Origin of the sequence: Micromonospora sp. M61, from assembly GCF_018070245.1 — a bacterium.
In the GTDB taxonomy this organism is placed as follows: domain Bacteria; phylum Actinomycetota; class Actinomycetes; order Mycobacteriales; family Micromonosporaceae; genus Micromonospora; species Micromonospora zamorensis.
The window spans coordinates 1-56,826 of sequence record NZ_JAGPYA010000044.1 but is presented as its reverse complement, the minus strand read 5'-3'; the positions used below and the strand labels follow the sequence as shown (position 1 = coordinate 56,826).

51 protein-coding genes and 1 pseudogene (1 of these 52 only partly in view) are annotated in these 56,826 nt (G+C 72.2%); 29 read left to right on the top strand and 23 right to left on the bottom strand.

Annotated elements, in window-relative coordinates:
- The 3 genes from KBX34_RS23330 to KBX34_RS23320 all read right to left on the bottom strand — a co-directional run.
- Positions 1 to 472, bottom strand: the beginning of a protein-coding gene (locus KBX34_RS23330) for a glycosyltransferase family 4 protein (protein WP_210926928.1). The gene continues 653 nt to the left of window position 1, outside the view; the window shows 472 of its 1,125 coding nt (coding positions 1–472); its start codon is at positions 470 to 472; its stop codon lies off the left edge, out of view.
- Positions 469 to 1,728 (bottom strand): M48 family metallopeptidase, encoded by a 1,260-nt coding sequence (locus tag KBX34_RS23325; protein ID WP_088949441.1) that lies wholly within the window; start codon positions 1,726 to 1,728, stop codon positions 469 to 471. Before KBX34_RS23325 ends, KBX34_RS23330 begins: the two co-directional genes overlap by 4 nt.
- A gap of 102 nt (positions 1,729 to 1,830) precedes the next feature.
- Positions 1,831 to 2,049, bottom strand: a complete 219-nt coding sequence (locus KBX34_RS23320) for a hypothetical protein (protein WP_099856110.1) — start codon at positions 2,047 to 2,049, stop codon at positions 1,831 to 1,833.
- Positions 2,050 to 2,304: 255 nt separating this feature from the next.
- Between KBX34_RS23320 and KBX34_RS23315 the strand changes: the two genes are divergently transcribed.
- Positions 2,305 to 2,805 carry a hypothetical protein gene (locus KBX34_RS23315; protein ID WP_210926926.1) on the top strand — a complete coding sequence of 167 codons (501 nt, stop codon included), beginning with the start codon at positions 2,305 to 2,307 and terminating at the stop codon, positions 2,803 to 2,805.
- Here KBX34_RS23315 and KBX34_RS23310 read toward each other — a convergent pair.
- Together KBX34_RS23310 and KBX34_RS23305 are read right to left on the bottom strand one after the other, a co-directional pair.
- The gene (locus KBX34_RS23310; RefSeq protein WP_210926924.1) at positions 2,791 to 3,558 is read right to left on the bottom strand and encodes a DinB family protein; all 768 of its coding nucleotides are present in this window, start codon (positions 3,556 to 3,558) and stop codon (positions 2,791 to 2,793) included. The genes KBX34_RS23315 and KBX34_RS23310 overlap by 15 nt on opposite strands.
- Before the next feature lie 95 nt (positions 3,559 to 3,653).
- Positions 3,654 to 4,988 carry an NYN domain-containing protein gene (locus KBX34_RS23305; RefSeq protein ID WP_374223719.1) on the bottom strand — a complete coding sequence of 445 codons (1,335 nt, stop codon included), beginning with the start codon at positions 4,986 to 4,988 and terminating at the stop codon, positions 3,654 to 3,656.
- 304 nt (positions 4,989 to 5,292) lie between these two features.
- Here KBX34_RS23305 and KBX34_RS23300 point away from each other — a divergent pair, with 304 nt between their 5' ends.
- The 5 genes from KBX34_RS23300 (at position 5,293) to KBX34_RS23280 (ending at position 10,798) form a co-directional block, all read left to right on the top strand.
- Positions 5,293 to 7,047 carry a DEDD exonuclease domain-containing protein gene (locus KBX34_RS23300; RefSeq protein WP_210926920.1) on the top strand — a complete coding sequence of 585 codons (1,755 nt, stop codon included), beginning with the start codon at positions 5,293 to 5,295 and terminating at the stop codon, positions 7,045 to 7,047.
- Between the two features lie 128 nt (positions 7,048 to 7,175).
- Complete coding sequence (locus KBX34_RS23295) at positions 7,176 to 8,969, top strand: bifunctional (p)ppGpp synthetase/guanosine-3',5'-bis(diphosphate) 3'-pyrophosphohydrolase (RefSeq protein ID WP_088951918.1); 1,794 nt, start codon at positions 7,176 to 7,178, stop codon at positions 8,967 to 8,969.
- Between the two features lie 53 nt (positions 8,970 to 9,022).
- Positions 9,023 to 9,565 (top strand): NUDIX hydrolase, encoded by a 543-nt coding sequence (locus KBX34_RS23290; protein ID WP_088949447.1) that lies wholly within the window; start codon positions 9,023 to 9,025, stop codon positions 9,563 to 9,565.
- Positions 9,562 to 10,431: a sugar phosphate nucleotidyltransferase gene (locus tag KBX34_RS23285; RefSeq protein ID WP_210926918.1), complete on the top strand. Its 870-nt coding sequence runs from the start codon at positions 9,562 to 9,564 to the stop codon at positions 10,429 to 10,431. Before KBX34_RS23290 ends, KBX34_RS23285 begins: the two co-directional genes overlap by 4 nt.
- Before the next feature lie 79 nt (positions 10,432 to 10,510).
- Positions 10,511 to 10,798, top strand: coding sequence for an Lrp/AsnC family transcriptional regulator (locus KBX34_RS23280; protein WP_088949449.1), 288 nt, complete (start codon positions 10,511 to 10,513; stop codon positions 10,796 to 10,798).
- A 59-nt stretch (positions 10,799 to 10,857) separates the two neighbouring features.
- Here KBX34_RS23280 and KBX34_RS23275 read toward each other — a convergent pair whose 3' ends face one another.
- The 5 genes from KBX34_RS23275 to KBX34_RS23255 form a co-directional block, all read right to left on the bottom strand.
- Positions 10,858 to 11,547, bottom strand: a complete 690-nt coding sequence (locus tag KBX34_RS23275; protein ID WP_088949450.1) for a DUF4142 domain-containing protein — start codon at positions 11,545 to 11,547, stop codon at positions 10,858 to 10,860.
- A gap of 192 nt (positions 11,548 to 11,739) precedes the next feature.
- On the bottom strand, positions 11,740 to 13,371 hold the full coding sequence (locus KBX34_RS23270; protein WP_210794960.1) for a ubiquinol-cytochrome c reductase cytochrome b subunit: 1,632 nt from the start codon (positions 13,369 to 13,371) through the stop codon (positions 11,740 to 11,742).
- On the bottom strand, positions 13,368 to 14,456 hold the full coding sequence (locus KBX34_RS23265; RefSeq protein ID WP_210794961.1) for a ubiquinol-cytochrome c reductase iron-sulfur subunit: 1,089 nt from the start codon (positions 14,454 to 14,456) through the stop codon (positions 13,368 to 13,370). Before KBX34_RS23265 ends, KBX34_RS23270 begins: the two co-directional genes overlap by 4 nt.
- A 64-nt stretch (positions 14,457 to 14,520) precedes the next feature.
- On the bottom strand, positions 14,521 to 15,357 hold the full coding sequence (locus KBX34_RS23260) for a cytochrome c (RefSeq protein ID WP_088949453.1): 837 nt from the start codon (positions 15,355 to 15,357) through the stop codon (positions 14,521 to 14,523).
- 70 nt (positions 15,358 to 15,427) lie between these two features.
- Positions 15,428 to 16,027 (bottom strand): heme-copper oxidase subunit III, encoded by a 600-nt coding sequence (locus KBX34_RS23255; RefSeq protein ID WP_088949454.1) that lies wholly within the window; start codon positions 16,025 to 16,027, stop codon positions 15,428 to 15,430.
- A 108-nt stretch (positions 16,028 to 16,135) separates the two neighbouring features.
- Between KBX34_RS23255 and KBX34_RS23250 the strand changes: the two are divergent.
- The 4 genes and pseudogenes from KBX34_RS23250 (at position 16,136) to KBX34_RS23235 (ending at position 19,341) form a co-directional block, all read left to right on the top strand.
- Positions 16,136 to 17,064, top strand: a pseudogene (locus KBX34_RS23250) (cytochrome c oxidase assembly protein).
- A 262-nt stretch (positions 17,065 to 17,326) separates the two neighbouring features.
- Complete coding sequence (locus tag KBX34_RS23245) at positions 17,327 to 17,722, top strand: hypothetical protein (RefSeq protein ID WP_088949455.1); 396 nt, start codon at positions 17,327 to 17,329, stop codon at positions 17,720 to 17,722.
- Between the two features lie 89 nt (positions 17,723 to 17,811).
- Entirely contained in the window at positions 17,812 to 18,870 is a 1,059-nt protein-coding gene (gene trpD, locus KBX34_RS23240; protein WP_099856130.1) for an anthranilate phosphoribosyltransferase, read from the top strand.
- Positions 18,871 to 19,131: 261 nt separating this feature from the next.
- A complete protein-coding gene (locus tag KBX34_RS23235; RefSeq protein WP_141910581.1) occupies positions 19,132 to 19,341 on the top strand; it encodes a hypothetical protein in 210 nt (69 codons plus the stop codon).
- 130 nt (positions 19,342 to 19,471) lie between these two features.
- Here the strand turns inward: KBX34_RS23235 and KBX34_RS23230 are convergent, their stop codons facing one another.
- Positions 19,472 to 19,897 carry a cytochrome c oxidase subunit 4 gene (locus KBX34_RS23230; protein WP_088949458.1) on the bottom strand — a complete coding sequence of 142 codons (426 nt, stop codon included), beginning with the start codon at positions 19,895 to 19,897 and terminating at the stop codon, positions 19,472 to 19,474.
- A gap of 9 nt (positions 19,898 to 19,906) precedes the next feature.
- Complete coding sequence (gene coxB, locus KBX34_RS23225) at positions 19,907 to 20,878, bottom strand: cytochrome c oxidase subunit II (protein WP_088949459.1); 972 nt, start codon at positions 20,876 to 20,878, stop codon at positions 19,907 to 19,909.
- Positions 20,879 to 21,165: 287 nt separating this feature from the next.
- On the opposite strand from coxB, the gene KBX34_RS23220 reads away from it, so the two are divergent.
- Both KBX34_RS23220 and KBX34_RS23215 read left to right on the top strand, forming a co-directional pair.
- Positions 21,166 to 22,317 carry an aminotransferase class V-fold PLP-dependent enzyme gene (locus KBX34_RS23220; RefSeq protein ID WP_210926917.1) on the top strand — a complete coding sequence of 384 codons (1,152 nt, stop codon included), beginning with the start codon at positions 21,166 to 21,168 and terminating at the stop codon, positions 22,315 to 22,317.
- Positions 22,314 to 22,547, top strand: coding sequence for a sulfurtransferase TusA family protein (locus KBX34_RS23215; protein WP_088949461.1), 234 nt, complete (start codon positions 22,314 to 22,316; stop codon positions 22,545 to 22,547). Before KBX34_RS23220 ends, KBX34_RS23215 begins: the two co-directional genes overlap by 4 nt.
- Positions 22,548 to 22,694: 147 nt before the next feature.
- Here KBX34_RS23215 and KBX34_RS23210 read toward each other — a convergent pair whose 3' ends face one another.
- The 3 genes from KBX34_RS23210 to KBX34_RS23200 all read right to left on the bottom strand — a co-directional run bounded on the left by KBX34_RS23210 (position 22,695) and on the right by KBX34_RS23200 (position 25,574).
- Positions 22,695 to 23,672 carry a carbohydrate kinase family protein gene (locus tag KBX34_RS23210; RefSeq protein WP_088949462.1) on the bottom strand — a complete coding sequence of 326 codons (978 nt, stop codon included), beginning with the start codon at positions 23,670 to 23,672 and terminating at the stop codon, positions 22,695 to 22,697.
- Positions 23,673 to 23,871: 199 nt separating this feature from the next.
- A complete protein-coding gene (gene erpA, locus KBX34_RS23205; RefSeq protein ID WP_088949463.1) occupies positions 23,872 to 24,264 on the bottom strand; it encodes an iron-sulfur cluster insertion protein ErpA in 393 nt (130 codons plus the stop codon).
- 170 nt (positions 24,265 to 24,434) lie between these two features.
- On the bottom strand, positions 24,435 to 25,574 hold the full coding sequence (locus KBX34_RS23200; RefSeq protein ID WP_210795004.1) for a glycerate kinase: 1,140 nt from the start codon (positions 25,572 to 25,574) through the stop codon (positions 24,435 to 24,437).
- 67 nt (positions 25,575 to 25,641) lie between these two features.
- On the opposite strand from KBX34_RS23200, the gene nadA reads away from it, so the two are divergent.
- The 6 genes from nadA (at position 25,642) to KBX34_RS23170 (ending at position 36,214) form a co-directional block, all read left to right on the top strand.
- Positions 25,642 to 26,841, top strand: coding sequence for a quinolinate synthase NadA (gene nadA / locus KBX34_RS23195; RefSeq protein ID WP_210794969.1), 1,200 nt, complete (start codon positions 25,642 to 25,644; stop codon positions 26,839 to 26,841).
- Positions 26,842 to 27,054: 213 nt separating this feature from the next.
- Positions 27,055 to 28,410: a UDP-N-acetylglucosamine 1-carboxyvinyltransferase gene (gene murA, locus KBX34_RS23190; protein WP_099856141.1), complete on the top strand. Its 1,356-nt coding sequence runs from the start codon at positions 27,055 to 27,057 to the stop codon at positions 28,408 to 28,410.
- A 113-nt stretch (positions 28,411 to 28,523) separates the two neighbouring features.
- On the top strand, positions 28,524 to 29,117 hold the full coding sequence (locus KBX34_RS23185) for a DUF3043 domain-containing protein (RefSeq protein ID WP_088949466.1): 594 nt from the start codon (positions 28,524 to 28,526) through the stop codon (positions 29,115 to 29,117).
- Positions 29,118 to 29,310: 193 nt separating this feature from the next.
- A complete protein-coding gene (locus KBX34_RS23180; RefSeq protein ID WP_088949467.1) occupies positions 29,311 to 29,871 on the top strand; it encodes a helix-turn-helix domain-containing protein in 561 nt (186 codons plus the stop codon).
- 386 nt (positions 29,872 to 30,257) lie between these two features.
- Entirely contained in the window at positions 30,258 to 35,171 is a 4,914-nt protein-coding gene (locus KBX34_RS23175; RefSeq protein WP_247672134.1) for a WG repeat-containing protein, read from the top strand.
- 44 nt (positions 35,172 to 35,215) lie between these two features.
- Entirely contained in the window at positions 35,216 to 36,214 is a 999-nt protein-coding gene (locus KBX34_RS23170) for an aldo/keto reductase family protein (protein WP_210794971.1), read from the top strand.
- Positions 36,215 to 36,267: 53 nt separating this feature from the next.
- On the opposite strand, the gene KBX34_RS23165 is transcribed toward KBX34_RS23170, so the two are convergent.
- Together KBX34_RS23165 and KBX34_RS23160 are read right to left on the bottom strand one after the other, a co-directional pair.
- Positions 36,268 to 37,068, bottom strand: coding sequence for a site-2 protease family protein (locus tag KBX34_RS23165; RefSeq protein ID WP_088949469.1), 801 nt, complete (start codon positions 37,066 to 37,068; stop codon positions 36,268 to 36,270).
- Positions 37,068 to 37,268, bottom strand: a complete 201-nt coding sequence (locus KBX34_RS23160) for a hypothetical protein (RefSeq protein ID WP_088949470.1) — start codon at positions 37,266 to 37,268, stop codon at positions 37,068 to 37,070. Before KBX34_RS23160 ends, KBX34_RS23165 begins: the two co-directional genes overlap by 1 nt.
- A 212-nt stretch (positions 37,269 to 37,480) precedes the next feature.
- Between KBX34_RS23160 and KBX34_RS23155 the strand changes: the two genes are divergently transcribed.
- The 3 genes from KBX34_RS23155 to KBX34_RS23145 all read left to right on the top strand — a co-directional run bounded on the left by KBX34_RS23155 (position 37,481) and on the right by KBX34_RS23145 (position 41,541).
- Positions 37,481 to 39,415, top strand: a complete 1,935-nt coding sequence (locus KBX34_RS23155) for a bifunctional adenosylcobinamide kinase/adenosylcobinamide-phosphate guanylyltransferase (protein WP_210926915.1) — start codon at positions 37,481 to 37,483, stop codon at positions 39,413 to 39,415.
- Entirely contained in the window at positions 39,405 to 40,178 is a 774-nt protein-coding gene (locus KBX34_RS23150; RefSeq protein ID WP_210926934.1) for an adenosylcobinamide-GDP ribazoletransferase, read from the top strand. The genes KBX34_RS23155 and KBX34_RS23150 overlap by 11 nt, the downstream gene beginning before the upstream one ends.
- Before the next feature lie 67 nt (positions 40,179 to 40,245).
- Positions 40,246 to 41,541, top strand: coding sequence for a DUF2314 domain-containing protein (locus tag KBX34_RS23145; RefSeq protein ID WP_088949474.1), 1,296 nt, complete (start codon positions 40,246 to 40,248; stop codon positions 41,539 to 41,541).
- Positions 41,542 to 41,633: 92 nt separating this feature from the next.
- Here KBX34_RS23145 and gcvT read toward each other — a convergent pair whose 3' ends face one another.
- Complete coding sequence (gcvT, locus tag KBX34_RS23140) at positions 41,634 to 42,764, bottom strand: glycine cleavage system aminomethyltransferase GcvT (protein ID WP_210926913.1); 1,131 nt, start codon at positions 42,762 to 42,764, stop codon at positions 41,634 to 41,636.
- 162 nt (positions 42,765 to 42,926) lie between these two features.
- On the opposite strand from gcvT, the gene KBX34_RS23135 reads away from it, so the two are divergent.
- Complete coding sequence (locus KBX34_RS23135; protein WP_099856160.1) at positions 42,927 to 44,501, top strand: leucyl aminopeptidase; 1,575 nt, start codon at positions 42,927 to 42,929, stop codon at positions 44,499 to 44,501.
- A 49-nt stretch (positions 44,502 to 44,550) separates the two neighbouring features.
- On the opposite strand, the gene KBX34_RS23130 is transcribed toward KBX34_RS23135, so the two are convergent.
- Positions 44,551 to 44,880 (bottom strand): hypothetical protein, encoded by a 330-nt coding sequence (locus KBX34_RS23130; protein ID WP_088949477.1) that lies wholly within the window; start codon positions 44,878 to 44,880, stop codon positions 44,551 to 44,553.
- Positions 44,881 to 45,058: 178 nt separating this feature from the next.
- Here KBX34_RS23130 and lpdA point away from each other — a divergent pair, with 178 nt between their 5' ends.
- Both lpdA and sucB read left to right on the top strand, forming a co-directional pair.
- Positions 45,059 to 46,450, top strand: coding sequence for a dihydrolipoyl dehydrogenase (gene lpdA, locus KBX34_RS23125; protein ID WP_088949478.1), 1,392 nt, complete (start codon positions 45,059 to 45,061; stop codon positions 46,448 to 46,450).
- 67 nt (positions 46,451 to 46,517) lie between these two features.
- A complete protein-coding gene (gene sucB / locus KBX34_RS23120) occupies positions 46,518 to 48,371 on the top strand; it encodes a 2-oxoglutarate dehydrogenase, E2 component, dihydrolipoamide succinyltransferase (protein ID WP_210926911.1) in 1,854 nt (617 codons plus the stop codon).
- A gap of 62 nt (positions 48,372 to 48,433) precedes the next feature.
- On the opposite strand, the gene KBX34_RS23115 is transcribed toward sucB, so the two are convergent.
- A complete protein-coding gene (locus KBX34_RS23115; protein WP_210926909.1) occupies positions 48,434 to 49,369 on the bottom strand; it encodes an SDR family NAD(P)-dependent oxidoreductase in 936 nt (311 codons plus the stop codon).
- A gap of 154 nt (positions 49,370 to 49,523) precedes the next feature.
- Between KBX34_RS23115 and KBX34_RS23110 the strand changes: the two genes are divergently transcribed.
- Together KBX34_RS23110 and KBX34_RS23105 are read left to right on the top strand one after the other, a co-directional pair.
- The gene (locus KBX34_RS23110) at positions 49,524 to 50,861 is read left to right on the top strand and encodes a low temperature requirement protein A (RefSeq protein ID WP_210794987.1); all 1,338 of its coding nucleotides are present in this window, start codon (positions 49,524 to 49,526) and stop codon (positions 50,859 to 50,861) included.
- A gap of 92 nt (positions 50,862 to 50,953) precedes the next feature.
- Positions 50,954 to 51,442, top strand: coding sequence for a hemerythrin domain-containing protein (locus KBX34_RS23105; protein ID WP_307871477.1), 489 nt, complete (start codon positions 50,954 to 50,956; stop codon positions 51,440 to 51,442).
- Here KBX34_RS23105 and KBX34_RS23100 read toward each other — a convergent pair.
- Positions 51,432 to 51,851, bottom strand: a complete 420-nt coding sequence (locus tag KBX34_RS23100) for a MerR family transcriptional regulator (RefSeq protein WP_210926907.1) — start codon at positions 51,849 to 51,851, stop codon at positions 51,432 to 51,434. The genes KBX34_RS23105 and KBX34_RS23100 overlap by 11 nt on opposite strands.
- Positions 51,852 to 51,905: 54 nt before the next feature.
- Between KBX34_RS23100 and KBX34_RS23095 the strand changes: the two genes are divergently transcribed.
- On the top strand, positions 51,906 to 52,904 hold the full coding sequence (locus KBX34_RS23095; RefSeq protein ID WP_210926905.1) for an aldo/keto reductase: 999 nt from the start codon (positions 51,906 to 51,908) through the stop codon (positions 52,902 to 52,904).
- 27 nt (positions 52,905 to 52,931) lie between these two features.
- Here KBX34_RS23095 and KBX34_RS23090 read toward each other — a convergent pair whose 3' ends face one another.
- A complete protein-coding gene (locus KBX34_RS23090) occupies positions 52,932 to 53,069 on the bottom strand; it encodes a hypothetical protein (RefSeq protein ID WP_210794992.1) in 138 nt (45 codons plus the stop codon).
- A gap of 102 nt (positions 53,070 to 53,171) precedes the next feature.
- Between KBX34_RS23090 and KBX34_RS23085 the strand changes: the two genes are divergently transcribed.
- Positions 53,172 to 54,071 (top strand): TIGR01777 family oxidoreductase, encoded by a 900-nt coding sequence (locus tag KBX34_RS23085; RefSeq protein ID WP_210926903.1) that lies wholly within the window; start codon positions 53,172 to 53,174, stop codon positions 54,069 to 54,071.
- 198 nt (positions 54,072 to 54,269) lie between these two features.
- Entirely contained in the window at positions 54,270 to 55,184 is a 915-nt protein-coding gene (locus tag KBX34_RS23080; protein WP_210926901.1) for an LLM class flavin-dependent oxidoreductase, read from the top strand.
- A gap of 107 nt (positions 55,185 to 55,291) precedes the next feature.
- Here KBX34_RS23080 and KBX34_RS23075 read toward each other — a convergent pair whose 3' ends face one another.
- On the bottom strand, positions 55,292 to 56,533 hold the full coding sequence (locus tag KBX34_RS23075; RefSeq protein WP_210926899.1) for a PHB depolymerase family esterase: 1,242 nt from the start codon (positions 56,531 to 56,533) through the stop codon (positions 55,292 to 55,294).
- Positions 56,534 to 56,826: the final 293 nt, after the last annotated feature.

Below are 56,826 nucleotides of genomic sequence, written 5' to 3'. Positions count from 1 at the left end.
CCCCGTCCAGCACACGGGCCAACCGGCTGCGGGTGTACTCGCCGAGGTAGGTGGTGACGTCGACGCCCCGGCCGATGCGCCGCAGCGCCGGCCGGGCCGCCGGCAGCGCCGCCCAACCGACCTCGTGGCCGTGGGTCTGCGCCACCACCCGGCGTACGCCGGCCCGCCGCCGCAGACCGGCGGCGAGCAACCCCAACGGCGCTGCCGCACCGAACCACACCGTGTCGCAGTCGTACGCGCGAGCCAGCCGCGCCGCCCTGCGGGCGATCAACGGGGTGGGCAACAGCACCCGGGTGCGCTCCCGGATCACCTCGAACGGCTGGTCGGCGTCGAACTTCGCGGCACCGCGCCAGCTCGACGCGTACACGACCACCGAGCCGGCCGGTTGACGCACCGCGAGGTTGTGCACGAAGGACTGGATCCCGCCCGGGCGGGGCGGGAAGTCGTTGGTGATCAGCAGTGTGCGGCTCATCGGCCAGACTCCCGGGCGTACGCGCGGGCGGCGGCGATCCGCTCCACGGTGGACGGATGCGAGGCCGAGTAGAGGTATTCCCAGCGCGGCGGATCGGGGTCGCCGAGGTTGACCGAGCCGAGCCGGCGCTGCATCGACTCGAAGGCCTCCGGGTCGCGGGTGAGCGCGAGCGCATGGGCGTCGGCTCGTGCCTCCACCCGCCGCGACATCAGTGCCTGGACCGGCGCGGCGACCAGCCCGGCCACCGTGACGAGGGCCAGCAGCAGCGGGAACGCGCTCGGTTGGGCGACCGAGTCGACACCGGCCAGCCGTAGCAGCGGCCCCCACGAGCCGAGCAGGTAGAGCGCCACCACTGCGGCGGCGGCACCCAACGCCCCGGTCAGCGTGCCGGCCGCCACGTCGGAGTCCTTGGCGTGCCCCAACTCGTGCGCCACCACGGCTGTCACCTCGGCCGGGGTCGCCTCGGTCAGCAACGTGTCGTAGACGACGACCCGCCGCGTCGGGCCGAGACCGGAGACGTACGCGTTGACCGCCTTGGTGCGCCGGGAGGCATCGGCGACCAGCACGTCGCGCACCGGCACCCCGTCGCGGGCCGCCATGCTCATCAGCTCGGTGCGCAACTGGCCCTGCTCCATCGGGGTGAACCGGTTGAACACAGGCTCGACCAGCACCGGCAGCACGAACGACAGCAGCACCACCAGCAGCGCCGCACCACCCGCGCCGAACGCCCACCACCAGCGCGGCGCGAGCCGGATGACCGCGTAGAAGCCGAACAGCGCCACCGCGCCGATCACCGCGCTGACCGCGTACGACTTGAGCAGGTCGACCGCCCAGCCGCTCCAACCGTTGGTGCTCAACCCGTAGCGGGTGAGCACGCTCTGACGCCAGGCGGCGAACGGGAGCGTGACGAGGTCGGCGACGAGGACCACAGCCAGCCCACCGAGCACGGCCTGCGCGGCCCAGTGCCCGCCGAAGGGCCGAGCCACCAGCTCGATCAGACGGCTGCCCAGCGGGGTGAGCCCGAGCGCCAGGGCGACCAACAGCCCGACGGCGAGCGCGGTGTAGCCGCCGGGGCGCAGCGCGGCCCGGAACTCCCGCCCCTTGGCCACCTGCTCCGCCGGCAGGTCACCCAACGCGGCGAGCTGGTCGGCGCGGGGTGCCGGAGGTCGGTGCCACGGAATGAGCAGCGCGGCGAGCACGACCAACGCGACGGTCAAGCCGGCCAGGGTCAGCAACGCCCACCCGCGCGGGGTCACCGCGTCACCACCCGTCGTACCCCGCTCATCGCGCCGCTCCTCCCGCCGTGACCGCTCATCCTATGGCCCGCGGAAAGCGCGCTCCCGGGCGCGGTCTCGCGCTCAGGCGACCCGGCGGGTGGCGCGGCGGTGAGCGATCCCGGGCCGCGCGGGCGCGGCCAGCACCTCCACGTCGAAGCCGGCTCGGGCGAGCACCTCGATGGCCTCGACCTCGGCGGCGACCAGCCCGGCCGCCGGGGACGTCTCGTCGAACAGGGCGGTCAGCGGACAGCCTGAGCAGCCGTCGGCCCGCTTCGCGCACCCGTCGCAGTCGATGAGCATCACGCCTCCTGATCGGCTCGCGGCGCAGGGCCGGCGCCCTGTCGTCGCCGACCGAGCACCGTCGGTCACATTGACGCTAACCACCGGGTACGACAGAAACCAGTTCCGACCGACCGTTTGGGGTGAGATCGACTCCAGCTCCGCGAAACCGGGCCATCCCGACCCGCCGGAACACCCGACATCAGGAAACTCGTGTCGATCGCCCGACGGGAGGGACATCGTTTGGCCGACCGGCCACTCGGGCACAGGACAGTGGTGACCAGCCTCGATGCCTCGCCCGTCGTGGAATTCCACTACTCGTCGCGCCGACATCGCATCGCCAAGCTCCTCGCTGTGCTGGGCGCCGCTGCCCTCGTCGCCGTGTACGCGGCGCTGTTCGATGAGCCGTGGTGGCAGGTGCTGCTGCGGTTCGGCGCGATCGGCGTCGGCGTCGCGTTGACCACCGCCTGGCAGCTGCGCCGTCAGCCTCGGCTGCCGCTGCGGTTGACCGACGAAGCGCTGGAACTGACCGGACCGCACGGCAGCAAGCTCCGCATCGACTGGGCCAACCTGGCGCGCGCTCAGGTCCGTGGCCGCCTGGAACCCCGACTGGTGGTCACGCCACTCGATCCGCAGCAGACCCGGCCGCCGATGCGGCCCGGCCAGTGGTCGACCCCCGGACGCGGCCCGTACGAGTTGGTCGCCCGGCTCGCCTGGATGACGCCCGGCCCCGACGTGCTGCGCCGTGAGCTGGCCCGGCGGCTACCGACCACCTGACCCGGTGGCCGGGCGGGACTGCGCGTTCGCCGCCTCGCCCTGCGCGTCGAGGTCACGCAGGGCGAAGCGGAGGTGCTGCCACTCCTCGTCGAAGATCACGTGAAGGCAGTGCAGGACGGACACCTGCTGCTCGGGCCACCAGGCGGCCGGCCGGGTCTCGGCGAGCAGGTCCGGCGTGACGGCCGCGAGAAAGTCGCGCACCATCGCCTGCCGCTCGGCCCGCAGCTCCAGGGTCGCGGCGAACGTCGGTTGCTCGGCGGCGAAGATCGACATGCCGAAGCCCGCGGTCTCGTACTCAGCATCTGGCTGCCCGAGCGGGTGGAAGGGCTGCGGCAGGCGCAGGATCGCCTTGCCCAGCCAGGTGTCGGCGGCGAACGCGAGATGGCGCAGCGTCTGCGCGAACGACCACTCCCCGTCGATGGAGACGTCGACCGCACCCTCGGGCATGGACAGCGCCCGGTCGACCGCCGCCGCCCAGGCCCGTTCGAGTGCCGCCCACGCCACGCGCAGGCCGTCCGGATCCTTGGCCTGCCGGAGATCGCGCCCGGGGAACCGTCGGTTGAGCTCGGCCTCGACCAGCGGCGCGACATCGACGCCGTTGACCAGGAGCGTGCCCTCGGCCAGCCAGGGCGCGTCGATGTCCAGAGCATTCACGTCGACGCCGCGCATCACCGCACCGGCCAGCGTCGACCGGCTGAACCGGGCACCCCGCAGGTCACTGTCGACGAAGACCCTGACGTTGTCCTGGGTCATGGCGAATCCCCTCCCGTCGGCGACAGCAACGACGCTAACGCTCGGGTACGACAGCCGGGCTGGCGACGACACGGTGCGGCGGGGCCACGCGTCTCTCAGGAGCGGGCGAGCCGCCGCAGCAGCGAGTCGGCGCCCAGCGGGTAGGCGCCGTGCCGGCGTACCCCGTCGGCGACCTCGCGGTCGGAGGAGACCACCACCACGGGGCGACCCGCCGGCTCGGCACGGACCAGCCGCCGGATCAGCTCGTCGGCGGTCTCGCCCTTGCGGGAGAAGAGCACCCGGACGCCGCGCGGCGCGGGCGGCAACCCGTGCATCCGCTCGGCGCCGTCGAAGACGACGGTGATCTCGTCGCCGGTCTGCGCGGCGATCCCGCCGAGCCCGGTGATGAGGCGTTTGCGCTGCTGCTCCAGGGACATGTCACCGAAGCCGCGCTTGGTGACGTTGTAGCCGTCCACCACGAGGTGCGCCCGGGGCAGGGCGAGAAGCTGGTCGAGCCGGGCCGGGTCGTCGGTGTCGCGGGCGCGTGCGGCGGGGCTGGCCGGGGCGGTGCCCGGTTGCTCGGCGAACGCGTCGGCCACGAAGTCGGCGGGGAGTTTGTCCACCGGGTCGAGGGCCAGCTCCCGGCGTAGGCCGACGGCGGCCTGACCGATGGTCTCCAGCAGCAGCCAGAGCCGGGCGTCGTCGACCGAGCGGGACTCCTTGGCGCTCGCGCGGGCCACTCCGGCGGCGGCCTCCGCCTCGGCCAGCCGGGCCCGGGCGCGGCGCAGCTCGGCGTCCACGTCGGCGCTGGCCCGCGCGGCCCGGCCGCGTTCGGTGGCCAGCAGTTCGGTGGCCTTGCGCTCGCGGGCCTGGGTCTCCCGCAGGGTACGGGCGACCTGCCGGGACTCCTCGCGGAGCTGACCCAGCTCCTCACGGACGCGGGCCAGCTCGTCGCGCAGCTTCTCCGCCTCGACCCGGGCCACCGCCCGGTCGTGCTCGGCGCGGGTGGCCCGTTGCTCGGCCTCCCGGACCAGCTCGGCGACGACAGCGCTGTCCGCCTCGGCGCGAACGGCGGCGCCGCTGGCGTCGATCAGCTCCCGCCAGCCGCGCGGCCTGGCCAGGTAGGCCAGCGCGGCGACCTCGACCGGGTCGGCGGCGGCGGGCGCGGTGCCCTCGACGACGGCGGCCCCGAGGTCACCGGCGTCGGCCAGGACGCGGGCGGTGACCCGCTGCCGGAACAGCGGGTCGGCGGTGAGCTGGGCGGCGATGACCGGCGCGCCGAGCCGGGCCCGCCGGTTGGGGGCGAACTTGGCCACCCGGCGCAGCGGCACGGGCACCTCGTCGGCGGGCAGCGTGGGCAGGACGGCGGCGGTCAGCGTGACGATCCGCTGCCGGACCGGTTCGGGCAGGGTCGGCTCCGGCTCCGGCAGGGCCGGCTCTGAATCGGACACGGCCGGCTCCGACTCGGCCGACTCCGGCTCGGTGCCCGGGCCGTCGCCTGCCGCCGTGGGGTCGGATGCCCCGGATGTCTCGCTGACTACGTTGTCGTCCGGGTTGCTGACGGCCCCGTCGAGCGCGACCAGATCCTCCTGTGGGAGGTGGTCGTCGTGCGGCTCGGCGAGGGGCATGTGGCAAGTCTCCCACCGCGACCGGGCCCACCGCCCGGTGAGTGAGCCGATCTCTCATCCTAGCCCCATGGTGACTGGTGGGACGGCTGCGACGGGAGTGTCGGACCGAGGCGCTAGCGTGCCGCCGATGGCACAGGCGGAGTACGTCCAGGAGTCGCTGGCCGGTCTCGACCCGGCGGTGGGCGGGGTGGACCCGGCGCTGCCGCTCTACGCGACCACCTTCGTGGTGGTCGACCTGGAGACGACCGGCGGCGCGCCGGACGGCGGCGGCATCACCGAGATCGGCGCGGTCAAGGTGCGCGGTGGTGAGCAGTTGGGTGTGCTCGCCACCCTGGTCAACCCGGGGCAGCCGATCCCGCCCTTCATCACCGTGCTCACCGGCATCACCCAGGCGATGCTGCTGCCGGCGCCGCCGATCGAGCAGGTGCTGCCGAGCTTCCTGGAGTTCATCGCCGACGCGGTGCTGGTGGCCCACAACGCCCCGTACGACGTGGGCTTCCTCAAGGCCGCCTGCGCGAAGCACGGCTACCGCTGGCCCAATCCCCGCGTGCTGGACACGGCGGCGCTCGCCCGTCGGGTGCTGACCCGCGACGAAGTGCCCAACCGCAAGCTCGGCACCCTGGCCGCCTACTTCCGCACCACCACCCAGCCCACCCACCGGGCGCTCGACGACGCGAAGGCGACAGTCGACGTGCTGCACGGGCTGATCGGTCGGCTCGGCGGGCACCGGGTGGACACGGTCGGCGACGCCATCGAGTTCGCCCGGGCGGTCACGCCGACCCAGCGCCGCAAACGGCACCTGGCCGAGGGGCTGCCCAAGGTCCCCGGGGTCTACATCTTCCGGGCCGCCGACAACCGCCCGCTCTACGTGGGCACCTCCGTCGACATCGCCACCCGGGTGCGCAGCTACTTCACCGCCGGGGAGAAGCGCGCCAGGATCTCCGAGATGCTGGCGGCGGCCGAGCGGGTCGAGGCGGTGGAGTGCGCCCACTCGCTGGAGGCGGAGGTCCGCGAGCTGCGGTTGATCGCCGCGCACGCCCCGCCGTACAACCGACGGTCGAAATACCCGGAGCGCATGCTCTGGCTCAAGCTGACCGACGGTCCGTACCCTCGGCTGTCGATCGTGCGCGACCTCTCCCCCACCGACACCGCGTACCTCGGGCCGTTCACCTCCCGGCGGGCCGCGGAGCTGGCCGCCGCCGGTTTCCACGACGCGGTGCCGCTGCGTCAGTGCACGCACCGGCTCTCGCTGCGCACCATCACGCCGGCCTGCGCGCTGGCCGAGCTGGGTCGCTGCCCGGCACCCTGCGAGCACAAGATCACCCCCGAGGAGTACGACCACCAGGCCGCCGCGCCCTTCCGCACCGCCACCGCCAGCGACCCGCAGCCGGTGGTGGACGCGCTGCTCGCCCGGATCGACGTGCTCTCCCGCGACCAGCGCTACGAGGAGGCGGCGGTAATGCGGTCCCGGCTGGCCGCGGTGCTGCGGGCCACAGTGCGGATGCAGCGGCTGGCCGCGCTGACCGGCATCGTCGAGCTGGCCGCGGCACGGCCGGCCGCCCGGGGCGGCTGGGAGTTGGCGCTGGTGCGGCACGGCCGGCTGGCCGGGGCGGGGGTGTCCCCGCCGGGTGTGCACCCACGGCCCACCCTGACCACCATCCGGGCGACCGCCGAGACGGTCTCGGGCGGGCACGGCCCGGTGCCTGCGGCCACCGCCGAGGAGTCCGAGCGGATTCTGTCCTGGTTGGAACGACCGGAGACCCGGCTGGTGGAGATGTCCTCCGGTTGGTCCTCCCCGGCCGGTGGTGCGGGGCGGTTCCGTGACCTGCTGGCGAAGGCCGAGAACGGCGCGTCCCATCAACTCTCGACCGAACGCTCATGACCAACTGACCGATCGGACTACGTCGACTCGCTTAGGCTGTTAGAGAAGTGCAGTCCTGCCCGATTCGTGGGCCTGCTCCCCGCCGCCGGGTTTCGGCGATGCGGAGCCGGGGTGAGGAGGTGTCCCTCGTGGACGTCGACGCCGGACACGGCGCCGCCCTGGGGGGCGCCCTGCCGACACAGCCGGGTGAGCTGCCGCTCGCCCGCCGGCTGCGGTCGTTGCTCAGTTGGCCGACCACCGACTCCGACCCGGTCACCCAGTTGGTGCGCACCCACCGGGGCATCCACGCCGGCACCGACCCCGCAGTGCTGCGACGGGCGTACACGATCGCGGAGAACATGCACCGCGGGCAGTTCCGCAAGAGCGGGGAACCGTACATCACCCATCCCCTCGCGGTGGCGCAGATCTGCGCCGAGCTGGGGATGGACACCACCACCCTGGTCGCGGCGCTGCTGCACGACACCGTGGAGGACACCCGCTACACCCTCCAGGCGCTCTCCGAGGATTTCGGCGGCGAGGTGGCCCACCTGGTCGACGGGGTGACCAAGTTCGACAAGGCGTTCTACGGCAAGGCCGCCGAGGCGGAGACGATCCGCAAGATGATCGTCGCGGCCGCCAAGGACGTCCGGGTGCTCATCATCAAGCTGGCCGACCGGCTGCACAACATGCGCACCCTCGGGGTGCGCTCGGCCTCTTCCCGGGAACGGATCGCCCGCAAGACCCAGGAGGTGCTGGTCCCGCTCTGTGACCGGCTGGGCATCCAGACCCTCAAGCGCGAACTGGACGACGTGGTGCTGCTGCACCTGGAGCCCGACGAGCACGCCCGGCTGGCCCGGCACGTGCACGACCGGCCGGGGTGGGACGCGTACCTCGACTCGGTGGTCACCCGGGCCAAGGTGGCGCTCAAGCGCAGCCGGGTCGACGCCGAGGTGAGCCCTCGTCCCCGGCACCTCTACTCGATCTGGAAAGACACAATCGCCGGCGAGCACACCGCCCCGTACGATCTGCCCCGCATCGTGGTGGTGGTCGACGGCCCGGCCACCGACTGTTACGCCGCGCTGGGCGCGATCCACGGCACCTGGCGGCCGATCCCCGGCCGTTTCAAGGACTTCATCGCCTCCCCCAAGAACAACCTCTACCGCTCGCTGCACACCAGCGTCTGCGGCCCGCAGGACCGCACTGTGGAGGTGCTGATCCGCACGGAGGAGATGCACCGCTCGGCCGAGTACGGCATCGCCGCCGACTTCCGCTTCCCCCGTTCGGGGGCCAGCAGCGCCGCGGCGCGCGCCGAGCAGTTGGACTGGCTGCGCCGGGTGCTCGACTGGGAGCCGGGTGCGGCCGATCCGGCGCAGTTCCTCGAGTCGCTGCGGTGCGACCTCGCCGAGGGCCAGATCCAGGTCTTCGCCGAGGGGCGGCAGATCGTGCTGCCGGCCAGCGCGACGCCCGTCGACCTCGCGTACGAGCTGGGCAACGAGCGGGGCGACCACTGCCTCGCCGCACGGATCAACGGTCGGCTCGCCCCGCTGAGTTCGGAGCTGGACGAGGGCGACGTGGTGGAGATCTTCACCGAGAACGACGGCGACAACGGTTTCGAGGCCGGTGTCGCGCCGCGCGGCCCCCGCCGGGAGTGGCTGAGCTTCGTCAAGTCACCGCACGCGCAGATGCAGATCAACCGGTGGTTCGCCGAGCACACCGAGCCGGGCATCACGATCAGCGACAAGGTCCGGCTCGGGCGGGCCACCATCGGGCTGACCCTGCGTCAGCACAATCGTGGCCTCGCCAGCGACCTGCCACTGCTGCGCCTCTCCGAGGAGCTGGGCTATCCCGACCTGGAGACCCTGCTGGTCGCGGTCTTCGACCGGGTGATCGAACCAGACACCGTCGTACGCCAGCTCATCGACCTGGTCGACCACCGGCAGTGACCGGGCCGGCCCCGGCGCGTCCGAATGACATTCGTGACCACTAGCCTGGAGTCATGATCCCCCGCTCCCGCGCCACCGGTCGGGCCATCTTCTACCAGGCCTTCTACCGGCTGCCGCTGCCGGTGCGTCGGCGCCTGGTCCGGCTGGCCGTGCCCAAGTACATCGTCGGCGCGGTCACCCTGGTCCGCGACAGCGAGGCGACGGGCGCGGGCCGTCTGCTGATGCTGCGCCAGCCGCCCGGCCGGGGCTGGTCACTCCCTGCGGGCCTGCTGGACCGTGGCGAGCCCCCGGTGGTGGGAGCGGCCCGCGAGCTGTTCGAGGAGTCCGGCATCCGGCTCCCCCCGTCCCGGTTGCGCCCGGCGGTGCCGAACGCGATCGTGCACGCCAAGGGCTGGGTGGACATGGTCTTCGAGACGGAGGTCCCGGCGTCCACCACCGAGCTGGCGGTCGACGGCGCGGAGGTCTTCGAGGCCGCCTGGCACCCGCTGGACGACCTGCCCAAGCTGAGCTGGGCCACGGCCCGGCTGCTCGCCTACTACGACATCGGGCCGCTGGCCGGGCAGTTCCCGCCACCGGTTCCCGACAACCTGCCATGACCGGCGCGGCTGGCGTGCCGGCGGAGCTGTGCGCGGTGGTGCTCGCCGCCGGCGAGGGCACCCGGCTGCGCCCGCTCACCGAACGGGTCCCCAAGGCGCTCTGCCCGGTGGGCAACGTGCCACTGCTGGACCTCGCGCTGGCCCGGCTGGCCGGGCTCGGTCTGACCGGTCCCGCCCGGGTCGCGGTGAACGCCTGCTACCTCGGTGACCAGGTGGTCGCCCACGTCGGCGAGCGCGCGCACCTGTCCGTCGAGCCGGGTGACCCGCTGGGCACGGCGGGCGGGGTGGCCCGTCTGCGGGACTGGATCGACGGGCGGCCGGTGCTGGTCGGCAACGCCGACGCGTACCTCGCCGATCCGGCGGCTGCGCCCGGCCCGGACGTGGCGGCCATGCTCGACGGGTGGGACGGGCACACCGTACGCCTGCTGGGTCAGCCCGCAGCGGACCCGGCGGCGCCGGGCACCTTCGCCGGGCACTGCTTCACCGGGTTCTCGCTGCTGCCCTGGCGGCTGGTCCGCGACCTGCCGGTCGTCGTCTCCGACCTGGTCCGAGCGGTGTGGCGCCCCGCCGAGGCGGCGGGCGCCCTGGAGGTGGTGCCCTTCCCGGGCACGTTCTACGACACCGGCACCCCGGCCGACTACCTGGCGGCCAACCTGCATGCCGCGGCCGGTGGCGTCCTCGTCGACCCGTCGGCCACGGTGACCGGTCACTGCGTGGAGTCGGTGGTCGGCGCGGGCGCCCGGGTCGGCGGCGACGTCCGCCGGGCAGTGGTCTGGCCGGGCGCGACAGTGCGCGACGGCGAGCGGCTGCACGACGCGATCCGGGTCGGGGACGACCTGACCGTGCCCTGCGCCGCGCACGGCTGAGGCCCGACGGCTCCCGCCTCCAGTTTCCGACCGAAACATCTAGCATGGGCGACGACGCCGACGAACGGAGAGATGTCCCGTGATCACCGCGATCGTGCTGATCGACTGCGCCACCGATGCGATTCCCGAGGTGGCGGAGACCCTGGCCAACCTCCCCGGCGTCAGCGAGGTCTACTCGGTCGCCGGGCACGTCGACCTCATCGCCATCGTCCGCGTCCGCGAGTTCGACCAGATCGCCCAGGTCATCGCGGGCAGCATCTCCAAGGTGCCGGGCGTGCTCAACACCGAGTCGCACATCGCGTTCCGGGCATACTCGCAGACCGACCTGGAAGAAGCGTTCGCGATCGGGCTGGCCAGCGCCGACTGACCCGCACGCACGGCGGCCGGTCCACCGCGCGGGTGGACCGGCCGTCTGCTGTCGCTACGTCAGCTCTCGCTGGGAGCCGGCGTTTCGGTGGTGCCGCCGCCCGGAACCGGGGACTCGGTGTTGCCACCCGGAGCCGGCGACTCGGTGCCGGTGCCGCCCGGAGCCGGCGACTCAGTGCCGGTGCCGCCCGGGCTGGGCGTACCGCTGGCGCTGGTCTGCGGAACCGGGATGCCCAACTTGTTGGCGAGCTGCACCAGCTCGTCGTAGTGCGCCTGCAACGTCGGCAGAGCCGTCTGCGCCAACTGGACCACCGACTGCTCGGAGCCCTGCGAGATCTCCGTCTGGGTGGCCTGGATGGCCTGGACGTGACCGGCCAGCTCACTGGTCACCCAGAGCCGGTCGAACTCCGCACCGCTGGCGTTGTTCAGCTTGTCGATGACCGCCTGCTGATCGGCGCTGGGCTCGTTCGGCAGTTCCACCCCGAGCTGGGACGCGGTCTGCTGCACCGTCTGGTCCAGCTGGGTGTGGTCGGTCTTCAGCATCGCACCCAGGTCCTTGACCCCCTGGTCCTGACCCTTCTGCTGAGCCAGGTCACCGGCGGTGATCTCGAACAGGTTGACCTGGTGAACCGCCTGCAGGTACTGGGTGTCCTGCGTTGACGGCTGTGCCGCGGCCTGCGCGGCCGCCGCCGGCGCGACACCGACGAGTACAAGCGCGGCCAACAGGCCGAGGCGTTTGATACCCAACATGCTTCCCCCCCTTGAGACGTTGGACCGCACGGATACCCGGCTCACCGGGGTTATTCCTGCGATCGCCCGTCGCGCGGGGTCTACCGGTCCCGTCGTGGCCGTCCGACTCCGCCTCGCCTGGGCGGCGGGTACGGATACGACGTGGCGCCCGCCGGAATCCGGCGGGCGCCACGTAACGGTGCGATCGGGCGATCAGCGGCGGCTCTCTCCGCTGCCGATCTCCTCGCGCTCGGGCCGCGCCTCGACCGGCGGGTGCCCCGGCGAGACCGGCGCCTCGACCGGCTTCTCGATCGGGTAGAAGAAGCCCCGGATGGCCGGCCCGAGGGCGCCCAGCCGGTTCATCTTCTTCGGCACGACCCAGCCGACGTACTCCAGCTGACCGTGACCGTCCGCGTGCCCGTTCGACGCGCTGAGCGGCTGGTGCACCTCGACGAACCGACCGTCCGGCAGGCGCCGGATGATGCCGGTCTCGACGCCGTGCGCGAGAACCTCCCGGTCGTGCTGCTGCAGACCGAGGCAGAGCCGGTAGGTGATGTAGTACGCGATCGGCGGGAGCACCAGCAGACCGATCCGGCCAGCCCAGGTCATCGCGTTCAGGCTGATCTGGAACTTGTCGGCGATCACGTCGTTGGCGCCCGAGAGCGTCAGAACGATGTAGAACGCGACGGCCATGGCGCCGACGGCGGTCCGGGCCGGAGCGTCACGGGGACGCTGGAGCAGGTTGTGGCTCTTGCGGTCCTTGAGGTGCCGTGCTTCCAGGAACGGGTACATCGTCGACAGGCCCACCAGGATGCCGGGCAGCACGACAGTCGGCCAGAACAGCGGCGGGATGACGTACCCGTCGCCGAGCGGGATGTTGATTTCCCAGGCCGGCATGAGTCGGGTCGACCCGTCCAGGAACATGACGTACCAGTCGGGCTGGCTGGCGGCTGAGACCACCCACGCCTCGTACGGGCCGAACAGCCAGATCGGGTTGATCTGGAACAGACCGCCCATCAGCGCGATGACGCCGAAGACGACCATGAAGAAGCCGCCCTGCTTCAGCGCGTACCGCGGGAACATCCGCTCGCCGACCACGTTGTTGTTGGTCCGGCCGGGGCCGGGCCACTGGGTGTGCTTCTGCTTGAAGACCAGGCCCAGGTGGACGCTGATCAGCGCGACCAGCAGACCCGGGATGAGCAGCACGTGGGCGATGAAGAACCGGCTGATGATGATCGTGCCCGGGAACTCACCGCCGAAGATCGACGAGGTGAGCCAGGAGCCGATCACCGGGATGGACAGCATGATCGCTGAGGCGATCCGCAGGCCGGTGCCGGACAGGCCGTCGTCCGGCAGCGAGTAGCCGGTGAAGCCGGCCAGGAAGCCGACCCAGAACAGCAGCGAACCGATGATCCAGTTGGTCTCGCGCGGCTTGCGGAAGGCGCCGGTGAAGAACACCCGCAGCATGTGCACGACGATCGCGGCCATGAACAGCAGCGCCGCCCAGTGGTGCATCTGCCGCATCACCAGGCCACCGCGGACGTCGAACGAGATGTCCAGGCTGGAGGCGTACGCGGCGGACATCGGCGTGCCCTGCAACGGCGCGTAGCTGCCGTCGTAGACCACCTCGGTCATCGCCGGCTCGAAGAAGAAGGTGAGGAACACACCGGTCAGCAGCAGCACGACGAACGAGAACAGCGCGATCTCGCCGAGCAGGAAGGACCAGTGGTCCGGGAAGACCTTGTTCAGCAGCTTGCGCAGCGGGGTGGCCACCGCGAAGCGGTCGTCAACTCCCACCGCGGCCTTGCCCGGCGTCGCCGCTAGGTCAATCTTTCGACGCTTCATGGCCGCTCCCAGAAGTCAGGCCCGACGGTCTCGGTGTAGTCGGACTTCGCCACGAAGAAGCCCTCGGAGTCCACCTCGATCGGCAACTGCGGCAGCCGCCGGCTGGCAGGGCCGAAGATGGGCTTGGCGTTGTCGGTGATCAGGAACTGGGACTGGTGGCACGGGCAGAGCAGCCGGTTGGTCTGCTGCTCGTACAGGCTGGCCGGGCAGCCGGCGTGCGTGCAGATCTTGGAGAACGCCGCGTAGTTGCCCCACATGTAGTCGCCGTGGCCGATCTTCTCGTTGGCCCGACGCGACTCCTGCGCGTCGGAGTCGCGGAGGTGGATCAGCAGTGTCGGCGAGTCGGCGTGTCGGTTGCTCACGCCGTGGTCGATGCCGGGGAAGACGGTCAGCTGGCCACCGGCGCTGATGTCGGCAGGGCGGACCGGGCGGCCGTCCTCGCGGACCAGGCGGATCCGCTCGCCGCCCTCGGCGGTGGCGAACCCGGTGGTGAACATCTGGTTGTTCTTGTGCGGCTGTGAGATCAGACCACCGACCAGCGGCGCGGCGATGACCGCGCCGACCGGCGCGAGACCGGCCAGCAGCGAGATGCCGAGCAGGGGGCGACGCTTCACGCCCAGCTCGTCCGCCATGTAGAGCATGGTCTGGCCGGTGATGGTGCGGCCTTCGGAGTCCACCTGGCCCTCGTGCCGGTCCTGGATCGAGACCTCCTTGGGCAGCAACTTCTTGCCCCAGGTCAGGATGCCGAAGCCGACGGCGAGCAGCGCGATGCCGAGGGTGAAACCGAGCAGCGGGGTGTAGAACTTGTCGCCGCCCCGGCCCGGCTCGTACTGCCACGGCCACGCGATGTAGATGACCATGAAGGCGGTCGCGGCCAGACCGGTGAGCAGGAAGAAGCCGGCGACCACCCGGGTCAGCCGACGCTCCGCCTTGGTGCCGGGCAGCACCTGCGGCTCGTAGTGGACGATCTCGATGTCGTCCCGACGCGCGCCCTCACGAACGATGTCGAACCGGGTCAGCTTGGGGTCGTTGACGTCGAGCGGCTCCCGGCCCTGCGGGGTCGAGTGCTCGGTGGGGGTGCTCATGCCGTCACCTCGCTACGGGTGGCGCCGAGCGGCACCACTGCGCTGATGGGGAGTATCCGCTCGGTCACGACTTGCCCGCAATCCACAGGCTGGCGAAGACGAGCGCCACGATGCCGACCAGGAAGATCGCCAGGCCCTCGGTCGAGGGGCCGTACCGCCCGAGGTTGAAGCCGCCCGGGTCCTGGTCGTGCTTCAGCGTCTCCTGGATGTAGGCGATGATGTCGGCCTTCTGCTCCGGCCGAAGCTGGTTGTCGCCGAACACCGGCATGTTCTGCGGGCCGCTCAGCATCGCCGCGTAGATCTGGCGGTCGGTCGCGGGGTGCAGGCTCGGGGCGAACTTGCCCGAGGAGAGCGCACCGCCGCCACCACCGAACGCGTGGCACTGCGAGCAGTTGATCCGGAACAGCTCACCGCCGGACGCGATGTTGCCGTCCTCGCCGAGGTCGTCGCCCTCGGGCACGACCGGGCCGCCGCCCAGCTCCTGAATGTACTGGGCCAGCTGACGGGTCTGCTCGTCGGTGAAGACCGGGGGCTTGCGGTGAGCCTGGGCCTCCTGGCGGGCCATCGGCATCCGCCCGGAGCTGACCTGGAACTCGACCGAGGCCTCGCCGACGCCGATCAGGCTCGGCCCGCGGCCCTCGACACCCTGGGCGTTGCGACCGTGGCAGGTCACACAGCTCACGTCGAACAGCGCCTTGCCCTCGGCGGCGGCGCCGGTCAGCTGCGGGTTGTCCTGCGCCTGGGCACCCGGGGCGAAGACGGTGTAGGCGCCGCCGGCGAGCATCAGCGCGGCGATCAGCCGGACCGCGGCGCCCAGCCGGCGGCGGCCCCTGCTGCGCGCGGCGGGCCGCTCGCGCAACCGCGCGAGCAGACCGCGTCGGCGGTCGTTGTCAGAAGTCATGAGCGGTGTCCTTAACCGGTTGGACCTGTCTCAGGGGACGGAGCAGCAGCGCGGAATGTGACGCGCAAGATCACTGAAGCCAGTAGATCATGGCGTACAGCCCGATCCACACGACGTCGACGAAGTGCCAGTAGTACGACACGACGATCGCCGAGGTCGCCTGCGCCGGGGTGAACCGGCCCATGGTCGTACGGACCATGAAGATGATGAAGGCGATCAGACCGCCGGTCACGTGCAGGCCGTGGAAGCCGGTGGTCAGGTAGAACACCGACCCGTAACCGTCTCCGTTGATCTTGATGCCGTCGGCGACCAGGTGCCGGTACTCGTTCAGCTGGCCGAGCACGAAGATCAGGCCCATCACGAAGGTGATGGTGAACCAGCGCCGAAGCGCGTGCACGTCACCCTTCTCCGCCGCGAAGACGCCGAGCTGGCACGTCACGGAGGACAGCACCAGGATCACCGTGAAGGTGGTCGCGTACGGGATGTTCAGCGCTTCGGTGTGCTTCTCCCACTGCTCCGGCGCAGCTGCGCGGATGGAGAAGTACATCGCGAACAACGCCGCGAAGAACATGAGTTCGCTGGAGAGCCACACGATCGTCCCGACGCTGACCATGTTCGGTCGGGTCAGAGAGTGGATCCGGCTCTTGTCAATGGCTGGGGCCGCAGTCACGCCGTCATTATTGCCCCTGACCGGGGGCGGCGATCAGCGGGGTGGCAAACCTGCGCCTTCCGTGGCCCCACCGTCAGGGTCCGGTTCGCCTGGCCTAGCCTGAAAAGCGTGCTGCACGTCGATCCGATCCTCGCCGCCACCTCGGCCCCGCCGCCGTTCACCGTCGGCACGGTGCTGACCGAGACCCGGCTGGACAGCTGGCTGGCCCTCGGCCTGGTGCTCGCCGCCGGCCTGTACCTCTACGGGGTGTACCGGCTGCGCCTGCGGGGCGACCGCTGGCCGATCGCCCGTACCGTGTTCTTCATCGGCCCCGGCCTGGGCGGCATCGCGCTGGTCACGGTCAGCGGACTGCACGCGTACGACACCGCGCTGCTGTCCGTGCACATGATCCAGCACATGGTGCTGTCCATGGTGGCGCCGATCTTCCTGGCGCTGGGCGCGCCGATGACCCTGGCCCTGCGCACCCTGCCGGTCGGGCCGCGCAAGCGCCTGCTGGCGATCGTGCACAGCCGTGTCGCCCGGGTCTACAGCTTCCCGCTGGTGGCGTTCGCCATCTTCGTGGTCAACCCGTTCGTGCTGTACTTCAGTGATCTGTACCGCTTCACCCTCGAACACGCCTGGGCGCACGAGCTGGTGCACGCGCACTTCATCATGACCGGCTGCGTGTTCTTCTGGCCGCTGCTCGGGCTCGACCCGCTGCCCGGCCGCTGGCCGTACCCGGCGCGCGCGCTGCTGATGCTGCTCTCCGTGCCGTTCCACACCGTGCTCGGCCTCACCATCATGCAGAGCACCACGCTCTTCGGCGGCGACTGGTACCCGTCGCTCAACCTCGCCTGGTCGGACCCCTGGGACGACCAGGTGGTCGCCGGCGGCATCCTCTGGGCGGGTGGTGAGTTCGTCAGTGTGACCATGCTCGCGGTGCTCGTCGTCCAGTGGGTCAAGCAGTCCGAACGCGAGGCCGTGCTGGACGCCGGGTCGACCGCGAGCTGGACCGCCAGGAGGCCCGCGAGCGCGCCGCCGACGCCGCGGCCACCTGAGCTGCCCGGACGGTACGCCCCGACGATCGGTGGCGGGCGGGATGTCGGCTACGTCACCCCGACCGGTACGATCGGCGGGCAGCTACGAGGTGGGAGTCAGTGCCGCAATGAGTGAGCGCAGCGAACGAATCATCAAGCGCAGTGCGATGGTGCCTCATGACGGCACTGCTCACAGTCCGGCTCCCGGCCGAGGCCGTATCGAGGCTATGGGATATCACGAAACGGCCGGTACCCGGACCGTTCGGCGAAGCGGAGTGCCGGCATGAGCGATCGTCTTTGCACCGTCCTGCTCTACAGCGACGACCCGAAGGTCCGTGATCGGATGCGGATGGCCGTCGGCACCCGGCCCGCGCCCGGTCTGCAGATCGAGTTCGTCGACGCCTCGACCTACGCGGAGACCATCCGACTGGTCGACGACTACGAGATCGACCTTCTGGTGCTCGACGGTGAGGCGAGCCCGGGTGGCGGCATCGGCATCGCCCGGCAGATCAAGGACGACCGGGACGACGCCCCCCCGACCTGCCTGGTGATCGCCCGCGCCGCCGACCGATGGCTGGCCGCGTACGCCGAGGTCGACGCGACGCTGGTGCACCCGCTCGACCCGGTGACCACCGGCGGCACGGTGGCCGAGCTGCTGCGGACGCACGCACCCGCCTGACGTCCCACGCTCCTCCGGCACCGCCACGGCGCCGGACACTCGGCGCTGGTTCCAGCCCACCCGCACTTCGCACGCTCGGGAGGCCCGTCATGGGCGATCGGACCTGGCCGCACCTGCTCAACTCGCTGCTGCGCGGCGACGAGCTGTCCACCGCCGACACCGCCTGGGCGATGGGCGAGATCATGGCCGGCTCGGCGGGTGCCGCGCAGGTCGCCGGCTTCGCTGTGGCGTTGCGGGCCAAGGGTGAGACGTCCGCCGAGTTGGCCGGGCTGGTGGAGACGATGCTGAGCCGGGCGGTCCCGGTGGACCTCCCCGACGAGCTGCGTTCCACCGCGCTGGACGTGGTGGGCACCGGCGGTGACCTCGCCCACACGGTCAACATCTCCACGATGGCCGCCCTCGTGGTGGCGGGTGCCGGCGTCCGGGTGGTCAAGCACGGCAACCGGGCCGCGTCGTCCTCCTGCGGCACCGCCGACCTGTTGGAGTTCATGGGTGTCCCACTCGACCTCGATCCGGACGCGATCGTCCGCTGCGTCACCGAGGCCGGCATCGGGTTCTGCTTCGCGGCCCGGTTCCACCCGGGGATGCGGCACACCGGCCCGGTTCGACGGGAGCTGGGCGTGCCGACCGTCTTCAACTTCCTCGGCCCGCTTACCAACCCGGCCCGGCCCCGCGCGGGCGCCGTGGGCTGCTTCGACCTGCGGATGGCCCCGGTGATGGCCGGTGTGTTCGCCGACCGTGGTGACTCCGTCCTGGTGATGCGCGGCGAGGACGGGCTGGACGAGTTCACCACCGCCGCGCCGACCCGCGTCTGGGCGGCCCAGGGCGGCACCGTACGCGAGGCCGTGCTGGACGCGACGGACCTGGGTGTACCCAGGTCCACCCTCGCGGACCTGCGGGGCGGTGACGCCGCGTACAACGCGGATGTGGCCCGTCGCCTGCTGGCTGGCGAGACGGGCCCGGTCCGGGACGCGGTGCTGGTCAACGCCGCGGCGGCGCTGGCCACCCAGGGCCCGCTCGACGGCGACCTGACCGAGGCGCTGCGCGCCGGCCTGGACCGCGCGGCCGAGTCGATCGACTCCGGTGCGGCCGCCGTGACCCTCGACCGCTGGATCGCCACCGCGACCGCCACTGCCACCGTGGCCTGACCTCGGCGTCGCCGCTCGGCGGCGAGGGCCTTGATCGACTCGGGTTCCTTGAAACCGCGGCGTCCGAGCCGTCCCGACACCCCGATGCCAATGATGTCGAGTGGATCACCTTGGCGGCACCAGCGGCCGGGGGTCCCAGCGACGGGCCACGGGAGATTTGTCGGACCCGCGTGGGAAACTACAGGCGAGTAGTTATCCGATTCCGTCCGTGCGCCGCTGTCGCGTTCGGGGGCGGGTCGCCCGGTTCGAGAGGAGACGCCCGTGTCGCACCGCGAGCTGTACTGCGACGTCTGTGAGGGCGTGGCACCGTTCGAGGTGCCGCCCTGCGTCGACGGTCACGGCGCCGACTGTCCTGAGCTCATCTGCACCGGCTGCGGTGCCGCCGTGGTGCTGGTCACCGCGATCGCCGTTCCGGTCACCCAGCTGGCCGGCCGTCGACGCCGCCAGCCCACCCGCCGCCACGCTGCCTGACCCACGGCGCCGCCTGACCCGCAGCGCCGCCTGACCCGCAGCGCCATCCGGCCTCCCGCACGACGAAGGCCCGCTCCCACTCGGGGAACGGGCCTTCGTCACGCAGGTCGGTCGCGAGCGACCGGGTGGATCAGTGCTCGGCGGTGCGCCGGGTGCCGCTGTAGTACTCGAACAGCAGCCCGCAGGCGGAGAAGACGACAGCCACCAGACCGGCGCCGATCAGCCAGTACTGCCAGAACACCATGCCGAGCGCGGCGATCGCGGCGGCCAGTGCCAGGCCGAACGGCCAGTAGCTGCCCGGGCTGAAGAAGCCGACCTCGCCGGCGCCGTCAGCGATCTCGGCGTCCGGGCGGTCCTCCGGGCGCAGGTCGATACGCCGGGAGACGAACCAGAAGAAGCCACCGCACATCGTGCAGAGCAGGAACGACAGCAGCAGGGCCACGGTGCCGACCCACTCGATGCCACCGGACGCGCCGTTGGTCCAGGCGCCGTAGAGGATGGTGGCGCCGAGCAGGAACGCGGCAATGATCAGGAAGATACGCCACTCGGTCTTCATATGGCTGCCTCAGCTTCCCGTGCGGGCCGGAACGTCGTCCGGGTTGAAGTTGCCCTGCGTCCGGCGGGTGTCGAACGGCCGCGTGGTCTCCGCGTACGGGTCCTCACCGATCTCGGTCAGCGCGTCCTGCGTGGACTTGCCGCCCTGCTTGGCCGCCAGGAACTGGTCGTACTTCTCCGGCGACACCACCCGCAGCTCGAAGTTCATGAACGCGTGGTAGCTGCCGCACAGCTCGGCGCAGCGCCCGACGTAGGCACCCTCGGCGTCCAGGCTCGAGACCTCGAACACATTGCGGATCTTGCCCGGCATGACGTCCCGCTTGAACAGCAGCTCCGGCACCCAGAACGAGTGGATGACGTCGCGGCTGGTCTCCTCGAACCGGATGGACCGGTTGGTCGGCAGCACCAGCACCGGGATGACCTCACTGGTGCCGAGCGTCGACGCGGTGGTGCGGGCCTCCGGGCCCTGGCCGTCGCGGTAGTTGAACTGCCAGTTCCACTTGAAGGCGACAACCTCGACCGTGACGTCCGGGTTCTTCGACAACTTGTCGACGTCGGTCTGCACGATCGCCGTGTAGTAGAAGAGCACGGAGACGATCAGGATCGGCGCGATGGTGTAGAGGAACTCCATCGGCAGGTTGTAGCGGGTCTGCACCGGCAGCGTGTTGCCACGCTTGCGGTAGCGCACGACGCACCAGAAGATCAAGCCCCACACGAAGACACCGACCGCGAGCGCGGCGATGCAGGAGGCGATCCACAGGTCGTACATCCGCTTCGACTCCGGCGAGATGCCGCCCTGCGGCCAGCCGAAGCCGTCAAACGCCTGCCCTACGTCACAGCCCGTGAGCAGGACCAGCAGCGCCACGCCACCGAGACCGAGCCCGGCCAACCGACCAGCACCACGCCCCCGGCGGCCACCGACCCCTGGGGAAGCGCTGTGCCGTACGGCCGACGGCCGTACCTCCGAACTCCTTGCGACCACCTGGTCCTGCCTCCCTAGCGCGCCGCGGTGGGTCTTTCCTCAGCACCGACGGCAAAGGCGTCACCGACGGTCGCAGATTACTCGACCATGACGGAGTCGGCCGTGGTGGGGTCACTGTCCACCCCCCATTGGGGGGATGATGGGCATACCGCCGCGATAGCGTGTCGATCTGTGAGCGAGGAGTGAGCCGGGTTTGCGAGCCCCGCAGTCGCGAACAAAGGCGGATCTGTGAGCGCGAGGAGTGAGCCGGGGTTGCGAGCCCCGCAATCGCGAACAAAGGCGGATCTGTGAGCGCATCCCCGGTCTACCTGGACGCGGCGACCGCCGCGCCGATGCATCCGGTCGCGCGGCAGGCGCTGCTGGCCGCCTTCGACGACGGCTGGGCCGACCCGGGCAAGCTCTACAGCCAGGCCCGCCGGGCACGGCAACTGCTCGACGCCGCCCGCGAGGCCACCGCGCTGACGCTCGGCGTCCGCGCGGACGAGGTGTCCTTCACCCCCAGCGGTACGACCGCAGCTCACGGCGCGGTGCTCGGTGGCCTGTCGGGGCGTCGCCGGGTCGGGTCGACGCTGGTGCACTCGGCGATCGAGCACTCGGCGGTGCTGCACGCGGCGGAGCGGCACGTGGCGGCGGGTGGGACCGCGACCAGTGTGCCGGTCGACCGGGTGGGTCGGCTGGACGTGACCGCGTGGTCGGCCGCGGTTCGCGCACCCGGTGTCGCGCTGGCCGCTCTGATCACGGCCAGTCACGAGGTGGGGACCGTGCAACCGGTCGCCGAGGCGGCCGCGATCTGCGCCGAGGCGGGGGTGCCGCTGTACGTCGACGCCGCCCAGTCGGTCGGCCGGGTGCCCCTGCCGGCCGGCTGGTCGGTGCTCAGCGCGAGCGCCCACAAGTGGGGCGGTCCGCCCGGGGTGGGGGTGCTGGCGGTCCGTAAGGGCACCCGCTGGGAGTCACCCTGGCCGGCCGACGAGCGGGAGGGTGGTCGTACCCCCGGGGTGGTGAACCTGCCCGCGGTGGTGGCGGCGGCGGCGAGCCTGCGCGCCGCGGCGGCCGACGCGGCGGCGGAGGCGGCCCGGCTGGACCCGCTGGTGGACCGGATCCGGACGCGGGTCGCGGCGGACGTGCCCGACGTGGAGGTGGTCGGCGACCAGGTGCTCCGGCTCCCCCACCTGGTCACCTTCTCGTGCCTTTACGTCGACGGTGAGGCTCTGCTGCACGCACTGGACCGGCGGGGCTTCGCCGTGTCGTCCGGCTCGTCGTGCACGTCGTCCACGTTGCGTCCCTCGCACGTGCTGGAGGCGATGGGGGTGCTCTCGCACGGCAACGTGCGGGTCAGCCTGCACCGGGAGACGACCGAGGCGGACGTCGAGCGGTTCCTCGACGAGCTGCCCGGGATCGTCGCCGAGCTGCGCGCCGACGCCGGGGTGGTGGGGCTGTGACGATGCCGGACGAGGTCATCGACTGCCGGGGGCAGCGCTGTCCGCTGCCCGTGATCGCGGCGGCCCGGCGGTTGCCACAGCTGCCGGTGGGCACTGTGGTCCGGGTTCTCGCCGACGACCCGGCGGCGGCGGTCGACCTCCCCGCCTGGTGCCGGATGCGCGGCCAGGAGTTCCTCGGGTCGGTCAAGGGCCCGGACGGCCCGGCCTACGACATCCGCCGCCGCCACTGACCCGCTTCATTCGTCGATCCAGATCAGCCTCAGTCGACGGCCCGGCCGGGCAAAGGGCCGCCCCGTTCGTGATCGTTGGCTGCTGAGCAGCAGTTCGCTCGGCCTGTCGTGCTGCCCAGCTGCCAACGAATCACGGGAGGCAACCAGCTATGGCAGGAGGTGGGGGCGGACCTCGTCCGCCGCGGTGTCACCGTAGGACTCGGCGAGCCGCTTGACGAACAGGTCGCGGCGGACGTCGTACTCCTGGGTGCCGACCGTCTCCAGGACCAGCGTGGCCAGCAACGAGCCGACCTGGGCGGCCCGCTCCAGGCCGACCCCCCAGGAGAGCGCGGTGAAGAAGCCGGCCCGGAAGCCGTCCCCCACCCCGGTCGGGTCGACCGCCCGGATCTCCCGCGCGATCGGCACGTGGATCGGGTCGATGCCCCGCCCGGCGATCTCCACGCCGTGCTTGCCCAGCGTGGTGACCCGCACCTTGACCAGGTCCAGCAGCTGGTCGTCGCTCAGCTTCGCCTTGCTCTGCAGCAGCGACTTCTCGTAGTCGTTGGTCATCAGGAACTCGGCGCCCTCGATCAGCGCCACCACGTCCTCGCCGCCCATCCGGGCGAGCTGCTGCGACGGGTCGGCGGCGAACGCGTACCCGCGGGTGCGGCACTCGGCCGAGTGCCGGAGCATCGCCTCGGGGTCGTTGGCGCTGACCAGCACCAGGTCCAGTCCGCCGAGCCGGTCGGCGACCGGGGCGAGCTCGATGTTGCGCGCCTCACTCATCGCACCGGCGTAGAACGACGCGATCTGGCACATGTCCGTGTCGGTGGTGCAGACGAACCGGGCGGTGTGTGCCACCTCGCTGATGTGCACGGAGTCGCAGTCCACACCGTGGCGCTCCAGCCAGGAGCGGTAGTCGGCGAAGTCCGCCCCCACAGCGCCGAGCAGCACCGGGCTCAGACCGAGCTGTCCCATGCCGAAGCAGATGTTCGCCGCCACGCCACCTCGGCGGAGCACCAGGTCGTCCACCAGGAAGGAGAGGGACACCTTGTGCAGCTGATCGGCGATGAGCTGGTCGGCGAAGCGGCCGGGGAAGCTCATCAGGTGATCGGTGGCGATCGAGCCGGTGACGGCGATCTTCATGTCAACCCTCGGGGTCGGGAGCAGGGCGCGGTCAGACTACCGGCCCGGCAACCCGGCGGTGACCGGTCGGTCGGACAACGGCAACCGGCCCGTCACGAAAGCGTCGGGACCGCTCCCAGGCGGCATCACGCCCGGGCCGGTACGACGACGGGGCCGTCCCGAAGGACGGCCCCGTCGTCGTTGGTGCGTGGTGCGTGACTCAGTTGAACGAGTCACCGCAGGCGCAGGAGCTGCCCGCGTTGGGGTTGTCGATGGTGAAGCCCTGGGCGTCGATCCGGTCGGCGAAGTCGATCGTCGCGCCGGAGAGGTACGGGGCGCTCATCCGGTCGACGACGACCTCGACACCACCGAAGTCGGTGACGACATCACCGTCGAGCGAGCGCTCGTCGAAGAAGAGCTGGTACCGCAGGCCCGAGCAGCCGCCCGGCTGCACGGCGACGCGGAGCCGCAGGTCGTCGCGGCCCTCCTGCTCGATCAGGGCCTTGACCTTCTGCGCCGCGACGTCGGTGAGGACGACGGAAGTAGGGGCCTGGGCCTCGACGGAAGTAGGGGCCTGGGCCTCGGTCGACTCGGTCTGCGCTGGCGTGGTCACGTGGAAGTCTCCCTGCGCGGTTTTGGGTCCGGACGCACTGGCCAACGCCGCGCGCCGTCCAGTGATTCCCGGTTGTGGTCCTCCGCCGATCGTACGCCGCCTCGGGCGGGTGCACCCGCGTGGCGTGACGCCCGCCCCAGGTGGACCCGGTCGTCAGGCGGCCGGAACGCTCAGCGACTCCACTGCCGGGCCAGCCGGGCGCCCAGCTCGCGCAGCCCCTCGGCGGGCCTGCTCAGCGCGGCGTCGAGCCCGCCGCCCGCCTCCCCACCGAAGTGCTCGACCAGGCTGTACGCGTCGGTGACCCCGGCCGAGGCGGCCTCTCGCCGGCCGGTGCTCACCTGCCCTGCCACCACCACGCAGGGCACACCTCGGTCGCGGGCGGCACCGGCCACCCCGGCGACCACCTTGCCGCGCAGCGACTGGTGGTCGAACGACCCCTCGCCGGTGATCACCAGGTCCGCGGTGTCCAGCGCCGCGTCCAGCCGGGTGGCCCGGGTGACCAGGCCGATCCCCGACTCACAGCCGCCGCCGAGGGCGAGGAGCGCCGCGCCGATGCCGCCGGCGGCGCCGCCCCCGGGCATCGTGCCGAGCCCCGCCGGGCAGCCGGCCAGATCGCGTTCCAGCACCGCCGCGAAGCGCTCCAACGCGGCGTCGAGCAGCAGCACGTCGGCGCGGTCGGCGCCCTTCTGCGGGCCGAACACGTTGCTCGCGCCGTGCAGACCGAGCAGCGGGTTGTCCACGTCGGTGGCCGCGACGAGCCGGACGCCACGCAACCGGGGCACGCCGTCCACCGCGTCGACAGCGGCGAGCGCAGCCCCGCCGTACGGCAGCGCGGCACCACCGGCGTCGAGCGGTGTGACACCCAGCGCGGCGAGCATCCCCGCCCCGGCGTCGTTGGTGCCCGAACCACCCAGCCCGATCACCACCGTCCGGGCGCCGCTCTCCACAGCGGCGGCCACCAGCACCCCCAGCCCGTACGAGGTGGTGGTCTTCGGGTCACGCTCGGCCGGAGAGAGCAGGTGCAGACCGCACGCCTGGGCGCTCTCCAGGTAGGCGGTCGCGCCGTCGGTGGTGAGCAGGATCTCACCGGCGGCCGGACGACCCAGCGGGTCGACCGTCGGCACCGGCACCCGCCGGCCGCCGAGCGCTTCGGCGAGCACCTCCACGAAGCCCGGACCCCCGTCGGCGAGCGGCCGGATCAGCAGGTCGTCACCGTCGGTGACGGTGCGCCAGCCGGCGGCCACCGCGGCGGCCACCTCCGGTGCGGGCAGGGTGCCGGCGAACTTGTCCGGGCAGAGCAGCACGCGCATGCCGAGCAGTGTGGCAGCCCACACCGACGGAAGCTGCGTCGCGCTCGCGCTGTGGGACCATGGCTACGTGACTTCGACCTGGGTGGAACCCTCCAACACGGCGACGGCTCTGCTGCTGCTCGGCCGGGGCAGCGACCCCGACACCGAGCGCGGCGTCGAGTGTCCGGGCGACCTTCCGGCGCCCAGCGACCCGGATCTGGTGGCCCGCGCCACGGCCGCGAAGGCAAAGCTGGGCAGCAAGGTCTTCGTGCTGGGGCACCACTACCAGCGCGACGAGGTGATCCAGTTCGCCGACGTGACCGGTGACTCGTTCAAGCTGGCCCGGGAGGCCGCGGCCCGTCCGGACGCGGAATACATCCTCTTCTGCGGCGTGCACTTCATGGCCGAGAGCGCCGACATCCTCACCACCGACGCGCAGCGGGTGATCCTGCCCGACCTGGCGGCGGGCTGCTCGATGGCGGACATGGCGGTGCTGGGCCAGGTCGAGGCCGCGTGGGACACGCTGACCGAGCTGGGCATCGCCGGCGAGACCGTCCCGGTGACGTACATGAACTCCTCGGCCGACATCAAGGGCTTCGTCGGTCGCAACGGCGGCGTGGTCTGCACCTCCTCCAACGCCAAGCGCGCCCTGGACTGGGCGTTCGAGCAGGGGTCGAAGGTGTTCTTCCTGCCGGACCAGCACCTGGGCCGCAACACGGCGGTGCTGGAGATGGGCCTGTCGTTGGACGACTGCGTGCTCTACGACCCGCACAAGCCCGGCGGCGGGCTCACCCCGGAGCAGCTGCGCGACGCCAAGATGATCCTCTGGCGGGGGCACTGCTCGGTGCACGGCCGGTTCACGCTGGAGAGCGTCAACGACGTCCGGGAGCGGGTGCCCGGTGTCAACGTCCTGGTCCACCCGGAGTGCCGGCACGAGGTGGTCACCGCCTCCGACCACGTGGGCTCGACCGAATTCATCATCAAGACCATCGAGGCGGCTCCGGCCGGCTCGGCCTGGGCACTCGGCACCGAGCTGAACCTGGTCCGCCGGCTCGCGCTGGCGCACCCGGACAAGCAGATCATGTTCCTGGACAAGGCCGTCTGCTACTGCTCGACGATGAACCGGATCGACCTGCCGCACCTGGTCTGGGCCCTTGAGGAACTGGTCGCGGGCCGGGTCGTCAACCAGATCACGGTCGACCCCGACACCGCGCACCACGCCCGGGTCGCGCTGGACCAGATGCTCGCGCTGCCCGGCGCGGACACCCCGCCGCCGACGGCGTCCTGATCACGATCTGTAGCGCTCTTGGTACGCAAAAGTGCCGGATCACCGATTAATGCCACACACGCCGATGTGACCGAGTCCTTTTTCGTCACGGAGGGCTATGCTGCCCGGAGCGAAGAGACAGGCGGGCCGTTTCGACATGGCCGCATCCGGGGTAGCGAGAAGGCTCAGGCGCCCCACCAATAACACTGCAGCACCGACGCGCTGGAGGTTGCGTTGACCGACGACGTCCTGGTCGTTCACGGAGGCACTCCGCTCGAAGGGCGGATCCGCGTGCGCGGCGCGAAGAACCTGGTTTCGAAGGCGATGGTCGCCGCGCTCCTCGGCGACAGCCCGAGCCGACTGTTCGACGTGCCGAAGATCCGCGACGTCGAGGTGGTCCGGGGTCTGCTCGGTCTGCACGGCGTCAAGGTCACCGACGGCGCCGAGGACGGCGAGCTCGTCTTCGACCCGGCGAACGTGGAGAGCGCCAGCACCGACCAGATCAACGTGCACGCCGGTTCCAGCCGGATCCCGATCCTGTTCTGCGGCCCGCTGCTGCACCGGCTCGGGCACGCGTTCATCCCGGACCTGGGCGGCTGCCACATCGGCCCGCGCCCGATCGACTTCCACCTCCAGGCGCTGCGCGAGTTCGGTGCCACTGTCGAGAAGCGGCCCGAGGGTCTGCACCTGTCCGCGCCGAACGGGCTGCACGGCACGAAGTTCGCCCTGCCGTACCCGAGCGTCGGCGCCACCGAGCAGGTGCTGCTGACCGCGGTGATGGCCGAGGGCGTCACGGAGCTGCGTAACGCCGCGGTGGAGCCGGAGATCATCGACCTGATCTGCATCCTGCAGAAGATGGGCGCGATCATCAAGGTCCACACCGACCGGGTGATCGAGATCCAGGGTGTGCCGAAGCTGCACGGCTACACCCACCGGCCGATCCCGGACCGGATCGAGGCGGCGAGCTGGGCGGCCGCCGCCCTGGCCACCCGTGGCCACGTCGAGGTGCTCGGCGCTCAGCAGGCCGACATGATGACCTTCCTGAACATCTTCCGGTCGGTCGGCGGCGAGTACGAGGTCACCGACGCGCGCGCGCCGAAACTGGGCGACCTCGGCCAGGAGGGCGGAATCCGCTTCTGGCACCCGGGCGGTGAGCTGAACGCGGTGGCGCTGGAGACCGACGTGCACCCCGGCTTCATGACCGACTGGCAGCAGCCACTGGTCGTGGCGCTCACCCAGGCCCGCGGCCTGTCGATCGTGCACGAGACGGTCTACGAGCAGCGGCTGGGCTACACCGAGGCGCTCAACTCGATGGGCGCCAACATCCAGGTCTACCGCGACTGCCTCGGCGGCACCCCGTGCCGCTTCGGCCGGCGCAACTTCAAGCACTCCGCGGTGATCGCCGGGCCGAGCAAGCTGCACGCCGCCGACCTGGTCATCCCGGACCTGCGCGCCGGGTTCAGCCACCTGATCGCGGCGCTCGCCGCCGAGGGCACCTCCCGGGTGTACGGCGTCGACCTGATCAACCGGGGCTACGAGGACTTCGAGGCGAAGCTCGCCGACCTGGGCGCGCACGCCGAACGTCCGTAACCCCGCTCACCCATCGTTCGACCACGACGGCTCCAGGTTGCGCTGCGACCTGGAGCCGTCGGCCGCTGTACCGCGATGTGCACCGGTCGCGGACCGTTGGCTACCCTTGCCGCGTGCCGTCGCTCTTTCGCCGCAAGTCCACCGACCTCGTCGACGAGGCCGTCACCTCGGTGACCCCCGAGGAGACCGCTGAGCGGTCCCGGGGTTACACCCCGGCCAAGGGTCGGGAGACGCCCAAGCGGCCGACCGTCGGTCGCCGTCCGGCCGGCCCCAGCCGCCCCCTCACGAAGGAGGAGGAGCGGGAGCGTCGCCGCCAACTGCGCGCCGAGGCCGCCTCGGAGTTCCGCCGTGAGGGCGGCCCCCGCGACCGCGGCCCGGAGCGGCTGTTGGCCCGCAACGTGGTCGACTCCCGGCGTACGGTCGGCACCTGGTTCTTCGGCGGCGCGCTGATCGTGCTGATCGGGTCGAACGCGGCCATGCCGCCCCTGGTCCGGTTGATCTCGAACGTGCTCTGGGGCGCGCTGGCGCTGGGCGTGGTCATCGACTCGATCCTGATCTGCCGCAAGATCAGCAAGCTGGTCCGCGAACGGTTCCCGAAGACCGACCAGCGCATGGGCTCGCTCTACCTCTACGCGGTCATGCGGTCGATCACCTTCCGGCGCATGCGCGCCCCGGCTCCCCAGGTCAAGCTCGGCGACAAGGTCTGACCGGGTCGGCCCGAGGGTCACCCACGCACTGGACAAGATCCGCACAACATCAGGGATGACGCTGCCTCCGGCACACCGGAGGGAGCACTTTCCCCGAAGTTGTGCGGTTCTTGCTTGAGGACGGGTCTGGTTCAGCATGCTGAACAGCTGATGCTGTTCGCCGAACCGAACGTTGATCCAGTGGAGCGACCGTATGCCTCCGGAACCCGCGGCCCCGCTGGCCACCATCGCCGCCGCCCTCCGCCGGGAGCGCGAACGCGTCGGCATCTCGCTCACCGAGCTGGCCCGGCGGGCGGGGGTCGCCGAGTCCACGCTCTCCCAACTGGAATCGGGCACCGGCAACCCGAGCGTGGAGACGCTCTGGGCTCTGGGCGTGGCACTCGGCGTCCCGTTCAGCCGGCTGGTGGAGCCGACCAACGACGGCGTACGGGTGGTCCGGGCAGGCGACGGGCCCCGGGTCCGCTCCGAGCGGGCCGACTTCACCGGCACGCTGCTCAGCGCGGGCGCGGCACACCTGCGCAGGGACGTCTACCTGATCGAGCTGGAGCCGGGCGCGATCCGCGCCGGTGAGGGGCACGCTCCCCGCAGTGTCGAGCACGTGGTGCTCGCCGCCGGCCGCCTGCGGGTGGGCCCCGAGACGGCTCCGGTCGAACTCAACCCCGGCGACTACGCCACCTTCCCCGGTGATGCACCGCACCGCTACGAGGCGCTCACGCCCGGCACGTTCGCCGTCCTCATCATGGAGCACCCCTGACCGAAGCCGGTGATCCCGCCCGATACGGGCGGTCGGCCAGTGCGGTAAGGTCGGAGACCAGATTCTGTTATAGGACCAAATGTCCGAAACCATTGGGATAACGTTTGCGCCCGTGGGCGGCGCCACAGTGGCGGTGAGCGAGCCCACGCCGTTACCCTCCATCGGCAGCCACGGGCTGCCGGAGCGGGCGATCTGACCGGCACGCGAGGCACCAGCGCGACAATTTGCAACGAGGTGACAAACGCCGTGAGCGAGCGGACGCGAGCTGGCCACCGGGGCGTGGCAGGCGGCGACCGGACGCCCGGAGGTCACCCCGCTGCGGCTGCGGACAGCTCGCCTCTGTCGAGGATCGGCCAAGTGGCCGGGTGTGGCGACGGGCTCGGCGGATGAACGGCCGTTACGACGACCGGTGGCCAGACCCGAACGAGCCGTCCTGGGTGGTCGAACCGACCACCGAGTGGCACCCCCAGTTCCCCGGCCAGCGCTACCCCGGCGACATCGGCGCCATCCACCAGCCGTCACCGCGTGGCCGCGCCACTGTGAGCGGCCGAGCCGAGGTGCCGCCGCTGGCACCGACCCGCCCGGACGGCACCTACCTCGGCCGTTCCTGGGCCGACGAACCGTCGGCGGAGGCGCCCCCCAACCGCTCCTGGGTGGACGAGGGGCCGGACGAGACACCGACCTACGGCCGGGCCCGCAGCGAGGTCGACGCGTCCGCCTACGGGCGGTCCGACAGCGCCGACTCCCGTCACTACGACCACGAGCCGTACCGCAGGCCCCTGCCCGAGCCACCTCGGCGCGACGAGCGCCGCACCTCCGAGTCGGACCGCCGTACCGCCTGGTCCGACCGACGGCCCGCCGACGAGCGGGGGCCGGCGCGGGAGGCCGCCTGGCACCGCGACCAGCCCGCCTCCGAGCGGTACGACGGCCGCCGCCCGCAGCAGGACCCCAGCGAGCGGGATCGGGGGTACCCGGGCGGAACCCCGGTCTCCCCCGCTCCCCGGTCCGACTCTGGCTGGATGCCCGAGCCGGACGACTCACCGCGTCGACGCGGCACGCAGGAGCGACCGGCCGCCGGTTACGAACGGCACCCCGGCGACGGGTACGGCGAACGACCCACCCGTGACCACAACGGCCGCACTGCCGACGACCGCCTCCCCGACGCCGCCGACCCGTGGGCGTCCGCGGACGCTCACCAGCGGTACCGCTCGGATGGATACCCGGACCGGGCGGCCGACGACGTTCGACGCCCGGAGCGGCGCTACCGCGCGGACGAGGGCGTCGAGGCGGCACAGGCGCCCAACGGTGGACGACGGCGACGACCCGAGCCGGAGATGCCCGAGCAGCCCCGCCGCGACGACGACCGGCGTCGGCCCGACACCGAGCCGCAACGGCAGCAGCCTCGTGAGGAGGCAGCCCGCGCCGAGTCGTACCCGGATCGGCGCCCCCGCGAGGAGGCCCGACCGGACGCCTACCGCGAGGACGGGTATCGAGAGCACGGGCCACGCGAGCACGGGCCGCGCGAGAACGGGTACCGCGAGCACGCGCCGCGCGAGCACGGACCACGCGAGGACGGGCACCGCGAGGACGGGCCACGCGAGAACGGGTACCGCCAGCCTCGGCCGCAGCCCAGCCAACCGCCGGACGGCAGCCTGCCCTGGCCGCCGCCGGGTCCGCTGCGTCCGGACCGCACCCGCGAGCAGAGCCACCGCACCGAGCCGCGCCGCGCCGCGGAGCCGCATCGTGCCCCCGACCCACACCGCAGCCCCGACCCACACCGCAGCCCCGACCCGTATCGCGGCGCCGACCCGGGCGTCCCGTCGCGGCCGGCCGCTCGGCCGGAGCGGCCGCCGGTCCCGCCGTCGCGCCCGGACGAGCGCCCGGAGGCCACCCCCTCCCGGTACGACGAGCGCCCCGCACGGCCCGCCGCGACGGCTCCACCGGTCACGCCGGGTCGCGCCACGCCGGTCTCCCCGGAACGAGGGGTGTCGCCAGCGCCCGTCTCCCCCGCCGCGCCCGGTCGGGACCGCCCGGTGTCGGCAGCCCCGGTCTCCCCCGCCGCCGACCTGCCCGTCTCGGGTCCACCTGCCGCACGCCTACGGCTGGAGTACCTGCCCGCGCCGGTGGACCCACCCGTCTCCGACGAGCGGTCGGACGCCCCGCTGTCACCTGAGCGCCGAACGCCGGCCGACCCGACGCCAGCTGCCGGGCCGCACCCCGCCCCGCCGCCGCGTTACCCCGGTCCGGACGTCGGAGACCGCCCGGTGGACCAACGGCGCGGCGAGGACCTGGACCGTCGACGGGTCGACGACCCGGTGGACACCGGCGCGCCGACCGATCGCCGGCCGGTCCCGCCGGAACGCCCCCACTCGCCGGCCCAGACGGGCTCGCCGGAACGCCCCCACTCGCCGGCCCAGACGGGCTCGCGGGAGCACCCGCACTCGCCGGAGCGCCCGCACTCGCCGCAGTGGCCTTCCTCGTCCGAGCGGCAGGCCCCCACGGCGGACGCCCGCCCGTCGGTCGCGCCGCCGCCCGCCTGGCAGGTGCAGGCACCACCCACCCCTGCCACCCCGACCCCTGCCACCCCGATCCCTGTCACGCCGAGCCCAGCCACCCCGCCCCCTGCGGCCCCGGCGCCCTCCGTGGAGGACGTCGACCTGGCGCTCCCGCTGGCCCCCGGCACACCGCGCCGCTACGTGCCCCCGCCGCCCTCGGAAGAGCCGGTGGCGCCCGTTCGGCAGTCCGACGACGTCTCGGCCGCCCGTGGGCCGGACGCGTGGTTCAGCCCCGCTCAGCAGGCCGAGCCCGAGCACAGCGAGGCGCCACCGTCGTCCGCCTCCGTCGACGAGGAATCGGACGACAACCTCGATCTCTCGGCGTCGGCCACGACAGACCGGGACCCGTCGACACCCACATCCCTCGCTCACGACGCTCCGTCCCGCGAGCCCTCAGTCGGGTCGACCTCGGCCGACCTCCCGGAGCCGATCTCCGCGCCACCCGCGGACCCGACCACCGGTGCCACCCACACCTGGGCGGACGACCCAGACGACACACCGTCGGCCGCCGAGCCGGATTCGCTGGAGGGCGACCGGCCGGTCTCCGGCATCCCTGCCACGACGCTGCCGCACCACCAGCACGAGGACGTCGCCACTCGTCCCACCGAGGACACCGCCCCGATAGAGCACGACCCGACGGACGAGGCCGCGACACACGACCATTCGGGGTACGCGCCGGACGGTTCAAGCAGCGCAGGACCGACGGACGTGTCGGCGGCCGACGACTGGTCGTTCCCCGTTGTGCCGCCGTCCCGACCCGAGACAGCTGACGACGGCGTGCACGAACCCGTCTCGGCACCGCCGGTTTCGGCCCCACCGGTCTCCGCACCGCCCGCAACCCCGGTCTCCGCACCACCGGTCGCCTCAGCACCGGTATCCGCACCGCCAGCGCCGGTCTCCGCACCGCCCGCGCCCCCGGACTCCGCGCCCCCGGTCTCCGCACCGCCCGCGTCACCGTTAGCTGCGGCGCCCGTGTCCGCGCCACCCGCGCCGGTCTCCGCACCGCCCGCGCCCCCGGACTCCGCGCCCCCGGTCTCCGCACCGCCCGCGTCACCGTTAGCTGCGGCGCCCGTGTCCGCGCCACCCGCGCCGGCGGAACCGACCTTCCTGGCGCCGGTGTCCGCACCGCCCGCGTCGATGCCACCGCCCGACGCGGCGCCCGTCTCCGAAGGGCCGACCTCCCCCGCGCCCATGCCGGCAGCGCCCGTCTCCGCGCCACCCGCTTCGACGATGCCGACGTCCGCGCCACCCGCCTTCGCGCCGCCCGTCTCCGCGCCACCCGCATTCGCGCCACCCATGCCGATGTCCGCGCCACCCGCCTCGGCCGTCCCCGGTCCGAGGAACGGCTTCAGCGGGGACAGCGCGCCGGTGTCCGCACCACCCGCCGCACCACCCGCCGAAGCCGCACCACCCGTCGACACCGCGCCGGCGGTGGCCCGCCCGTCGCTGGCCGACCCGGGCGACCCGGAGCAGGTCCTGGCCGCGTACCGCTGGCGGTTGGACCCGGTGACGCTGCGCGAGGAGCTGACCGAACCGGACGACCTGCGGGCCATTCGGCGGCGACTGACCGAGAAGCTGGGCTCGGCGAACGACAACCGCGCCCGGGCCCGGTTGCTGAGCCTCCGGGCGGTGGCCTCGCGGATCCTCGGCGACCTGGACGACGCGCTGGCCGATGGTCGGCTCGCCCTCACCTATGCCGAGGCCACCGGCGAGCTGCGCCGGACCGCGCTGGCCCAGGCCCGGTTGGCGCACGTCCTGCGGTGGCGCGGCAACTTCGCCGAGGCCGACCAGCTCTTCGCCCAGGCCAACTCGGTCGAGCTTCCCGACCGGTTGCGGGCCGCGCTGCACGAGCACGCCGGGCGGTCGTGTTACGACCAGGGACGGCTCATGGAGGCCTGCGAGCACTTCGAGCAGGCGCTCAACCTGCGCGGCGCCGGCGACGCCGAACTGCTGCACCGGGTCCGGGTGGCCCTCGACGCGGTCAGCGTCCGGGCCACGGCGGACGGCTTCGGGCCGTACCCCCGGAGTCGGGACGAGGTGCTCGACCGTGACCGACCCCCGGTGCCGGACCGCGACGGGCCGCTGTGGGGTTACACCGGCCAGGACGGCGAAATGGTCATCCCCGCCCGGTACGCCGAGGCGCAGCCGTTCCACGACGGGTTGGCCTGGGTCCGCCGGCCCGACACCGACCGGTGGTCGTTGATCAACCTGCTCGGTACGACGGTGATCCCGCCGTCCTACCGGGCGGCGCACCCGTTCAGCGACGGCCTGGCCTGGGTGGTCGGTGAGGGCGGATGGACGGCGATCGACGCGACCGGCAGCGTGCAGGTGCCGCCCAACTTCGCCGAGGTACGACCGTTCCGCCGCGGGTTGGCCGCGGTACGTCGCGAGGGTTGGGGAGCGGTGGACCGGACCGGCCGGATCGTCGTGCCGACCCGCTACCACGGGTTCGTCACCGAGTTGGCCGACGGCCAGCAGGTCGACGGTTTCACCGACGAGGGCCTCGCCGTGGTCGACGTGGCGGGCCGGCGCGGTGTGGTGGACCGCACCAACGCGGTGCTGGTCCCCCCGACGCATCCGATGCTGGTCATCCACCCGGTGGCGTTCCTGTTCGGCAACGAGACCGGGCGGTGGGGTGCGCTGGACCGGCGCGGCCTGCCACTGATCGACCCGGTGCACCGCGATCGCGACGAGGTGCTGGAGGAGATCGACCGGCTACTCACCGACGCCAATCCGGTGCTCTGAGTGGCCGGTCGACGGTCGTGATCCACCGGAGTTAGGGTCGGTACATGGAATTCCGACACCTGGGCCGTTCCGGCCTGATGGTCAGCGAGATCTCGTACGGCAACTGGATCACCCACGGTTCACAGGTCGAGGAGGACGCGGCCTTCGCCTGCGTCCAGGCCGCACTCGACGCGGGAATCACCACCTTCGACACGGCCGACGTGTACGCCGGCACCCGGGCCGAGGACGTGCTCGGTCGGGCGTTGCAGAACGAGCGCCGCGAAGGGCTGGAGATCTTCACCAAGGTCTACTGGCCGACCGGGCCGGGCCGTAACGACCGTGGCCTCTCCCGCAAGCACATCATGGAGTCGATCAACGGCTCGCTGCGGCGGCTGCGCACCGACTACGTGGATCTCTACCAGGCCCACCGGTACGACAGCAGCACGCCGCTGGAAGAGACGATGGAGGCGTTCGCCGACGTCGTGCACTCCGGCAAGGCGCACTACATCGGCGTCTCCGAGTGGAGCGCCGCGCAACTGCGCGCCGCGCACCCGCTCGCCCGGGAGCTGCACATCCCGCTGGTCTCCAACCAGCCGCAGTATTCGATGCTCTGGCGAGTCATCGAGGCCGAGGTCGTGCCGGCCAGCGAGGAGCTGGGCATCGGGCAGATCGTCTGGTCGCCGATGGCGCAGGGCGTGCTCTCCGGCAAGTACCTGCCGGGGCAGCCGCCGCCGGCCGGTTCCCGCGCGACCGACGAAAAGTCCGGCGCGGGCTTCATCTCCCGGTTCATGAACGACGACGTGCTGACCCGGGTGCAGCAGCTCAAGCCGATCGCCGAGCAGGCCGGGCTGAGCATGGCCCAGCTCGCGGTGGCGTGGGTCCTGCAGAACCCGAACGTCTCGTCGGCGATCATCGGCGCGTCGCGTCCGGAGCAGGTGTACGACAACGTGAAGGCGGCCGGGGTCAAGCTCGACTCCGCGCTACTCAAGGCGATCGACGAGATCGTCGAGCCGGTCACCGAGCGGGACCCGTCGAAGACCGAGTCCCCCGCGCAGCGTCCCTGACGCCGCTCCGGGTCGGCCGACGCGAGAGGTTCGCGCCGGCCGGCCCGGTCAGCTCAGCCCTGCCAGAAGCGGATCAGGTCCAGGCCGGTGGCGTAGAGCCAGGACGGCAGGCCCAGGGCATCGCCGACCGCGAAGACCCCGTCGAAGAACCAGCCGCCGATGCGCGGGTTCCACAGCAGCGCGAAGAGCAGGATGAAGCCGTACGGCGCGAACAGGTCGTACATCTTGCGCCACTGTGGGTTGAGCCACGGCTGGATCATGTTGCCGCCGTCCAGACCCGGCACCGGCAGCAGGTTGAGCACGCTCGCGGTGATCTGCAGGAAGGCGAGCAGCGCCACCCCGGCCCAGAACTCCACCGGGCCACCCGCCGACTGGGTGCCGATCCGCACCGCCGCCACCAGCACCAGCGCGAACAACACGTTGGTCGCCGGGCCGGCGAGGCTGACCAGGGTGTGCCGCAGTCGACCCGGGATGGCGTGCCGGTCCACCCAGACCGCGCCGCCGGGCAGGCCGATGCCGCCGAGCAGCACCACCACCACCGGCAAGACGATCGACAGCAGCGGGTGCGTGTATTTCAGCGGGTTGAGCGTCAGGTAGCCCCGGTGGGCGATGTCCCGGTCGCCGGCCCGGTAGGCGACCACCGCGTGGGCGTACTCGTGCAGGCAGAGCGACACCAGCCAGCCGGACACCACGAAGAGGAACACGTTGAACCGGGCATTGCCGTACCCGTTCCAGGCCAGCACCCCGCCGGCCACGAAGAGAGCGACCAGGCCGAGGAAGACCGGGCTGGGCCGGAAGGCCGCCTTGGGCACGCCGAGGACCAGCCCGTCGGCACCCGGCCGGTCGTAGGCCATCACTCGGCCGTGGGCAGCAGGCTCATCCGGTAGTCCACCCGGTCGTCCTCCATCAGCGCGACCGAGGTGACGCCGGACGCCGCGAGCTCCCGCCAGGTCTGACCGATCCAGGATTCGGCGTCGGCCTGGCTGCCGAACGATTCCGCCGGCCCCTCGACCGTCTGACCGTCCGTGCCCTCGTACCGCCAGCTCCACGCCATGCCGCGTCTCCCCTCGCCGCTGAAGTCCCCGTGGGACGAACCCCCGCCAGCGTAGTCGGCCCGGCGCGCAACGGCCCCTCGCTAGCCCCCGCCGGGACCCGCAGGTGGATCAATCCGGTTGGCGGCCGGGCCCGCAGCACCGACGGCGGGTCCTTCGACCACCACGCCGGGCCGGCAGGCACCGCCACCCCCGGCGGCCTTAAGGTACGGGCATGTCCGTAGACGGGTGGAACACGGTCCTGGTGCTCGGCGGTACCCGGTCTGGCAAGTCCGAGTTCGCCGAGTCCCTGGTCACCGACGCGCCGGTGGTCCGCTACGTCGCCACCGCGCCCGAGGGCGACCCGGAGGACACCGAGTGGGCTACCCGGCTGGCGGCGCACCGCGCCCGGCGGCCGGGCAGCTGGACCACCGAGGAGACCACCGAGGACCCGCGCAGGTTGGCCGACGTGCTCGAGTCCGCCGAGCCGAACGAGACGCTGCTCGTCGACGACCTGGGCGGCTGGGTGACGGTGCTGCTCGACCCGGACCACCAGCCCGCTGACGACGTCGCAACGATCGCCGAGCTGGCCGAGGCGCTGCGCGGCTGCGCGGCGCGGGTGGTGCTGGTGAGCCCCGAGGTGGGGCTGTCGTTGGTGCCGACCACCCCGCTGGGCCGGGCGTTCACCGACGCGTTGGGCGCGGCCAACCGTGCGGTCGCCGACGCCTGCGACGCGGTGGCGCTGGTCGTCGCCGGTCAGCCGGTCTGGCTGAAGCCGGCCGCCACCACGATCGCCCAGTCCGTCCCTGCCGCCGCGCCGTCGGCTTCGGCCCGCGTGACCGCGCCGGTCGTCGCGAGCCTGGCCGACGCCGAGCCCACCCCCGAGGTGCAGCTGCCCGACGTGTTGACGCACGCGCCGCCGGCCGCCCCGAACCAGGAGCCCGGCAACCCCTGGGCCGCGCCGACCATGGCACTGCCGATGGTGGCCACCGGGCTGGTCATCCAGCCCGGCATGGAGCTGCCGATGCCCGACGAGTACGCGGGCCCACAGGCGGTGGACCGGCTGGCCACGCTGGACGTACCGGGCGCCGGGCTGGGCGTGCTCGACCGGGTGGTCGGCTTCGCCGCCGGCACCCAGGGCACCTCGACCCCCCGCGCCTGGAGCTCGGTGCGGGTGTTGCTGCTGCACGGCGACCACGCTGGCGGCGGGTCGGCCGGCACCATCGCCGGTGAGTCGGCGCGACGAGCCGCGCAGGCCCGCGCGGGCAAGGGCGCGTTGGCGCGGCTGGCCGCCGAGAGTGGCGCCAGCCTCCAGGTGGTGGACGCCCCGGCCTCCGCCCCGATGGAAGACCAACCGGCGCTCTCACCGGATCAGGTGGAGTCCGCGCTGCGCTACGGCTGGCGGCTGGCCGAACAGGCGGCCGACGCCGGCGTACAGCTGCTGGTCCTGGGGGCGTGCGGAGCCGGCACCGAGGCGGCGGCCGCAGCGGTGCTCGCGGCGACGGCCGGCGCGGAGCCGCCCGCCGTGCTGGGCCGGGTGATCACCGACTCCGGCGAGATCGACGACGCGGCGTGGATGGTCCGCTGCGCGGCGGTACGCGACGCCCTGCACCGCACCCGCCGCTCGTCGCGCGGTGCCAAGGACATCCTGGCCGAACTGGGCGGCGGCGACGTCGCGGTCGCCACCGGTGTGCTGCTCGGCGCCACCGCGCGCCGGGTGCCGGTGCTGCTCGACGGGCCGGTCGGGGTGGCCGCCGGCATGGTCAGCCGGGACCTGGCCGGGCAGGCCCGGCATTGGTGCCTGCTCGCCGACCACGGTGGGCACCCGGCGGTGCGGCTCGCCGCCGACGTGCTCGGCCTCACCCCGCTGCTCGACCTGCGGATGGATCTCGGTGAGGGCGCGAACGCGCTGGTCGCGCTCCCGCTGCTGCGCTCGGTGCTGGCGCTGTCGGCCGCGCTGCCGGTCCACCCGTCGCTCGGCGGCGACGACGAAACGGACCCGGCCGCCGACGAGCCGCAGCCCAGCTACCCCGCCGTGAACGACCCGTACGTGAACGACAGCGACCCGGACCTCGCCGAGCCTGACTTCGCCGAGCCGGAACCGGCCGGGCCGGGCCCGGCCAGCACCGGTGCGGATGAGCAGCCGGCGTCGGGCTGGCGTGCCGGCTGAGTCGCGGTTCCTCGCGGGCACCCGGCTCGCGCTCACCACGTTCAGCACGCTGCCGGTGCGCGCCGGACGGATCGACCGCCCGGTGGCCGGCACCGCGATGGCGCTCGCCCCGGCGGTCGGCGCGCTGCTCGGCGCCCTGCTGGCCGGTGTGCTGCTGCTGACCGGCGCTGTCGCTCCCCCACTGGTGGCCGCCGGTGTGACGGTCGGCGCCGCCGCGCTGCTCACCCGAGGGCTGCACCTGGACGGGCTCGCCGACACCGTGGACGCGCTCGGCTCGTACCGGCGGGGCGCGGCCGCGCTGGAGATCATGAAGAAGCCGGACGTCGGCCCGTTCGGGGTGGTCGCCCTGGTGGTCGTACTCCTGGTGCAGGCGGCGGCGCTGGCCGACCTGGCGGGGCGGTCCTGGCCGGCGTGCGTCGCGGCGGTGGTCACGGCGACCGCCGCCGGGCGGCTCGGCGTCACGGTGGCCTGCCGGCGGGGAGTGCCGGCGGCCCGGCCGGACGGGCTCGGCGCGCTCGTGGCCGGCACCGTCGGCCCGCTGGCCCTGACCGCCGGCGCGATCGCCGTCGCGCTGCTGGCGGTCGGCGCGGTGCCGGGCCGCCCGTGGCAGGGGCCGCTGGCCGTGGCCGTCGCGCTCGCCGTCGCGTTACTGCTGCTCAACCACGTGGTACGCCGGCTCGGCGGGATAACCGGGGACGTTCTCGGCGCGACCGTCGAGGTGGTCACCACGCTGGTCTACCTGGGTCTGGTGCTGTCCGGCTGAACCGGGCGCGGCAGGCCGGGTAGCGTTCGGCTCGACAGCACCGGCACGGCCACCGGGGGAACCAGAAATGCTCATCACGGACGACTTCCTGCCCGTACCGGTGCCGGAGTCGCTCAGCGCGACCTACCTGGTGCCGATGGCGGGGCTGCCGAAGGTCAGCGCGAAGACCGCTGTGGCGGCGCTGACCGGCCGGCTGGCCGAGCCGGTCCACGGGCTGGCCAGGCAGATGCTGGACAGCCCGCTGATGAGCGTCGACACCCGGCCGATCACCGAGTTCCCCGAGCTGCCACCGGACCTGCTCACCGCGTTCGGCGCGACCGAGGAGCAGCTGGCCCGGCTGGCCGCGGCGACCCACCTGGTGGTCGTACAGGCCGAGTACCGGCCGGGTTGGCCGCCCGCGCACGAGTGGGCGGCCCGGGCGGTCGCGGCCGCCGTGGCGGAGTCCGTCGACGGCGACGTGGTGGACGTGTTCGGCCTGCAGTTCCTCGACCCGGCGACCGCGTTGCGCTCACTCCCCGACGAGCAGGGGCGCATCCGGCTGGTCGACTGGGTCCTGGTGCCGTACTCGTCGGACACCGAGGGGCTCTGGTTCACCACCAAGGGGCTGCGCCGCTTCGGGCTGCTGGAGTTGCAGACCCAGGGGGTGCCCGACCACCTCACCCGCGCCTGGGGTGCGGTGATGACCGGTGCGGCACGCCGGCTGCTGCGGGACTGGACCGACGGGCTCACCGGCGAGGAGGTGCCGGCGTTCGTGCAGCTCCCGGTGCTCGCCACCGTCACCGGTCACGACATCGCGGTCGCGTACGGCAACCCGGAGCAGCATGGCGCGACCGCCCCGGTGCTGCTGCGCCTGGAGCTGGACCCGGCGACCGACCCGGAGGCCGACTCGTTCCTCAGCCTGCGCCCACCGGCCGGGCACCCGGGCCCGGACGGGCGCTACTACGCCGCCGCCTGCGCGACCCTGTTCTCCGGGATCCAGCCGGACGTGCGCTACGCCCGCTCGGGTGACGCGATGAGCCGGGCGGTCGCTACCGCCCGGGCCGCGCTGGGTGACGCGCGCGCCCGTTTCGTCGCCGGCCACCTTCCCGCCGAGTCGCAGCTCGTGGTCAAGTACGGCCTGCCCGGCGACGACGGCCCGGAGTACGTCTGGGCGGGCGTCACCTCGTGGGAGGCCCCGGAGCGGATCGTCGGCGTGAGCGCCAGCGACGCCAACACCGACCCGTCGGTCCGCATCGGCGCACCGGTCGTGGTGGAGGCGACCGACGTGGTCGACTGGGCGGTCCTGGACGCGACCGGCGTCATCGAAGGCGGCTGGACCCAGGCCGTCCTGGATTCCGGCGAACCCCCAACCCCCACGCGCTGACCCGCCCCCACTCTTCCCAGTTGATCAAGAGGTTTGCGTCAGAATCTCGTCCGGACGTGACGCAAACCTCTTGATCACCGGGGCGGGGCGGGTTACTTCACTGAGGGGGTTACGAAGGGGGGTTTTGTCAGCTTCAGGGGGGCTCGGCGGCCTCTGATGTCGATCTCCACCTCGTCGCCCTCGGCCAGGTTGGCCTCGGTGTTCAACAGGGCCAGCGCAATGCCCTGCTTGCGGGTCGGCGAGAAGGTGCCGCTGGTCACCTCGCCGACCTGGGTGTCTCCCACGTGCAGGGTCATCCCGGGCCGCGGGATCGCGCGGTCGACGGCCACCAGGCCGCGCAGCGTACGCCGGGGGCCGGCGGCCTTCTCGGCGAGCAGCGCGTCGCGGCCCCAGAAGGCCGGCTTGTCCCAACCGACCGCCCAGCCGGAACGGGCCTGCACCGGGCTGATGTCCAGGGACAGGTCCTGCCCGTGCAGCGGGTAACCCATCTCGGTACGCAGCGTGTCCCGGGCGGCCAGGCCGCAGGCCCGCAGCTCGAACGCCGCGCCCGCGGCGAAGAGCGCGTCCCAGACAGCCACGGCGTGCTCCGCCGGCACCACCAGCTCGTAGCCCAGCTCGCCGGTGTAGCCGGTACGGCAGACGGTCAACTCCATCCCGGCCAGGCTCGCGGCGGAGAAGCTCATGTAGCCGTGCTCGACGGGCAGGTCGAGGGCGGCCAGCAGCTCGGCCGAGCGGGGGCCCTGGACGGCCAGCACGGCGTACGCCTCGTGCTCGTCGGTGACGGTGACCTGCGCGGGCGCGGCGGCGCGCAACCGGCGCACGACCTCGGCGGTGTTCGCGGCGTTCGGGATGAGGAAGACGTGGTCGTCGGCGTACAGGTAGGCGATGATGTCGTCCACCACACCACCGGTGGCGTCGTCGCAGCAGAGCGTGTACTGCGCTCGGCCGGGGCCGATCCGGCCCAGGTCGTTGCTGAGGCAGGCGTTGACGAAGTCGGCCGCGCCGGGGCCGCTCACCCGAGCCTTGCCCAGGTGCGACACGTCGAAGACCCCCACCGCGGTCCGCACCGCGGCGTGCTCCTTGAGCACACCGCCGCCGGCGTACTCCAGCGGCATCTCCCAACCCCCGAAGGGGGCGAACTTGGCGCCGGCGGCGGTGTGCCGCTCGTGCAGCGGGGAACGGCGCAGCCGGGTCGCGGCGGCGTCGGAGGTCACGTCGGTCATGGGTGGCAACTTACCGGGGGCAACGTGGCTGGTTAGCATCGGCGGGAGCCCGCTGGCGCTGTCGGCGGGACAGCCATGACGTCCGGCGGGTAGGTTCCGCCGGAGACCTTCACCGCCGGTACGCGACGCCGCGACCGGCCCGGCCCGCCCGGAGTAGCTTCAGTGACATCACCCCGCACCACCAACCTGAGCCTGGTCGACACCGACCCGGCCGAGCTCGCCGTCGACGCGATCGTGATCGGCGTGCACAGCCAGACCGGAGAGCAGGACGCCACCAGCGGCCTCGCCGGCACCCTGCTGCTCGCCAGCGGCGCGGAGAGCATCGCCGTCGCCTTCGACGGCAAGCTGACCGAGACCCTCGCGCTGCTCGGTGCGACAGGTGGGCCGGGTGAGGTCGTCAAGCTGGCCACGCTGGGCACCGTGACCGCGCCGCTGGTCGTCGCGGTCGGGCTCGGCCCGGAGCCGTCGGGTGCCGCCCCGGCCCCGGAGACGCTGCGCCGGGCCGCCGGTACGGCGATCCGGGCCCTGGCCGGCGCTCCGAAGGTCGCCCTGTCCCTGCCGCTGCCGGACGACGCGGACGCGTCGGCGGAGCTGCGCGCGGTCGCCGAGGGTGCGCTGCTCGGCGGGTACCGGTTCGCCGGCTACAAGACCCGCCCGCAGCCGACCCGGCGGGAGCCGGTCGCCGAGGTGCTCATCGCGGTGCCGGACGCCGGTGACGCGGGCGCCCAGGCGGAGGTCACCCGGGCGCTGGCGGTGGCGGGCGCGGTCCGGACCAGCCGGGACTGGGTGAACACCGCGCCGAACGAGCTGCGTCCGCCGTCGTTCGCCGACGCGGTCGCCGACGCCGCCCGTGCCGCGGGCCTCGGCGTCGAGGTGCTGGACGAGGCGGCGCTGGCCGCCGGCGGGTACGGCGGCATCGTCGCGGTCGGGCAGGGCTCGGAGGCCCCGCCGCGGCTGGTGAAGCTCACCTACACCCCGCAGAGCGGTGGCAACGGCAAGCGGGTCGCGTTGGTCGGCAAGGGGATCACCTTCGACACCGGCGGCATCTCGATCAAGCCGGCGCAGGGCATGTGGGAGATGAAGTCCGACATGGCGGGCGCCGCCGCGGTCGGCGCGGCCATGCTGGCGATCGCCGCGCTGAAGCCGGCGGTGGCGGTCAGCGCGTACCTGCCGATGGCGGAGAACATGCCGTCGGGCACCAGCTACCGGCCGGGCGACGTGATCACCATGTTCAACGGCAAGCGGGTCGAGGTGCTCAACACCGACGCCGAGGGCCGGATGGTCCTGGGTGACGCCATGGCCCGCGCCTGCGCGGACGGCACCGACTACCTGTTCGAGACCTCCACCCTGACCGGCGGCCAGGTGATCGCGCTGGGCAAGCGGATGGCCGGCGTGATGGGCACCCCGGAGCTGTGCGACCGGGTCCAGGCGGTCGGCGACGCGGTCGGCGAGCCGGCGTGGCCGATGCCGCTGCCCGACGACGTGCGCAAGGGCATGGAGTCCGACGTGGCGGACATCTCGCAGGTCAACGCCGGCATGGACCGGGCCGGTCACATGCTGCAGGGCGGGGTGTTCCTGCGCGAGTTCGTGACCGACGACGTGGCCTGGGCGCACATCGACATCGCCGGGCCGGGCTACCACTCGGGCGAGCCGACCGGCTACTGGACCAAGGGCGGCACCGGCGTCCCGGTCCGCACCCTGGTGCAGCTTGTCGAGGACGTCGCCGCCAACGGCTGACGGATTCCCGGAAGGGCCACCTGCGTTGGCAGGTGGCCCTTCCGCACGTTCAGTACTGCTCGGGGCGACGTTTGCGGCGCTCGTTGAAGTCGCGCATCCGCTGCGGGTAGCCCATCAGCCGGACGTCGTACACGGGGATGCCCATCCGGTACGCGAAGCGCCGGGCGCCGTCCGGGCCGTCGATGCGCCGGCGGGTCCACTCCCCATCGTCGGCGATCAGGATGACAGTGGTCTCCGTCACCGTCGTGCGGGGTTCGATGTAAGCCTCGACGCCGCGCCGACTGCGGATGAAGTTCTCCAAATGGTCCAGATCGCCGCGACTGGCAGCGCGGTCATGGCTCGGCACAGCCGTCTGTTTGCGGCGCCGGAACAAGCCCACCGGATCTCTCCCCCATGTTGCGTCATCGACGACGGTGCCAAGGGTACGTGTCGATGACGTGTCGTTGGGCACCTCGGTACGCACCCTGTGCCCAGTGGTGACAAGATGACCGAGGTGGGGTGTGTCCCTGTTACACCTCTGTGACCCCCGATGCAGCGACGCGACCTGGGAGTTGGACGTGAGCGAGCCGAACGAAGCGACCTTCGACATTGTCATTCTCGGAGGTGGCAGCGGCGGCTACGCGACCGCGCTGCGCGCCGTCCAGCTGGGCCTGAAGGTCGCGCTGGTCGAGAAGGGCAAACTCGGCGGCACCTGCCTGCACAACGGTTGCATCCCGACGAAGGCCCTGCTGCACGCCGCGGAGATCGCCGACCAGGCCCGCGAGTCGGAGCAGTTCGGCGTCAAGGCCGAGCTGATCGGCATCGACATGGCCGGGGTCAACTCGTACAAGGACGGCGTGATCGCCCGCCTGTACAAGGGCCTGCAGGGCATGTTGAAGGGCAACAAGGGCATCACGATCGTCGAGGGCCACGGCAAGCTGGTCGGCAAGAACGTGGTCGAGGTGGACGGCAAGCGTTACACCGGCCGCAACATCGTCCTGGCCTCCGGCTCGTACGCGAAGAGCCTGCCCGGCCTGGAGGTCGACGGCGAGCGGATCATCACCAGCGACCACGCGCTCACGATGGACCGGGTGCCGTCGTCGGTGATCGTGCTCGGTGGCGGCGTGATCGGCGTCGAGTTCGCCAGCGTGTGGAAGTCCTTCGGTGTGGACGTGACGATCGTCGAGGCGCTGCCCCGGCTGGTCGCCGCCGAGGACGAGGAGTCGTCCAAGGCGCTGGAGCGGGCGTTCCGCAAGCGGAAGATCAACTTCAAGGTCGGCAAGCCGTTCGAGAAGGTCGAGAAGACCGAGAGCGGCGTCAAGCTGACGATCTCCGGCGGCGAGACCGTCGAGGCGGAGTTGCTGCTGGTCGCCGTGGGTCGCGGCCCGAACACCGCCAACCTCGGGTACGAGGAGCAGGGCGTCAAGATGGACCGCGGCTACGTGCTGACCGACGAGCGGCTGCGCACCAGCGTGCCGAACGTCTACGCGGTCGGCGACATCGTGCCCGGCCTCCAGCTCGCGCACCGCGGCTTCCAGCAGGGCATCTTCGTCGCCGAGGAGATCGCCGGGCAGACTCCGGCCGTGATCGACGAGGTCGGCATCCCGCGCGTCACCTACTGCGACCCGGAGCTGGCGTCGGTGGGTCTCACCGAGGCCAAGGCCAAGGAGCAGTACGGCGCCGACAAGGTCAAGACGTACAACTACAACCTGGGTGGCAACGGCAAGAGCCAGATCCTCAAGACCACCGGCTTCGTGAAGCTGGTCCGGGTCGAGGACGGCCCGGTGGTCGGCGTGCACATGATCGGCGCCCGGGTGGGTGAGCTGATCGGTGAGGCGCAGCTCATCTACAACTGGGAGGCCTACCCGGCGGAGGTCGCCCAGCTCGTGCACGCCCACCCGACCCAGAACGAGGCCCTGGGCGAGGCGCACCTGGCCCTCGCCGGCAAGCCGCTGCACGCGCACGCCTGATCATCCACAACCGCGGCGTCCGGCGACGGGCGAAGATCCCACCAGGGGAATGAAGGAGTCTCAGAAAATGCCGGTATCGGTCACCATGCCCCGGCTCGGCGAGAGCGTCACCGAGGGCACCGTCACTCGCTGGCTCAAGCAGGAGGGCGACACGGTCGAGGTCGACGAGCCCCTGCTCGAGGTCTCCACCGACAAGGTCGACACCGAGATCCCGTCGCCCGCTGCCGGCGTGCTGAGCCGGATCGTGGTCGGTGAGGACGAGACCGCCGAGGTGGGCAGCGAGCTGGCTGTCATCTCCGGTGAGGGCGAGTCGACCGGCGGTGGCGAGGCCGCCCCGCAGGAGCAGGCCCCGACCGAGGAGGTCGAGCCGGCCGCCGAGCCGACGGCCGCCGCCGAGGGCACCGCCGACGAGGTGGCCCAGGACGAGGCGCCGACCGAGGCCCGGACCGAGGCGCCGGCTCCGGCCGCCGCTTCCTCGGGCGAGGGCACCGCGGTGAAGATGCCGGCCCTGGGTGAGAGCGTCACCGAGGGCACTGTCACCCGCTGGCTGAAGCAGGTCGGCGAGACCATCGAGGTCGACGAGCCGCTGCTGGAGGTGTCCACCGACAAGGTCGACACCGAGATCCCGTCGCCGGTCGCCGGCACTGTGCTGGAGATCAAGGTCGCCGAGGACGAGACCGCCGACGTCGGCGCCGACCTGGCGATCATCGGCGTTGCCGGTGCGGCCCCCGCCGAGGCCAAGCCCGAGCCGAAGCCCGAGCCGAAGGCGGAGGCCAAGCCGGCGCCCAAGGCCGAGCCGAAGCCGGAGCCGAAGGTCGAGGAGCCGACCCCCGGCATGTCGTACAACGAACCGGCCGCGGAGACCGAAAGCTCGGCGCAGCCGGCGAAGACCGAGCAGGCCTCGCAGCCTGCCGCGCCGGCCTCGACGCCGCCGCGTCCGTCCGCCCCGGCGCAGGGTGGCGGCGAGGAGGCCGCCGGGTACGTGACCCCGCTGGTGCGCAAGCTGGCCGGTGAGCACGGCGTCGACCTGTCCTCGCTCAACGGCACCGGTGTGGGTGGCCGGATCCGCAAGCAGGACGTGCTGGAGGCCGCCGAGAAGGCGAAGGCCGCCAAGGCCGCCCCCGCTGCCGCACAGCCGGCCGCCGCACCGTCGGCGGCCCCGGCCAAGCCGGCCGAGAAGCCGCAGCCGAGCAGCAAGCGGGGCACCACCGAGAAGCTGCCGCGCATCCGGGCGACCATCGCCAAGCGGATGCAGCAGTCGCTGCACGAGACGGCCCAGCTCACCACCGTGGTCGAGGTGGACGTCACCCGGGTCGCCAGGTTGCGGACGCGGGCGAAGGAGTCGTTCCAGGCCAAGCACGGCGTGAAGCTGTCCTTCCTGCCGTTCTTCGCGCTCGCCGCCATCGAGGCGCTCCAGACGTACCCGATCGTCCAAGCCAGCATGGACCTGGAAGGTGGCACGATCACCTACCCGGCGGCCGAGCACCTGGGCGTCGCCGTGGACACCGAGCGCGGGCTGCTCGTGCCGGTCATCCACAACGCCGGTGAGCTCAACATGGGCGGCATCGCCAAGCGGATCGCCGACCTGGCCGAGCGCACCCGGGCCAACAAGATCACCCCGGACGAGATGGCCGGGGCGACCTTCACGGTGACCAACACGGGCAGCCGGGGCGCGCTCTTCGACACCCCGATCGTGCCGTCGCCGCAGTCGGCGATGCTCGGCACGGGTGCCGTGGTCAAGCGGCCGGTCGTGGTCAACGACCCGGAGCTGGGCGAGGTCGTCGCGATCCGGTCGATGGTCTACCTGGCCATGTCCTACGACCACCGGCTGATCGACGGCGCCGACGCCGCTCGCTTCCTGACTGCGGTCAAGGAGCGGCTGGAGGCCGGCAACTTCGAGTCGGAGCTGGGCCTGGCCTGATCTGCCCGCAACGCCGAGAGGGCGCCCCGGTCGTCGACCGGGGCGCCCTCTCGTGTGCGTCCTCAGGCCTTGAGCAGCGCGGTCGACACCTTCCAGAGCCGCTCGGCGGCCTCCGGGTCCAGCGCGTACGCGGCGACTCCCGTCCGCCCGCCGGGCTGGGCGGGGGCAGCCTCCTGACAGTCCTCGAAGTAGCGCCCGCCCACACCGTCGAGCAGTGGCGACGTGGCGACCAGCACCGAGGTGGCGGCGCCCTGTTCGACGGTCTTCCAGGCCGCCGCGTTGCCCGCGCGCAGCCGGTCCAGTTCCTCCTCGCTGACGTAGCGCTGGAGGTTGGTCCGGATCGCGCCGGGCATCAGCGAGTTGGCCGTGATGCCGTCGTCGGCCCAGAGCCGGGACGCCTCGACGGCGAACAGCACGTTGGCCGTCTTGGACTGCCCGTACGCCTGCCACGGCTCGTACTCCCGCTGGTCGTACTGGATGTCGTCGAAGACCACCGGTGAGCGCAGGTGGGCGGCGGAGCTGACCGAGACGATCCTGGCCCCGTCGCCGGACGCGAGTGCCGGGCGCAGCCCGGTGGCGAGCGCGAAGTGCCCGAGGTGGTTCGTGGCGAACTGCATCTCCCAGCCCTGCGGGGTGCGGGACAGGGGCGCGGCCATGATGCCGGCGTTGTTGACCAGGATGTGCAGCGGTCCGTCCCAGTTGGCGACGAAGTCGGCGATCGAACCCTGGTCGGCGAGGTCGAGCGGGGCGACCAGGACGCGGTCGTTGCCGGTGGTGCCGGTGATGTCGTCGGCGGCCTTGTGGCCGGCGTCGGGGTTGCGGACGGCCAGGGTGACCTCCGCGCTGGCGCTGGCCAGGGCGCGGGCGGTTTCCACGCCGATGCCGGACGACCCGCCGGTGACGATCGCCCGCCGACGGACGAGGTCCACACCCCGGATCACGTCCATGGCCGTGGAGGTATGGGCGAACGAGGTGGTGATCGGGTTGTTCGTCGTCATGATCCATCCTTGTCCAGGGTGGGTCGGACCGACCGGCCCGCTGCCGGAGGCGGTAGTCCCGGTGTTTTCCCGAGCCGGACCGGAGGTAACGCCGGACACCGTCGCCATCGCCGTTCAGGCCTCCGAGCAGGCCGGACGCTGCCAGAGTGGGATCGTGGGCGGCTACCGGCGGGGTGGACAGCTGGGACCGGCCGTCCCGATTGCTCCCGGTGCCCGGGTGGACAAGTTCGAGGTCTTCTTCGACCTGGTCTTCGTCTTCTCGTTCTTCATCATCACGCGGGCGACCGCCGCCAACATCTCCGGCCGGCAGCTGTTGCATGCCGCTCTGGTGCTCGCCGTGCTCTGGTGGATCTGGGTGGTGCACAGCCTGGTGGCCACCCGGGTCCGGCTCGGCGAGGGCTACGTCCCGGTGCTCATGGTGATCGCGATGGTCGCCCTGTTCGCGTTCGCGCTGGCGCTGCCGCAGGCCTTCAACGACCCGAAGGGGAGCGCCGCCGGCCCGATGCTGGTGGCCATCAGCTACGTCGTGGTCCGCGGCATCCACTGGATCCTCTACCAGCATGTGGTGCGGGACAGCCCGCAGGAGCGGCGGCAACTGCGGCGCTTCGCCCCGGAGCTGGCGGTGAGCATCGTGCTGCTGCTGGCCGCCGCGCTGATTCCGCCACAGATCACCAACCCCGACCAGGCCGCCATGGTCCGCGACGGGCTGTGGATCACCGTGGTGGTGGTGCAGTACGCCACCGGCTTCATCGTCGGCACCTGGGGCTGGGGGGTGACCAGCGCCGAGCACTGGACGGAGCGCTACGACCTCATCCTGATCATCGCGCTGGGCGAGTCCATCATCTCCACCGGGGTGGGCGGCAACTTGCTCGGCAAGCCGGTGACCTGGCCGGCGGTGGCTGCCGCGGCGCTCGGCATCGTGGTCACCGCCGCCCTGTGGTGGGCGCACTTCGACTTCATCGGGCCGGCCGCCCGGATCGCCCTGCACGCGGCGGAGGGCGCCCCCCGGGTGGCCATGGCCCGCGACGCGTACGCGTACCTCTACCTGCCGATGATCGCCGGGGTGATCCTCTTTTCCATCGGTAACGAGGAGGTTCTGCACAAGATCACTGATCCGGCCGGCGGGATCGCCGAGAAGGTCGAGGGACCGGCCGTGCCGATGCTCTTCGGCGGGTTGATCTGCTACTTCGCCGTCAACCTGTTGTTCCAGCTGCGCACCCTGCACACCGTCAGCTGGACCCGCGTCGGCGTCATCGTGGTGCTCATCGCGGCCCTCCCGGTCGGTCAGCACCTGCCGGCGCTGGGCGCGCTCACCCTCGCGACAGTGATCTGCGTGGCGCTGGTGGCCGTGGAGGTGATGGTGATGTCGGATTCCCGGCACGCGTTGCGCTCCGCCGTCTTCCAGGAGCGGACCAGCCACGAGGCCCACGAGGCCGCCTGGCGGGCGCGCTGGCACGACGTCCGGGAGACCGACGAGCCAACCACGCCGTGATCGGTTCGGGATAGACTCCGGCGCAGCGTCGCGGTGTACCCGGCACGAAGGCCGCCGTGGGCATGGAGGCGCGGGGACAGCATGGGACAAACGTGCACCCGACCGGTTCACCGGCCGACCGGCTCGCCGCCGTCGGCAATCAAATGATCGAGATCCACCTCTGGCTCAGGGCGGAACTGACCCGTCTCCGGGCAAACCTCGACGCCCCGTCCCGGGACCTGCGGGCGCACTGCCTGACCTTCTGCGCCGCACTGGGCCGACACCACACCGGCGAGGACGCGGGCGCGTTCCGGCTGCTGGCCGAGCAGGTCCCCCAACTACGCCCGGTCATCGCGAACCTGATCACCGATCACGAGGTGGTGGCGGGGATCCTGGAGCGGGTCGAGGCGCTGCTCGCCGGCGACACGGCGGTGCCCCTCGCCCAGGTGCGCGGCGAGCTGGACGGGTTGGCCGCCCTGTTGGAGTCGCACTTCCGTTACGAGGAGAAGCGGTTGGTCTCCGCGCTGAACGCGCTCACCGGCCGGCCCGGGACGGCCGAGGAACTCCTCGGTCTGACCGTGCCTCCGCAGGTCACCGACTGACGGCTGGGCCGGGCCGGGTGGCGGTGGGCCGCTCGGCCTCCGGCGCCGGCCCGGGCAGCCGCTCGTAGAAGCGGATCTTCTCCCGCAGGTGCTCGTACTGGCGGCTCAGCAGGAGCATCTGCTCCTCGACCCGAACAGCGTGCTGTTTCAGCAGCTCCCGCCGCTCGTCGACGGTGTGGTCGCCTTCGCGGGCCAGCTCCGCGTAGCGGCACATCTGGGCGATCGGCATCCCGGTGTCGCGCAGACAGCGGAACAGCACCAGCCAGCCGAGGTCGTCGTCGGTGAAGACCCGCTGACCGCCCGTCGTCCGGCCCACGTCGGCGAGCAGGCCGATCTTCTCGTAGTAGCGCAGGGTGTCGAGGCTGAAGCCGCTGCGGCGGGCAGCCTCCGCGGGGGCGTAACCGCTCATGTCGAGATCGTAGTGCTTGACCTGGAGCACACTCCAGGTTGGAGGCTGGTGACCATGACGACGACACGAACGCTGGGACGCAGCGGCATCGAGGTGAGCGCGATCGGGATGGGGTGCTGGGCGATCGGGGGCCCGCTCTGGGGTGACGGTGGGCAGCCGTTCGGCTGGGGCGAGGTCGACGACGACGAGTCGATCCGCACCATCCACACTGCAATCGAGCTTGGGGTGACCCTGTTCGACACGGCCAGCAACTACGGCGCCGGGCACAGCGAGCGGATCCTCGGCCGGGCCCTGGCCGGCCGGCGCGACAGCGCGGTGATCGCCACCAAGTTCGGCAACGTCAGCGAGGAGGCCACCCGGCGTGCGCTCGGCACCGACGCCAGCCCGGCCTTCGCGGTACGCAGCCTGGAGGACTCGCTGCGCCGCCTCGGCACCGACCACGTCGACCTCTACCAACTCCACCTCAACGAGCTGCCGGTGCCCGCCGCGCTGGATCTGGTCGACACCCTGGAGGCCCTGGTCGACCAGGGCAAGATCCGGGCGTACGGGTGGAGCACCGACAACCCCGCCTCGGCGGAGGCGTTCGCGGCGGCCGGCCCGCACTGCGCCGCCATCCAGCACGACGAGTCGGTGCTGCGCGACAACGCGGCGGTGCTGGCGGTCTGCGACAGCCACGACCTGGCCAGCCTCAACCGCGGGCCGCTGGCGATGGGGCTGCTCACCGGGTCGACCCGGGCCGTCGGGGCGGACGACGTGCGCGGGCGGGCGCCGGAGTGGCTGGAGTGGTTCACCGACGGCCGGCCGACACCCCGCTGGGCGGCCCGGGTGGAGCAGGTCCGCGCCGCGCTCACCGCCGACGGACGGACCCTCGCACAGGGCGCGCTGGGCTGGCTGCTGGCGCGCAGCCCGCGTACCGTGCCGATCCCCGGCCTGCGCACGGTGGCCCAGGCCGAGGAGAACCTGGCGACCCTGACGCTCGGCCCGCTGAGCGCCGAGACGTACGCCGAGGTGGAGCGACTGCTCGCCGACCTGCGCCCGGCCCACGCGGCCTGACCGCCGCGGCCCTCGCCCCGGGCGCCGTCACCGGAAGTCGTCCGCGTGCTCGGCGGCCCACTGCCGGAACGTGCGTCCGGGGCGTCCGGTCACCTGCTCGACGTCCGGGGCGACCCAGCCGTTGCCGTCGGGATGGCGCCCCATCTCCAGGAACCACTCGATCACCTCGGTCGGGTAGTGGGTTCCGTCGCGAATTCGTTCACCGGAACGCCCCGCCACCGGCGGCCCCACGCATCTCCCGGTGGCGTTCTGGACGAAGATGGGGGTATGCGCATCCTTCTGGCCGGCGCGTCCGGCTTCCTCGGCACCCGGCTGGCCGACCGGCTCACAGCGGACGGGCACCAGATCACCCGGCTGGTCCGTCGCCCGCCGCGCGACCCGCAGGAGCGGCGGTGGGACCCCGCAGCCGGGCAGCTCGACCCGGCCGTGGTCGCCGAGGCGGACGCGGTGATCAACCTGGCCGGCGCGGGCGTTGGCGACAAGCGCTGGAACGACGACTACCGGCGGTTGATCCGGACCAGCCGGGTGGACAGCACCACCACACTGGCGACCACCATCGCCGGGCTTCCCGCCGCCGACCGACCACGGGCGTTGCTCAACTCCTCGGCCGTGGGGTGGTACGGCAACACCGGTGACCGGGCCGTCGAGGAGGACGCACCGGCCGGCGAGGGCTTCCTAGCCGACGTCTGCCGGGTGTGGGAGGCCGCGACCCGGCCAGCCGAGGACGCCGGGGTACGCGTCATCCGGATGCGCACCGGCCTGCCACTGGACCGCGACGGCGGATTGCTCAAGCCGCAGCTGTTGCCATTCAAGCTGGGCATCGCCGGCCGGCTGGGCAGCGGCCGGCAGTGGCTGCCGTGGATCTCGTTGGCCGACTGGCTGGGCGCGACCCTCTTCCTGCTGGACCACGACGAGGTCGCCGGCCCGGTCAACGTGGTGGGGCCGAACCCGGTGACGAACGCCGAGTTCACCCGCGAGCTGGCCCGACAGCTGCACCGTCCGGCGATCATCCCGATCCCCGCACTGGCGCTCAAGGTGGCCCTCGGCGGCTTCTCCCACGAGGCCCTGACCAGCACCCGCGTCCTCCCCGGCGTCCTGACGAGAGCCGCCTACCGCTACCAGCACCCCACCCTCCCCGAAGCCCTCCAGGCGGCCCTGACCCCCTGACCCGAGCCCCGCCGCCGTTCGCGTTGATCATGAAGTTGTTGTCACCCGCCTCGGCGTGTCGTGGCAACAACTTCATGATCAGCAGGAGCCGGGGGCGCCGGCGGAGCCTCGGCCCGCCTGCCCCCGGATGGTTCGGCCCTCGGCAGAATCGGCGGCCGGCAGGTCGCCGGTGGGCTGGCGTGGGCCGATGCTGGACCAATGGCGACCTTCTCCCTCCAGGCCACCCCGACCGACGCGACGAGCTGGGCCGAGCTGGCCCGCCGGGCCGAGACCGCCGGCTTCGACGCCCTGCTCGCCGCCGACCACCCCGGCGACGTGACGTCACCGTTCGTAGCGCTGGCCGCCGCCGCCCCGGTCACCTCGACGATCGGGCTCGGTTCGTACGTGTCGAACCTCGGCGTACGGGAACCGATGCTTCTCGCTGCCGACGTGGCAACCCTCGACCTGATCTCCGGTGGTCGGGCCCGGCTCGGTGTCGGCGCCGGTCACACCCCGGCGGAGTGGCGCGCGGTGGGCCGGGAACGCCCCGACGTGGCCGGCCGGGTCCGCCGTTGCGTGGCCGTCGCCGAGGCAGTCCGCGCCCTGCTCGACGGCGCCTCGGTCACCGTCGACTCGGCCGAGCTGACGATGCGCGAGGCGGTGCTGCGCGAACCCCGGCCGGTGCAGGACCGGATCCCGCTGACGATGGGTACGGCGAACTCGACGCTGCTGCACTGGGCCGGCGCGCACGCCGACGTGGTCGGGCTGACGGGGTTCGGGCGTACCCTCGCTGACGGCCACCAGCACGAGGCGCGGTGGCGGGCCGACCAGATGGAGGCGCAGCTGGCCTGCGTGGCAGCCGGCGCGGCCGGCCGGACCGACCCGCCGGCGCTGGAGGCGCTGGTGCAGACCGTGGTGGTCACCGACGACGCGGAGGCTGCCGCCGCGGAGCAGGCCCGGCGCAACGGTATGACCGCCGCCGAACTGCTGGCCACCCCGTTCGTGCTGATCGGCACGGTGGACGAGATCGTCACAGCGGTCGCCGAGCACGAACAGCGCTGGGGGGTGACCCGGTTCGTGGTCCGCCGCGACGCGTTGGATCCGCTCACGCCGGTCCTGGCCCGGCTGGCCTGAGCCCGCGCCGACGGCCTGCGTCGGCCACCGTGTTGATCAAGAGGTTTGCGTCAGATCCCGCCTTCTGGATGACGCAAACCTCTTGATCAACAGGGCCTGGCGCGTGGTCAGCAGCCGATCACCCAGTAGTTGGGGGCGGTCTGCTTCAGAGCGCTGGTGTAGAAGGTGTTGTAGAGGCCCATCCGCTGGTTGGAGCCGTTCGCGTAGGCGTAGCCACCGGACTGGTACGCCCGACCGGCCACCACGTGCGCGTAGTTGCTGGCGGTCACGCAGGTCACCGGCGTGGTCGGGGTCGGCGTCGGAGTCGGGGTCGGCGTGGCCGTGGGGGTGGGGGTCGGCGTGGCCGTCGGGGTGGGGGTCGGGTTGGTGCCGCCGCCGTTCAGGCCGAAGAAGAGCGCGTCACGGTACGTCGAGCAGATGGTGTCCAGGAAGTACGCGCCGGCGGTGCCACACTGCTCGGCTGCGGAACCCGGGTCGACCGGAGTGCCGTGGCCCATCCCGGAGACCCGGTAGAGGCGTACGTCGTCGTTGCCGTACACCTCCAGGCTGGTGTTGCCGGGCAGCGACGAGGTGCTGCTCGGGGTCTGCGAGACCCCCCGCACGTTGGTCCACTGGTCGCGGGACTCGGTGCCGTTGAGCGGGGTGACGGTGGTGTCCGAGGTGCCGTGCCAGATGGCCACCCGGGGCCGCGGGCCGGTGTAGCCGGAGTACGCGCCACGGACCAGGTCGCCCCACGCGGCCGGGGTCTTGTCCGCGCCCGGGTTCATGCAGCTGAACGCGTTGACCATGCTGGTGGCGCAGCGGTAGGGAATCCCCGCGATGATCGATCCGGCGGCGAAGACGTCCGGGTAGGTGGCAAGCATGACCGCGCTCATCGCCCCGCCCGCGGACAGGCCGCTGACGAAGACCCGGGAGCCGTTCACCCCGAAGTTCGCCTTGGCGTGGTCGACCATCTGCTTGATCGACAGCGCCTCACCCTGACCGCGGGTGGTATCGCCCGACTCGAAGAAGTTGAAGCAGGAGTTGGCGTTGTTGCCGGACGGCTGCTGGGCGACGATCAGCGAGAACTTCCACTGTTCGGCGTACTTCTGCCAACCGGAGTTGGCGAAGTAGCCGGACGCGTTCTGGGTGCACCCGTGCAGGAGGACGACCGCCGGGGAGTTGGCCGGCAGGTTGTCCGGCCGGTAGGCGTACATGGCGAGGTTGCCGGGGTTGGAGCCGAACCCGGTGACCTGGGTGAGGGTGGCGGCCTGGGCGGGGGCGGCGATGGCGACCGCTCCGGCCAGGGCGAGGGCGAGCCCGGCGAGCCCGCCGATCAGGCGGGTGATGGTGGACGAGGAGCGGCGCACGGCGGCCTCCAGAGGGGGCGGACTGTGAACTGGGTCACGGTCGAATTGCCGTGACGTTACGACGATGTGTCGCCGCGATGACATAGGGCACGCTCACACATTCACGACGGACACTGTGTACGCCAGACCGTCGACGTGGCGGGCCGAATCCGTCCCCAACGGTCCTGTCCTTGCAGGTCTGACCGGCCCGTCCAGGTCCGGTTGGTAACGTCCGCTGCGTGCCGTCCTCCCCGTCGCTGGCCACCGGGCCCGCACCAGCGTCACCGCCGCGCGTCGTCCGGGACCGCCGGGCC

Excerpts from the sequence above, each read along its gene's own strand:
- KBX34_RS23320 (WP_099856110.1), bottom strand. The coding sequence starts at position 2,049 with ATGCTCATCGACTGCGACGGGTGCGCGAAGCGGGCCGACGGCTGCTCA.
- KBX34_RS23310 (WP_210926924.1), bottom strand. The coding sequence starts at position 3,558 with ATGACCCAGGACAACGTCAGGGTCTTCGTCGACAGTGACCTGCGGGGT.
- KBX34_RS23300 (WP_210926920.1), top strand. The coding sequence starts at position 5,293 with ATGGCACAGGCGGAGTACGTCCAGGAGTCGCTGGCCGGTCTCGACCCG.
- KBX34_RS23290 (WP_088949447.1), top strand. The coding sequence starts at position 9,023 with ATGATCCCCCGCTCCCGCGCCACCGGTCGGGCCATCTTCTACCAGGCC.
- KBX34_RS23285 (WP_210926918.1), top strand. The coding sequence starts at position 9,562 with ATGACCGGCGCGGCTGGCGTGCCGGCGGAGCTGTGCGCGGTGGTGCTC.
- KBX34_RS23275 (WP_088949450.1), bottom strand. The coding sequence starts at position 11,547 with ATGTTGGGTATCAAACGCCTCGGCCTGTTGGCCGCGCTTGTACTCGTC.
- KBX34_RS23270 (WP_210794960.1), bottom strand. The coding sequence starts at position 13,371 with ATGAAGCGTCGAAAGATTGACCTAGCGGCGACGCCGGGCAAGGCCGCG.
- KBX34_RS23265 (WP_210794961.1), bottom strand. The coding sequence starts at position 14,456 with ATGAGCACCCCCACCGAGCACTCGACCCCGCAGGGCCGGGAGCCGCTC.
- KBX34_RS23260 (WP_088949453.1), bottom strand. The coding sequence starts at position 15,357 with ATGACTTCTGACAACGACCGCCGACGCGGTCTGCTCGCGCGGTTGCGC.
- KBX34_RS23245 (WP_088949455.1), top strand. The coding sequence starts at position 17,327 with ATGAGCGATCGTCTTTGCACCGTCCTGCTCTACAGCGACGACCCGAAG.
- trpD (WP_099856130.1), top strand. The coding sequence starts at position 17,812 with ATGGGCGATCGGACCTGGCCGCACCTGCTCAACTCGCTGCTGCGCGGC.
- KBX34_RS23230 (WP_088949458.1), bottom strand. The coding sequence starts at position 19,897 with ATGAAGACCGAGTGGCGTATCTTCCTGATCATTGCCGCGTTCCTGCTC.
- KBX34_RS23210 (WP_088949462.1), bottom strand. The coding sequence starts at position 23,672 with ATGAAGATCGCCGTCACCGGCTCGATCGCCACCGATCACCTGATGAGC.
- KBX34_RS23200 (WP_210795004.1), bottom strand. The coding sequence starts at position 25,574 with ATGCGCGTGCTGCTCTGCCCGGACAAGTTCGCCGGCACCCTGCCCGCA.
- KBX34_RS23180 (WP_088949467.1), top strand. The coding sequence starts at position 29,311 with ATGCCTCCGGAACCCGCGGCCCCGCTGGCCACCATCGCCGCCGCCCTC.
- KBX34_RS23175 (WP_247672134.1), top strand. The coding sequence starts at position 30,258 with ATGAACGGCCGTTACGACGACCGGTGGCCAGACCCGAACGAGCCGTCC.
- KBX34_RS23170 (WP_210794971.1), top strand. The coding sequence starts at position 35,216 with ATGGAATTCCGACACCTGGGCCGTTCCGGCCTGATGGTCAGCGAGATC.
- KBX34_RS23165 (WP_088949469.1), bottom strand. The coding sequence starts at position 37,068 with ATGGCCTACGACCGGCCGGGTGCCGACGGGCTGGTCCTCGGCGTGCCC.
- KBX34_RS23160 (WP_088949470.1), bottom strand. The coding sequence starts at position 37,268 with ATGGCGTGGAGCTGGCGGTACGAGGGCACGGACGGTCAGACGGTCGAG.
- KBX34_RS23155 (WP_210926915.1), top strand. The coding sequence starts at position 37,481 with ATGTCCGTAGACGGGTGGAACACGGTCCTGGTGCTCGGCGGTACCCGG.
- KBX34_RS23145 (WP_088949474.1), top strand. The coding sequence starts at position 40,246 with ATGCTCATCACGGACGACTTCCTGCCCGTACCGGTGCCGGAGTCGCTC.
- gcvT (WP_210926913.1), bottom strand. The coding sequence starts at position 42,764 with ATGACCGACGTGACCTCCGACGCCGCCGCGACCCGGCTGCGCCGTTCC.
- sucB (WP_210926911.1), top strand. The coding sequence starts at position 46,518 with ATGCCGGTATCGGTCACCATGCCCCGGCTCGGCGAGAGCGTCACCGAG.
- KBX34_RS23115 (WP_210926909.1), bottom strand. The coding sequence starts at position 49,369 with ATGACGACGAACAACCCGATCACCACCTCGTTCGCCCATACCTCCACG.
- KBX34_RS23100 (WP_210926907.1), bottom strand. The coding sequence starts at position 51,851 with ATGAGCGGTTACGCCCCCGCGGAGGCTGCCCGCCGCAGCGGCTTCAGC.
- KBX34_RS23095 (WP_210926905.1), top strand. The coding sequence starts at position 51,906 with ATGACGACGACACGAACGCTGGGACGCAGCGGCATCGAGGTGAGCGCG.
- KBX34_RS23085 (WP_210926903.1), top strand. The coding sequence starts at position 53,172 with ATGCGCATCCTTCTGGCCGGCGCGTCCGGCTTCCTCGGCACCCGGCTG.
- KBX34_RS23080 (WP_210926901.1), top strand. The coding sequence starts at position 54,270 with ATGGCGACCTTCTCCCTCCAGGCCACCCCGACCGACGCGACGAGCTGG.